47 protein-coding genes and 1 pseudogene (2 of these 48 running past the window's edge) are annotated in these 57257 nt (G+C 72.7%); 22 read left to right on the top strand and 26 right to left on the bottom strand.

Annotated features, from left to right (window positions below):
• Positions 1-349: the 3' end of a zinc-binding dehydrogenase gene (locus ACFY30_RS00785; RefSeq protein ID WP_390843046.1), read on the top strand. Its footprint begins 617 nt before the window's first position; the window shows 349 of its 966 coding nt (coding positions 618-966); its start codon lies beyond the left edge, outside the window; its stop codon occupies positions 347-349.
• Between the two features lie 159 nt (positions 350-508).
• On the opposite strand, the gene ACFY30_RS00780 is transcribed toward ACFY30_RS00785, so the two are convergent.
• The 7 genes from ACFY30_RS00780 to ACFY30_RS00750 all read right to left on the bottom strand — a co-directional run bounded on the left by ACFY30_RS00780 (position 509) and on the right by ACFY30_RS00750 (position 9777).
• On the bottom strand, positions 509-1567 hold the full coding sequence (locus ACFY30_RS00780; protein WP_390843045.1) for a PadR family transcriptional regulator: 1059 nt from the start codon (positions 1565-1567) through the stop codon (positions 509-511).
• Position 1568: 1 nt separating this feature from the next.
• A complete protein-coding gene (locus tag ACFY30_RS00775; protein ID WP_390843667.1) occupies positions 1569-2543 on the bottom strand; it encodes a DUF4097 domain-containing protein in 975 nt (324 codons plus the stop codon).
• Between the two features lie 180 nt (positions 2544-2723).
• The gene (locus tag ACFY30_RS00770; protein ID WP_003992906.1) at positions 2724-2903 is read right to left on the bottom strand and encodes a DUF6104 family protein; all 180 of its coding nucleotides are present in this window, start codon (positions 2901-2903) and stop codon (positions 2724-2726) included.
• A gap of 88 nt (positions 2904-2991) precedes the next feature.
• The gene (locus tag ACFY30_RS00765; protein WP_390843044.1) at positions 2992-6780 is read right to left on the bottom strand and encodes a multifunctional oxoglutarate decarboxylase/oxoglutarate dehydrogenase thiamine pyrophosphate-binding subunit/dihydrolipoyllysine-residue succinyltransferase subunit; all 3789 of its coding nucleotides are present in this window, start codon (positions 6778-6780) and stop codon (positions 2992-2994) included.
• A 314-nt stretch (positions 6781-7094) separates the two neighbouring features.
• On the bottom strand, positions 7095-8207 hold the full coding sequence (locus ACFY30_RS00760; protein WP_390843043.1) for a sensor histidine kinase: 1113 nt from the start codon (positions 8205-8207) through the stop codon (positions 7095-7097).
• A complete protein-coding gene (locus tag ACFY30_RS00755; protein WP_390843042.1) occupies positions 8204-8944 on the bottom strand; it encodes a response regulator transcription factor in 741 nt (246 codons plus the stop codon). The genes ACFY30_RS00760 and ACFY30_RS00755 overlap by 4 nt, the downstream gene beginning before the upstream one ends.
• A gap of 122 nt (positions 8945-9066) precedes the next feature.
• Positions 9067-9777, bottom strand: a complete 711-nt coding sequence (locus ACFY30_RS00750; RefSeq protein WP_390843041.1) for a spermidine synthase — start codon at positions 9775-9777, stop codon at positions 9067-9069.
• Between the two features lie 227 nt (positions 9778-10004).
• Between ACFY30_RS00750 and ACFY30_RS00745 the strand changes: the two genes are divergently transcribed.
• Complete coding sequence (locus ACFY30_RS00745; RefSeq protein ID WP_390843040.1) at positions 10005-10802, top strand: rhomboid-like protein; 798 nt, start codon at positions 10005-10007, stop codon at positions 10800-10802.
• Between the two features lie 6 nt (positions 10803-10808).
• On the opposite strand, the gene ACFY30_RS00740 is transcribed toward ACFY30_RS00745, so the two are convergent.
• A complete protein-coding gene (locus ACFY30_RS00740; RefSeq protein WP_390843039.1) occupies positions 10809-12341 on the bottom strand; it encodes a sulfatase in 1533 nt (510 codons plus the stop codon).
• A 143-nt stretch (positions 12342-12484) separates the two neighbouring features.
• Complete coding sequence (locus ACFY30_RS00735) at positions 12485-13504, bottom strand: DUF5954 family protein (RefSeq protein ID WP_390843038.1); 1020 nt, start codon at positions 13502-13504, stop codon at positions 12485-12487.
• Between the two features lie 414 nt (positions 13505-13918).
• Between ACFY30_RS00735 and lon the strand changes: the two genes are divergently transcribed.
• Both lon and ACFY30_RS00725 read left to right on the top strand, forming a co-directional pair.
• Complete coding sequence (gene lon, locus ACFY30_RS00730; RefSeq protein WP_390843037.1) at positions 13919-16333, top strand: endopeptidase La; 2415 nt, start codon at positions 13919-13921, stop codon at positions 16331-16333.
• A 203-nt stretch (positions 16334-16536) separates the two neighbouring features.
• A complete protein-coding gene (locus ACFY30_RS00725; protein ID WP_390661074.1) occupies positions 16537-17016 on the top strand; it encodes a MarR family winged helix-turn-helix transcriptional regulator in 480 nt (159 codons plus the stop codon).
• Between the two features lie 531 nt (positions 17017-17547).
• Here ACFY30_RS00725 and ACFY30_RS00720 read toward each other — a convergent pair.
• Positions 17548-18336, bottom strand: coding sequence for a hypothetical protein (locus tag ACFY30_RS00720; protein WP_390843036.1), 789 nt, complete (start codon positions 18334-18336; stop codon positions 17548-17550).
• Positions 18337-18693: 357 nt separating this feature from the next.
• On the opposite strand from ACFY30_RS00720, the gene ACFY30_RS00715 reads away from it, so the two are divergent.
• The 5 genes from ACFY30_RS00715 to ACFY30_RS00695 are packed head-to-tail and all read left to right on the top strand — an operon-like array spanning position 18694 to position 24382.
• The gene (locus ACFY30_RS00715; RefSeq protein ID WP_390843035.1) at positions 18694-21585 is read left to right on the top strand and encodes a nitrate- and nitrite sensing domain-containing protein; all 2892 of its coding nucleotides are present in this window, start codon (positions 18694-18696) and stop codon (positions 21583-21585) included.
• A complete protein-coding gene (locus tag ACFY30_RS00710) occupies positions 21582-22079 on the top strand; it encodes a roadblock/LC7 domain-containing protein (RefSeq protein WP_390661071.1) in 498 nt (165 codons plus the stop codon). The genes ACFY30_RS00715 and ACFY30_RS00710 overlap by 4 nt, the downstream gene beginning before the upstream one ends.
• On the top strand, positions 22076-22492 hold the full coding sequence (locus ACFY30_RS00705) for a DUF742 domain-containing protein (protein ID WP_390843034.1): 417 nt from the start codon (positions 22076-22078) through the stop codon (positions 22490-22492). The genes ACFY30_RS00710 and ACFY30_RS00705 overlap by 4 nt, the downstream gene beginning before the upstream one ends.
• The gene (locus tag ACFY30_RS00700) at positions 22473-23114 is read left to right on the top strand and encodes an ATP/GTP-binding protein (RefSeq protein ID WP_390661069.1); all 642 of its coding nucleotides are present in this window, start codon (positions 22473-22475) and stop codon (positions 23112-23114) included. Before ACFY30_RS00705 ends, ACFY30_RS00700 begins: the two co-directional genes overlap by 20 nt.
• Positions 23115-23128: 14 nt before the next feature.
• On the top strand, positions 23129-24382 hold the full coding sequence (locus ACFY30_RS00695) for a styrene monooxygenase/indole monooxygenase family protein (RefSeq protein ID WP_390843033.1): 1254 nt from the start codon (positions 23129-23131) through the stop codon (positions 24380-24382).
• 30 nt (positions 24383-24412) lie between these two features.
• On the opposite strand, the gene ACFY30_RS00690 is transcribed toward ACFY30_RS00695, so the two are convergent.
• The 4 genes from ACFY30_RS00690 to ACFY30_RS00675 form a co-directional block, all read right to left on the bottom strand.
• Positions 24413-25519 carry an NlpC/P60 family protein gene (locus ACFY30_RS00690; RefSeq protein WP_390843032.1) on the bottom strand — a complete coding sequence of 369 codons (1107 nt, stop codon included), beginning with the start codon at positions 25517-25519 and terminating at the stop codon, positions 24413-24415.
• Between the two features lie 114 nt (positions 25520-25633).
• A complete protein-coding gene (locus ACFY30_RS00685) occupies positions 25634-25939 on the bottom strand; it encodes a hypothetical protein (RefSeq protein ID WP_390843031.1) in 306 nt (101 codons plus the stop codon).
• A 14-nt stretch (positions 25940-25953) separates the two neighbouring features.
• Positions 25954-26604, bottom strand: a complete 651-nt coding sequence (locus tag ACFY30_RS00680; RefSeq protein WP_390843030.1) for a TetR/AcrR family transcriptional regulator — start codon at positions 26602-26604, stop codon at positions 25954-25956.
• 535 nt (positions 26605-27139) lie between these two features.
• Positions 27140-28078, bottom strand: a complete 939-nt coding sequence (locus tag ACFY30_RS00675; protein ID WP_390843029.1) for a diiron oxygenase — start codon at positions 28076-28078, stop codon at positions 27140-27142.
• Positions 28079-28180: 102 nt separating this feature from the next.
• On the opposite strand from ACFY30_RS00675, the gene ACFY30_RS00670 reads away from it, so the two are divergent.
• Both ACFY30_RS00670 and ACFY30_RS00665 read left to right on the top strand, forming a co-directional pair.
• Positions 28181-29290, top strand: coding sequence for a ferritin-like domain-containing protein (locus ACFY30_RS00670; protein WP_390843028.1), 1110 nt, complete (start codon positions 28181-28183; stop codon positions 29288-29290).
• Positions 29291-29321: 31 nt separating this feature from the next.
• Positions 29322-30197 (top strand): hypothetical protein, encoded by an 876-nt coding sequence (locus tag ACFY30_RS00665; RefSeq protein WP_390843027.1) that lies wholly within the window; start codon positions 29322-29324, stop codon positions 30195-30197.
• A gap of 179 nt (positions 30198-30376) precedes the next feature.
• On the opposite strand, the gene ACFY30_RS00660 is transcribed toward ACFY30_RS00665, so the two are convergent.
• From ACFY30_RS00660 to ACFY30_RS00630, 7 genes are all read right to left on the bottom strand, one after another.
• Entirely contained in the window at positions 30377-30907 is a 531-nt protein-coding gene (locus tag ACFY30_RS00660) for a DUF3291 domain-containing protein (protein WP_390843026.1), read from the bottom strand.
• Between the two features lie 45 nt (positions 30908-30952).
• Positions 30953-32410 (bottom strand): penicillin-binding transpeptidase domain-containing protein, encoded by a 1458-nt coding sequence (locus ACFY30_RS00655; RefSeq protein ID WP_390843025.1) that lies wholly within the window; start codon positions 32408-32410, stop codon positions 30953-30955.
• A gap of 16 nt (positions 32411-32426) precedes the next feature.
• A complete protein-coding gene (locus ACFY30_RS00650; RefSeq protein ID WP_390843024.1) occupies positions 32427-33800 on the bottom strand; it encodes an FtsW/RodA/SpoVE family cell cycle protein in 1374 nt (457 codons plus the stop codon).
• A gap of 54 nt (positions 33801-33854) precedes the next feature.
• Positions 33855-34409 (bottom strand): SH3 domain-containing protein, encoded by a 555-nt coding sequence (locus tag ACFY30_RS00645; RefSeq protein ID WP_390843023.1) that lies wholly within the window; start codon positions 34407-34409, stop codon positions 33855-33857.
• A gap of 70 nt (positions 34410-34479) precedes the next feature.
• Positions 34480-35757, bottom strand: coding sequence for an ATP-binding protein (locus ACFY30_RS00640; protein WP_390843022.1), 1278 nt, complete (start codon positions 35755-35757; stop codon positions 34480-34482).
• Entirely contained in the window at positions 35754-36548 is a 795-nt protein-coding gene (locus ACFY30_RS00635; protein WP_390843021.1) for a hypothetical protein, read from the bottom strand. The genes ACFY30_RS00640 and ACFY30_RS00635 overlap by 4 nt, the downstream gene beginning before the upstream one ends.
• Positions 36549-36675: 127 nt before the next feature.
• On the bottom strand, positions 36676-37185 hold the full coding sequence (locus ACFY30_RS00630; protein ID WP_390843020.1) for a dual specificity protein phosphatase family protein: 510 nt from the start codon (positions 37183-37185) through the stop codon (positions 36676-36678).
• Between the two features lie 118 nt (positions 37186-37303).
• Here ACFY30_RS00630 and ACFY30_RS00625 point away from each other — a divergent pair, with 118 nt between their 5' ends.
• A complete protein-coding gene (locus tag ACFY30_RS00625; protein WP_390843019.1) occupies positions 37304-38107 on the top strand; it encodes a nuclease-related domain-containing protein in 804 nt (267 codons plus the stop codon).
• 381 nt (positions 38108-38488) lie between these two features.
• Here ACFY30_RS00625 and ligD read toward each other — a convergent pair whose 3' ends face one another.
• Positions 38489-39379: a non-homologous end-joining DNA ligase gene (ligD, locus tag ACFY30_RS00620; RefSeq protein WP_390843018.1), complete on the bottom strand. Its 891-nt coding sequence runs from the start codon at positions 39377-39379 to the stop codon at positions 38489-38491.
• 132 nt (positions 39380-39511) lie between these two features.
• Here ligD and ACFY30_RS00615 point away from each other — a divergent pair, with 132 nt between their 5' ends.
• Positions 39512-40594: a Ku protein gene (locus ACFY30_RS00615; protein WP_390843017.1), complete on the top strand. Its 1083-nt coding sequence runs from the start codon at positions 39512-39514 to the stop codon at positions 40592-40594.
• A gap of 172 nt (positions 40595-40766) precedes the next feature.
• On the opposite strand, the gene ACFY30_RS00610 is transcribed toward ACFY30_RS00615, so the two are convergent.
• Together ACFY30_RS00610 and ACFY30_RS00605 are read right to left on the bottom strand one after the other, a co-directional pair.
• Positions 40767-42176, bottom strand: a complete 1410-nt coding sequence (locus tag ACFY30_RS00610; protein ID WP_390843016.1) for an acyltransferase — start codon at positions 42174-42176, stop codon at positions 40767-40769.
• A 120-nt stretch (positions 42177-42296) separates the two neighbouring features.
• Positions 42297-44306, bottom strand: a complete 2010-nt coding sequence (locus tag ACFY30_RS00605; RefSeq protein ID WP_390843666.1) for an SMI1/KNR4 family protein — start codon at positions 44304-44306, stop codon at positions 42297-42299.
• 252 nt (positions 44307-44558) lie between these two features.
• Between ACFY30_RS00605 and ACFY30_RS00600 the strand changes: the two genes are divergently transcribed.
• The 8 genes and pseudogenes from ACFY30_RS00600 (at position 44559) to ACFY30_RS00565 (ending at position 55591) form a co-directional block, all read left to right on the top strand.
• On the top strand, positions 44559-45752 hold the full coding sequence (locus ACFY30_RS00600; protein ID WP_390843015.1) for an MFS transporter: 1194 nt from the start codon (positions 44559-44561) through the stop codon (positions 45750-45752).
• Between the two features lie 642 nt (positions 45753-46394).
• Positions 46395-48188, top strand: a complete 1794-nt coding sequence (locus ACFY30_RS00595; RefSeq protein WP_390843014.1) for a beta-galactosidase family protein — start codon at positions 46395-46397, stop codon at positions 48186-48188.
• 55 nt (positions 48189-48243) lie between these two features.
• Positions 48244-48860 (top strand): annotated as a pseudogene (locus ACFY30_RS00590) (beta-galactosidase); the annotation flags it as partial.
• 307 nt (positions 48861-49167) lie between these two features.
• On the top strand, positions 49168-50241 hold the full coding sequence (locus ACFY30_RS00585) for a LacI family DNA-binding transcriptional regulator (protein WP_390843013.1): 1074 nt from the start codon (positions 49168-49170) through the stop codon (positions 50239-50241).
• Positions 50242-50295: 54 nt separating this feature from the next.
• Positions 50296-50706 (top strand): hypothetical protein, encoded by a 411-nt coding sequence (locus tag ACFY30_RS00580; protein WP_390843012.1) that lies wholly within the window; start codon positions 50296-50298, stop codon positions 50704-50706.
• Positions 50707-51084: 378 nt separating this feature from the next.
• Entirely contained in the window at positions 51085-52416 is a 1332-nt protein-coding gene (locus ACFY30_RS00575) for a ferric reductase-like transmembrane domain-containing protein (protein ID WP_390843665.1), read from the top strand.
• 44 nt (positions 52417-52460) lie between these two features.
• Positions 52461-53075: an FMN-binding protein gene (locus ACFY30_RS00570; protein WP_390843011.1), complete on the top strand. Its 615-nt coding sequence runs from the start codon at positions 52461-52463 to the stop codon at positions 53073-53075.
• Between the two features lie 350 nt (positions 53076-53425).
• Complete coding sequence (locus tag ACFY30_RS00565; RefSeq protein ID WP_390843010.1) at positions 53426-55591, top strand: MMPL family transporter; 2166 nt, start codon at positions 53426-53428, stop codon at positions 55589-55591.
• A 94-nt stretch (positions 55592-55685) separates the two neighbouring features.
• Here ACFY30_RS00565 and ACFY30_RS00560 read toward each other — a convergent pair whose 3' ends face one another.
• Both ACFY30_RS00560 and ACFY30_RS00555 read right to left on the bottom strand, forming a co-directional pair.
• Entirely contained in the window at positions 55686-56246 is a 561-nt protein-coding gene (locus ACFY30_RS00560) for an NIPSNAP family protein (protein ID WP_390843009.1), read from the bottom strand.
• Complete coding sequence (locus ACFY30_RS00555) at positions 56243-56710, bottom strand: hypothetical protein (RefSeq protein WP_390843008.1); 468 nt, start codon at positions 56708-56710, stop codon at positions 56243-56245. Before ACFY30_RS00555 ends, ACFY30_RS00560 begins: the two co-directional genes overlap by 4 nt.
• Before the next feature lie 56 nt (positions 56711-56766).
• Here ACFY30_RS00555 and ACFY30_RS00550 point away from each other — a divergent pair, with 56 nt between their 5' ends.
• Positions 56767-57257 carry the 5' end (the start) of a helix-turn-helix transcriptional regulator gene (locus ACFY30_RS00550; protein WP_390843007.1) on the top strand. The gene runs 526 nt beyond the window's last position, so the window shows 491 of its 1017 coding nt (coding positions 1-491); the start codon lies at positions 56767-56769; its stop codon lies off the right edge, out of view.

Raw genomic sequence — 57257 nt, 5'->3', positions numbered from 1 at the left:
TGCGCGGCTGCCGCAGCGCGTGGACGCCGTCATCGAGACCGTCGGCGCCGCCACCTGGTCCCACTCGGTGAAGTCGCTGCGGCCCGGCGGCACGCTCGTCATCTCCGGCGCGACGAGCGGCGACCGGCCCTCGCACGCCGAACTCACCCGGATCTTCTTCCTGGAGCTGAAGGTCGTGGGCTCCACCATGGGGACCAAGGACGAGCTGGAGGACCTGCTCTCCTTCTGCGCCGCCACCGGTGTCCGTCCCGTGATCGACGAGGTGCTTCCGCTGGACAGGGCCCGCGAGGGCTTCGAACGGCTCTCTTCGGGCGACCAGTTCGGCAAGATCGTGCTCACCGGCGGCTGAGCCGCCGTCGGCCGCTCCTGTGGCGGGTCCGGGGATCCCGGGCCCGCCTTTTGCGTACCGTGACCGTCAACTCCGGGTGCTGTACGGCGGGGGAGAGGCCGAGGCGGGCTGAGCCGGACCCTTCTCCGGTGCTCCGCGCCGCCCCCCCGCTGCCGGGTCTCAGACCTTCGGCGCCCGCAGTATCGCCCCGATGTGTGCCGCCGCCGCCGACAGGTGGCGGCGGGTGTCGCGCAGTTGGTCGGCGGTGACGCCGTGATCGCGGGCGGCGTCGCGGATGTCGTCCCGGAAGCGGTCGAGCAGGCGGTCCAGATCGCGGGCCGGGTCGCCGCTGGAGTCCTCGTGGGCCCAGGCCGGCTCGTAGTCGGCGGGGAAGTCCTCCGGGGTACGGGAGTACTCCGGGCGGGCGGTCGGCGTCGAGGGCGCCGCCGTCTCCGTACCGCCCGCGGGCCGGCCGAAGCCGAGGTCCTTGCCGAACTCCTTCCCGAAGTCCTTGCCGAACTCGCCGAACTCCCTGGCCAGTTCGGTCAGGCCCTCGCGGACGCCGGTCGGCCAGTCGCCGCGCGCGAAGTGGTCCTGGACCTGCTCCTGGACCCGCCGCGCGATGCGCTGCATCTCCTCCTGCGCCTGGGCCCGGGCGTGGTCCTGCGCCTCCTTGGCCTGGCTGCGGGCCCGCTGGGCCTCCGCACGGGCCCGGCGGCTCTCGTCCTTGGCCCGCCGCGCCTGTTCCTTCCACTCCTGCTTGACGCGGCGCATCTCCTCCTTGGCGAGGCGCCAGGACTCCTTGTCCCCGTACTCGAACGGCTCGGAGCCGGGAGCGGTCCGGTTGCCCTGCCGGGCCTCGGAGGCCGCCGCCCGCATCTCGCGCCGCAGATCGCCCGCCGCGCCCCGCACATCGGCCCGGATCTCCGCGGCCAGTTCGGCGACCGACTCGCGGATCTCCAGCTCCAGGTCGGCCAGTTCACCGCTGCGGTCGGCCAGTTCGGCCCGGCCCGCGTCGGTGATCGCGTACACCTTGCGGCCGCCCTCGGTGGTGTGGGTGACCAGGCCCTCGGCCTCCAGCTTGGCCAGCCGCGGGTAGACGGTGCCCGCCGACGGCGCGTACAGCCCCTGGAAGCGCTCCTCCAGGAGGCGGATCACCTCGTAGCCGTGGCGCGGGGCCTCGTCCAGCAGCTTCAGCAGGTAGAGACGGAGGCGGCCGTGAGCGAAGACGGGAGGCATGTCAGAGCACCTTCTTGTCGGTCGTGCTGTCGGCCGGGTCGTCGGAGGAGGGGGCGACGCCGGGGCCGGAGACGGCATTGTCCCCCGTGCGGGGGGCCGGGGCGTCCGTGGCCGGGGCGCCGGCGTCGCTCGCGGCCGGTTCACCCGCGTCGCTCGTGGGCGGTCCGTCCTCCGCCGGTGGGCGGCGCAGCAGGGCGATCGAGCCGGAGACCGTCGTCGCCTTCAGCCGGCCGTTGCCCGCGCCGAGGCGGCCGGTGATCCGCTTGGCGCCCCACTGGCCGCTGACCCGGAGGTCCTCGAAGGCGTTGGAGACCGAGCCGCTCGCGGTGTTCGCCTCCACCTCGGCGTCCGCCGGATGGGGCAGCCGGATCGCGATCTCGCCCGAGACGCTGGCCAGGCTGATGTCGGTCGGGCGGCTCGCCGGGTCCAGGTCGACGATCATCGACCCGCTCACCGCGTCGGCCTTCACGGAGGATCCCGCCTCGACCACGGTCAGGTCTCCGGACACGGAGTTGAACCGCAGGTCACCGGTGAGGGCCTGGGCCTCCACGCTCCCCGAGACGGTGTCCGCGCGGACCGGGCCCGCCAGGCCCACCAGCGCCGTCTCCCCGCTCACGCTCCTGACCTCGGCGCGGCCGTCGATCCCGGAGACCACCGCGCCGGCGCTCACCACGCCCACCTCCACGCGGGTGGCCGCCGGCACCGCCAGCGAGACCACCGCGTTGCGCCGCCACCCCTTGCGGTCGAGCCACCTGAGGAAGCCCTTCCAGGGCAGGTCCTCGTACGCCACCGTCAGCGTGCCGTCGCGGTGGCTCACCGCCAGGGGCGGTCCGTCTATGCGGGACACCTCCAGCCGGGCGGGGCCCTCGTCCGTGCCCACGACGTTGACCGTGCCGCCGACGATGCGGACCTGCAGGTCGCTGACGGGCTCGTCGAAGGTGAGCTTCCCCGGCTCGGCGACGGACCATTCGGACATGGTGCGGACCTCCTCCACGACACGACGCGCCATATCGCGTCTTCCTCGATTCACGATATATCGCGGCGGGGGAAAGTCAAGGCACCCGATACGGTGACCGGTCCTTCCCGAGGTGACGCACGCGGGCATGAAAAAGGGGCGCCCGAAGGCGCCCCGACGCGCGAACCGCCGCCCGCGGCTCTACTCGTCGTCCTCGTCGTCCAGCCGCGCCAGCCACGTCGCCAGCCGCTCCACCGGCACCTCGAAGTCCGGGTTCAGGTCGACGAAGGTCCGCAGCTGCTCGGCGAGCCACTCGAAGGTGACCTCCTCCTCGCCGCGCCGCTTCTCCAGCTCTTCGATGCCACGGTCCGTGAAGTACATGGCTCAAGGATAAGTGCGCGGAAACGGCCGGGCCGCACCCCCGGAAAGAGGGTGCGGCCCGGCCGCGTACGGCTGTGCGCGAGAGCGGTTACGCCTCGAACACCTCACGCACCAGCTGCTCCTGCTCCGCCTGGTGGCGCTTGGCCGAGCCGACGGCCGGGGACGAGCTGTGCGGCCGCGAGATGCGGCGCAGGCGCTCGCCGTGCGGGACGTCGGCGCCGACCGCCAGGTCCAGGTGGTCGATCAGGTTCAGGGCGATGAACGGCCAGGCACCCTGGTTGGCCGGCTCCTCCTGGACCCACAGGTACTTCTCGGCGTTCGGGTACTTGTTGACCTCGGCCTGGACCTCGGCACCCGGCAGCGGGTACAGCCGCTCGAGGCGGATGATCGCCGTCTCCGTGTCACCGCGCTTCTGCCGCTCGGCGTCCAGGTCGTAGTAGACCTTGCCGGCGCAGAAGACGACCTTCTTGACGGCGGCCGGGTCCGTGATCGACGCGTCGCCGATGACCGGGCGGAACTGGCCCGTGGTGAACTCCTCCGCCTTCGAGGCCGCGGCCTTCAGGCGCAGCATCGACTTCGGCGTGAAGACGACCAGCGGCTTGTGGTGCGGGTTGTGCACCTGCCACCGCAGGAGGTGGAAGTAGTTCGACGGGAGGGTCGGCATCGCGACCGTCATGTTGTTCTGGGCGCAGATCTGCAGGAAGCGCTCCGGGCGGGCGGACGAGTGGTCCGGCCCCTGGCCCTCGTAGCCGTGCGGGAGGAGCAGCACTACGCCGCTCGTCTGGCCCCACTTCTGCTCCGCGGACGAGATGAACTCGTCCACGACCGTCTGCGCGCCGTTGACGAAGTCGCCGAACTGCGCCTCCCACATCACCAGCGCGTCCGGGCGGGCCAGCGAGTAGCCGTACTCGAAGCCCATCGCCGCGTACTCGGAGAGCAGCGAGTTGTAGACGTTCAGCCGGGACTGGTCCTCGGAGAGGTACAGCAGCGGCGTGAAGTCCTCGCCCGTCTCACGGTCGATGATCACCGCGTGGCGCTGGCCGAACGTACCGCGCTGGGAGTCCTGGCCCGCCAGACGGACCGGGACGCCCTCCAGGAGCAGCGAGCCGACGGCGAGGGTCTCGCCCATACCCCAGTCGATCGTGCCGTCCTCGACCATCGCCGCCCGGCGCTGCAGCTGCGGCAGCAGACGCGGGTGGACGGTGATGTGGTCGGGGATGTTGACCTGGGACTCGGCGATGCGCTTCACGACCTCCGTGGAGACCGCGGTCGAAACGGCGACCGGGAAGCCGTCCTGCGGCTCCTGGACGTCGCCGCCGACGGGCTGCGCGGTGGCCTCGCGGACCTCCGTGAAGACCTTCTCCAGCTGGCCCTGGTAGTCCTGCAGCGCCTGCTCGGCCTCTTCCAGGGTGATGTCGCCGCGACCGATCAGGGACTCGGTGTACAGCTTGCGCACCGAGCGCTTCTTGTCGATCAGGTCGTACATCAGCGGCTGGGTGAAGGCCGGGTTGTCCGACTCGTTGTGACCGCGGCGGCGGTAGCAGATGAGGTCGATCACCACGTCCTTGTTGAACGCCTGGCGGAACTCGAAGGCCAGCCGCGCCACGCGGACCACGGCCTCCGGGTCGTCGCCGTTCACGTGGAAGATCGGGGCCTCGATCATCCTCGCCACGTCCGTCGCGTACATCGACGAGCGCGAGGACTCGGGGGCCGCGGTGAAGCCGACCTGGTTGTTGATGACGATGTGGACCGTGCCGCCGGTGCGGTAGCCGCGCAGCTGCGACATGTTCAGGGTCTCGGCCACCACGCCCTGGCCCGCGAAGGCCGCGTCGCCGTGCAGGGCCACCGGCAGGACGGTGAAGTCCGTGCCGCCCTTGTTGATGATGTCCTGCTTGGCGCGCGCGACGCCCTCCAGGACCGGGTCCACGGCCTCCAGGTGCGAGGGGTTCGCGACCAGGCTGACCTTGATCTGCTCGCCGTCCAGGCCGGTGAAGGTGCCCTCGGCGCCCAGGTGGTACTTCACGTCGCCGGAGCCGTGCATCGACTTCGGGTCGAGGTTGCCCTCGAACTCGCGGAAGATCTGCGCGTACGACTTGCCGACGATGTTCGCCAGGACGTTCAGGCGGCCGCGGTGGGCCATGCCGATGACGACCTCGTCCAGGCGGGACTCGGCCGCGCTGTCCAGCACCGCGTCCAGCAGCGGGATGACGGACTCGCCGCCCTCCAGGGAGAAGCGCTTCTGGCCGACGTACTTCGTCTGCAGGAAGGTCTCGAAGGCCTCGGCGGCGTTCAGCCGGCGCAGGATGCGCAGCTGCTCCTCACGCTCCGGCTTGGTGTGCGCGCGCTCGATGCGGTCCTGGATCCACTTGCGCTGCTTGGGGTCCTGGATGTGCATGAACTCGACGCCGGTGGTGCGGCAGTACGAGTCGCGCAGCACGCCGAGGATGTCGCGCAGCTTCATCAGGGACTTGCCGGCGAAGCCGCCGACGGCGAACTCGCGCTCCAGGTCCCACAGGGTGAGGCCGTGCTCGGTGATGTCCAGGTCGGGGTGCTTGCGCTGGCGGTACTCCAGCGGGTCGGTGTCGGCCATGACGTGGCCGCGGACCCGGTAGGAGTGGATCAGCTCGAAGACCCGGGCGGCCTTGGTGACGTCGTCGTCGTGGCTGGCGTCGATGTCCTTGAGCCAGCGGACCGGCTCGTAGGGGATGCGCAGCGCCTCGAAGATCTCGTCGTAGAAGTTGTTCTCGCCGAGCAGGAGGTTCGCGACGATCCGCAGGAACTCGCCGGAGGCGGCGCCCTGGATGACCCGGTGGTCGTAGGTCGACGTGAGCGTCATGACCTTCGAGATGCCGAGCTTGTTCAGGGTGTCCTGGCTGGTGCCCTGGAACTCCGCCGGGTAGTCCATGGAGCCGACGCCCATGATGACCGACTGGCCGGGCATCAGACGCGGCACGGAGTGGACGGTGCCGAGACCGCCGGGGTTGGTCAGCGAGACCGTGACACCGGTGAAGTCGTCCATCGTCAGCTTGCCGTCGCGGGCGCGGCGGACGATGTCCTCGTAGGCCTGCCAGAACTCGAAGAAGTTCAGCGTCTCGGCCTTCTTGATGCCGGCGACGACGAGCTGGCGGTCGCCGTTGGGCTTCACCAGGTCGATGGCCAGGCCGAAGTTGACGTGCGGCGGCTTGACGAGGGTGGGCTTCCCGTCCTTCTCCGCGTAGTGCCAGTTCATCGACGGCATGGCCTTGATGGCCTGCACCATCGCGAAGCCGATCAGGTGCGTGAAGGAGATCTTCCCGCCCCGGGCCCGCTTGAGGTGGTTGTTGATGACGATGCGGTTGTCGAACAGCAGCTTCACCGGGACCGCGCGGACCGAGGTGGCGGTCGGCAGCTCCAGGGAGGCGTTCATGTTCTTGGCGACCGCGGCGGCGGGACCGCGCAGCGTGATCAGCTCCGGGCCCTCGGGGGCCGCGGCGGCGGGCGCGGCCTTCGCGGCGGCGGCCGGCTTCGCCGGGGCCGGGGCGGCCTTCGCCGGAGCGGGAGCGGCCGGGGCGGGCGCGGCGGCCGCGGGCTTCGGGGCGGCGGCCGGGGCCGGGGCCGGCACGGAGGCGGCCGGGGCGGCGGGCGCCGGGCTCGTGGTGGTGGTCCCTGCGGCCCCCGCGGCCGCAGTACCCGCCGGAGCCGAGGGAGTGGCCGCCCCCGGCTTGTAGTCGGCGAAGAAGTCCCACCAGGCGCGGTCTACGGAATTCGGGTCCTGGAGGTACTGCTGATAGATCTCGTCGACGAGCCACTCGTTCGGACCGAACGCGGCTGCGGGGTTCTTGCCCGCTTGGTCTGCGTCGGTCGAGATGCTCGAGTTACTGGGGGACTGTGGCGACACGGCGGCAACCGCCCTCTTCCGCTTCACAAGGTGATGGACAGCGGGAATAAAGGCTACGCCTCCAAGACCGCGAAGGTCAGGTCGGGCCGGTCCATCGTCGCGTAAGTCACATCGGAATGCGTGTTTCGGGGGTGGAAATGGCGGGAAACAAGCGCGGTTGCGCTCTGAAAAAGGGTGCGTTGACGCAGGTCGCGCACGCCTGACGTGCGGACCCGTGCGAACCCGTGCCGACCTGCACCGGTCCCGTGCCTGATCACACGTGTCCGGCAGTGCGGACACCTGGTGGATCTTGTGGCTCCGGTTCGCACTTTACGTCAACTTGGCAGAGATGGCTCTCCCGGAAGAGTGACAAGAATCCGGCAACCCCGCTCGGATTCGGCCACTCCGATCCGGCCGCCGTGCAGATCCACCGCCCAGCGGGCGATCGCCAGGCCCAGACCGGTACCGCCGTCGCTGCCCGGACCGTGCGGCCGGCGGACCGCTCCGCGGTTGAACCGCTCGAACACGCGATGCCACTCCGAACGCGGAATGCCGGGGCCCTCGTCCAGGACCTCCAGCTCCAGCGACTCCGGCAGCGCTCCGCGCCGCGCCTTGACCGTCACCCGGCCGTGCGGCGGACTGTGCTTGACCGCGTTGTCGATCAGGTTCGCCACGACCTGGTGGATGCGCTCCGGGTCCGCGTGCGCGGTCAGCTCCGGCGGGGTGACGTCCAGGTGCAGATGGACGTCCGTACGCGTGTGAGCGCCGCCCGAGCCCATCGTCGCGCGCGCCGAGGCGACCATGTTGGCCTCCTTCAGCACGCCCGACAGATACGGCCACACCTCGAAACGGCGTTTGCGCAGCGGAACGACGCCGTTGTCGAGGCGGGACAGGTCCAGCAGCGTCTCCACCAGGCGCCCGAGCCGCTCCGTCTGCTTCAGCGCCGTACGCATCGTCTCGGGGTCGGCCTCGGCGATGCCGTCGACCACGTTCTCCAGGACGGCACGCAGGCCCGCGATGGGCGTGCGCAGTTCGTGCGAGACGTTCGCCACCAGCTCCTTGCGCTGACGGTCCTGCGCCTCCAGCTCGTCCGCCATGACGTTGATCGTCTGGGCCAGGTCGCCCAGTTCGTCACGACGGTTCTCCAGCACCCGGCGGGTGTAGTCGCCGTGCGAGATGGAACGGGCGACCGCGTTCATCTCGTCCAGCGGCGCGGTGAGCGAATGGGCCACGAACTGCGTGATCAGCAGTGTGGCGATCATCGAGAAGACCGTGATGAAGCGCAGCTCCGTCTTGGTGTGCACCGCGATCATCGAAAGACCCGTGGTGATCAGCACCGAGATGACGACGAGCGCGCCCAGCTTGGTCTTGATCGAGAACGGGCGTACGCCGCCCCAGGGCTCCCCCTGTCCGGAGCCGGGGCTTCTCGGTCCGTCCGCGCCGCTCATGTCGTCGGGGTCTCCAGCGCGTAGCCCACGCCGTGCACCGTGCGGATCCGCTCGGCGCCGATCTTCCGGCGCAGCGCCTTGATGTGGCTGTCCACCGTGCGGGTGCCGGAGGCGTCCGCCCAGTCCCAGACCTCGGCGAGGAGCTGCTCGCGGGAGAGCACCGCGCGCGGCGTGTTCGCCAGGCAGACCAGCAGGTCGAACTCGGTGGGTGTGAGGTGCACGTCCTCCGAGCGCACCCGCACCCGGCGCTGCGCGTGGTCGATCTCCAGCTCGCCCAGGCGCAGGATCCCGCTGCGCGGCGTGGTGGCCGCGATCGCGGCCCGCTCCACCCGGCGCAGCAGCACGTGCACGCGTGCGGCGAGCTCCCGCATCGAGAACGGCTTGGTCATGTAGTCGTCGGCGCCCACGCCGAGCCCGACCAGCATGTCGGTCTCGTCGTCGCGCGCGGTGAGCATGAGCACCGGCACCGGACGGGCGGCCTGCACCCGGCGGCAGACCTCCAGACCGTCGAAGCCGGGCAGCATGATGTCGAGGATCAGCAGGTCGGGCTGCCAAGCCTCGGCGGTGTCGACGGCCGCCGGACCGTCGCCCGCCGTTTGCACGAGGAATCCCTCGGCGCGCAGGCGGGCCGCGATGGCGTCGACGATGGTCGGGTCGTCCTCGACCACCAGAACGCGTCGCTGCGCGCCCGGGGTCGCCGTCGTCGTGCCGTTGTGCGAGGTGTGTGTCTGCTCCATCGCCCGCCCCTGAGTGTGCTTTCCGGAACCAGTGGGGTGATCCCTTGTCTGCGCATGACTGCGGTTGACGCGTAAATGATCGGCGTCAGGCATGCAACGTACCCGGAGTCACCTCGCCATTGCTATCCAGGTCCGACGGCGGGGCGGACGGCGAGGTGGACGACGTCCGGCACGCCTCGGGCAACGGGGATCTCTTCGGTACGCACCTGTTGGAACCCGGCATTCCCCAAGGTTCCCTCGAATTCCGGAGAGGGCTGCGCGGACCAGACGGCCAGGATGCCACCGGGTGCCAACACCCTTGCACAGCCCGCGAGTCCGGCCGGGGAGTACAGGCCGCCGTTGCCCTCGGTGACGGTCCAGCCCGGCCCGTTGTCGATGTCCAGGCACACCGCGTCGAACGTGTCGGATGTCTCATTGACGTAATCCAGCAGGTCCGCTTCCACGATCTTCGTGCGCGGATCGGCGAAGGCCCGCGCGGACACGGCGGACAACGGCCCGTCGCTGTGCCAGTCGACGACGGCCCGCTCGCGCTCCACGACGGTGACCGAACCCCAGCGCGGTTCGGCGGCGGCGTGTGCGAGCGAGAAGCCGACACCCAGACCGCCGATCAGCAGGGCGGGTGCCGGACGGACGGCGTCCTGCTTCCCCAGCGCGGCCAGCGCGGCGTCGACGAGCAGCCGCTCCGAGCGGCCGTCGGAGGTGTCCATCAGGAAGCAGCCGTTGGCGATGATCTGGAGCAGCTCGCCGTGCCGGCGTAACACGATCTCGCCGTGCGGCCCCTCGCGACGGTCGAGCACTTCGGGCAGGTCGTGGATGTCGTACGAGGTGGACATCGGCCCATCCTGGCACTCCCCTGACGGTTCGTTGACGCATTCCGCGGACGGCCGGTCGGACGGGGGTGAGGGGCGGGTGTGACGCTGACGAACTCCTGTGCGCTGAACGTCGTGGAACCTCGGGAAGTCTCAGAGCTTCCTGTGAATCGGCTGCCGCGTGGCGCCGGTCACAGACACGGCACAGGCGGGGCACGAAGGGTGGGGTGAAACGGAAGGAGCGCCTCACAGTGGAACCCACGGTGGCCCGTACGAGCCCGCCCCTTCCCGGTGTCCGCGGACTCCTGGACGGCATCCCCGGCCAGCGCGCACCGCGACCGGCCGAGCCGTCCGCCGCCGCCCCCGCCGAGGTGCCCACCGGCGCTCCCGCCGGGGCGCCCGCCGAGCCGCGCCAGGGCCTCGGGCGCCGGCTGCCCCGCGTCCCCGTCCCCTTCACCCTGTCCTACGCCGCCGTCCTCGCCGTCACCTCCTGGGTCACCGCCCACGCCGGCCCCGCCCTCGTGCACGCCCTCCACCAGGCCTCCAGCACCGACGTGGCCCATCTGCTGCGCGCCCCGGTGCCGGTGCTGGTGGCCAGCGCGCTGTGGGTGGCGGGCGGTTTCGCCTCCCCCTTCACGCTCGGCTTCCTGATCGTCCTCAGCGCGCTGGAACGACGTGTCGGCGGTGTCCGGACGGCCGTCGTCTTCCTGCTCGGCCACGTCCTGGCCACCCTCGCGACCGAGGTCCCCGTCGGTCTGGCCGTCCTGGCCGGCCATCTGCCCGACAGCTCGCTGCACCGCCTCGACTACGGCATCAGCTTCGGTGTCGCCGCGAGCGTGGGCGCCCTGGCCGGGCTGCTGCGGCCGTGGCTGCGGTGGCCGCTGCTCGCCGCGTTCGGCGGCATGCTGCTGCAGGACCTGATCGCCTTCACCGACCCCCTGACCAACTGGGGTCATCTGATCGCCCTGGTGACAGGGGTGGTGACGTGGCCGTGGGTGCGGCGGTGGCAGCGCGAGGCGACCGGCCACGGCGAAGCCGCAGTCGCCTGACGGCCGTCAGGCCCCTCGCGCCGCCGCGAGCTCCCGCGCCAGATCGGCGATCCCCCACCGCCGCTCCTGCGCCGCGGTCGCCCCGTGCAGCAGATTGGCCAGCTGGTACGGATCCGCGCGCAGGTCGTAGTACTCGCGGAAGAGGACCTCGCCGGAACCCTGCGGGCGGCCGCCGGCGTCCAGGCGGCCCCGGTAGTACTCGGTGTACTGCTCGGCCCTGCCCACGTACGAGGCCCAGCTGTGGATCGGCACCTTGTCCTGCCGGTTCCACCACCACTCGGCGAGGACGTGGTGACGGTCGTTGCGGGGGTCGAGGAGGGAGTGGCCGTCGTGCGGGGTGTCGGGGGTGACGCCGGCCGCGGCCAGGAAGGTGGGCGCGATGTCGACGTGGCAGGTGAGGCGGTCGTCCGTGCCGCCCCCGGCCAGGCCGCCGGCCGGCCACGACATCAGGAACGGCACCTCCAGGCTCGGCCGGTACGGCACCGACTTGCGCAGCCAGCCGTGGTCGCCCCAGCACAGGCCGTGATCGCTCGTGAACAGCACCAGCGTGTTCTCCAGCTGTCCCAGCTCACGCAGCTTGTCGCGGAAGTCGCGCATCGCGTCGTCCACGGAGAGCAGGGTGCGCATCTGACGGGCGCGCAGGGCCCTGCCCTCGTCGAAGGAGTGGTGCGCGGCGCGCAGGAACGGCGGCTTGTCGGCCTTGTCGGCCCTGGCGGTCTCGAAGACCGAGGGACGTCCGTCCCAGGCGGGCACGCGCGTGTGGGCGTACTTGCCGTCCGGGATGTTCACCTCGTGCGCCGCGCGCGGGGCGACGTACGCGAACCAGGGGCGGTCGTCCGTACGGGACCTCTCGATGAACGCGAGGGCGCGGTCCTTGATGACGGTGGTGCTGTAACCGGGGACGGTCCGGACCGTGCCGCCGTCGTTGTAGTGGCCGTCGGTGTAGGCGACCGGTTCCTGGAGGAGCCACTCGTCGAAGTGGGGCGGGTTGTCGGCGGGACGCCAGTAGTTGAGGTACTTGCCGAACAGGCCGGTGCGATAGCCCGCCTCCCGCAACTGACGCTGGACGGTGGTGTGCTGGTCCAGGCGGGAGGGGTGGCGGGTGTCGAGGACGCCGTGGTGGTGGGCGTACCGCCCGGACATGATCGACGCCCTGGACGGCGCGCACAGCGGGGTGTTGGCGTGCGCGCGCTCGAAGGTGACGCCGTCGCGGCCCAGCCAGTCGAGGGTCTGCCGCAGCGCCCAGTCGGTGCCCTTGGGCTGGTCGTCGGTGAGGACGAGGAGGATGTTCGGACGGCGGTCGGAACGGGCGCGCGGGCCGGCGGTGGCCGTGGGGGAGGGGGAGGGCGCCGGGGTCGCGCTTCTGCGCGCGGCCGGCGCGGGCGTGGCCGCGGCCCGGGCCGGTGCGTCGCCGGCGGTGCGGCTCTCGCGTAGGGCCAGGGTGGCGGTGACCGCCGCGGCGGCGATCGCGGTGGCTCCGGCGACGAGGGTGCGGCGCCTCGGCCGGCGCGCGTCGCCCGTCTCGGAAGTGTCGTTCATGTCGTCCCCCTGGCCCCGTTGTGCCCGTGTTCCGGGTGGCTTGCTCACTGTGAACCAGCCGGCAGTGTGCGTGAGTTGCCTGTGAATTCTGTTGCGGGGATGCGGCGGAGGCCTTGCGAAGGTATGGCAGCCCGGCGGCCGGCTCAGTCTTCGTGGCGGACGGTGCCGTCCTCGCGCAGGGTCGGGTGGATCCTCGTCGGGCCGTACTCGTCGACGTCCGACGGGCGGGGCGGCTCGGGGCCGTCGGGGCCCATGCGGACCATGCGCTCCACGCGGCAGACCCGGAACAGCCGGTCCTCCACCCTCGCCTCGTCGGCCCTGCCCGCCGCCCGGAACTCCTCGGCGGCGCGTGCGTAACGGGCCTTCTTCCGGGCGTCGTAGCGGTACAGCATCGCCCAGACCCGGGACATCCCGTCGTAGAGCGCGCGGCGCGCGTCGTGCGGGGTCGGGTGCAGGGAACCGCACGGCGTCCAGCCGGTGTCGCCGCGCTCGGCCACCGCGAAGCCGACGGGCAGCCGCACCACGTCCGGATGCGTGGCGACCGCCCGCGCGGAGTCCGCGAGTACGTCGGCGGGGAAGCGGGCGTCCGTGTACACGAAGTCGCGCAGCCCCAGACGCAGGGCGCCCGCCATCGGGCCCTCGTCCCGCCCGGCATCCAGGGCGAAGCCCACGTCCGGGGCCGGGACGACGGCCCGCTCCTCCCACAGCGGGGACACGGGCTCCGGATCGGTGGGCCGGGGCGGCTCCAGGCCGTCGTCGCCGGTCCGGGCGAACTCGTCCCCGCGTACGACGCGGTAGCGCACCCCCAGCGCCTCCACCTCGTCGGCCGGGGCGCGCTCCAGCACCGACACCGCCGCGAGCAGCGCGCGCCGAGCGGCCGGGTCGTCGGTGCCGTCCTTCGCCGTGAACCACAGGTGCGAGTTCAGCCCGTCCCTGGCCTGCTGAGGCATGCCGTCCACCACCGGCCGCAGCAGCCGCCAGCGCGGGTCCGAGCCCGAGGGGTCCCGGACGGCGACACCGAAGACGGGCCCGCGCAGGGCGATGTGCGGGTAGCGCCGGGTGGCCTCCACCGCGTCCGCCTCCATCACCCAGGCGACGGGGTCGTCCCGGAGCACCAACTCCGCGTGCAGCGCGTCGAGTCGTCGCTTCCAGTCATCGGTCATACGCGCATTGTGGTCGCGGCGCGCGACCGCTTCGGCCCGAATGCCGGAACTGAGAGACCCCAAAAGGAAAGCCAGAAGCGAAGCGGGCGCACACCGCCCCGAACCCCTCTCGAACGCGCCCCCGAGCGCCCCACCCCCTCGCCGGCCTCCCCGCCGGGTGCGAACGCCCCGCCCCGCGCCCCGGCCGGCCACCCCGCCCCGGGTACCCCCGGCCTCGGCTTGCTGTCGCGGTCGCGTTTTCACCTCTCGGTAATGCCTGGAGTTCTATTTTGGTTATTACTCCTGACCGTAGGCGGCCCCGCGCTTCCCGGCCGTCGTGATCGCCCACAGCGAACGGGCGGGGGTGCGGGGAACATTCGAAGGCTCATGTGCATTGAGTCGGCAAAGCTCAACTTGACTGCCGAAGGGGAGATCATGGCATCGACGTCCGCATCGCTCACCCTGCCCGTACTGCCGCTCGACGACGAGGTCGTGCTCCCCGGCATGGTGGTTCCGCTGGACCTCAACGACACCGACGTACGCGCCGCGGTGGAGGCCGCCCAGGCCGCCGCCCGCTCGGAGCCGGGGAAGCCGAGGGTGCTCCTCGTGCCCCGGATCGACGGGGCGTACGCGGGCACGGGTGTGCTCGGCACCGTCGAGCAGGTCGGCCGGCTGGCCGACGGCGACCCGGGCGCGCTGATCCGCGGCCGCGGTCGCGTGCGGATCGGCGCCGGCACCACCGGCCCGGGCGCCGCCCTGTGGGTCGAGGCCACGACGATCGACCAGAGCGTGCCCGAGCCCCTGCCCGGTCACGTCGCCGAGCTGGTCAAGGAGTACAAGGCGCTCGCCACCGCCTGGCTGCGCAAGCGCGGCGCCTGGCAGGTCGTCGACCGCGTCCAGGCCATCGACGACGTCTCCGCGCTCGCCGACAACTCCGGCTACTCGCCGTTCCTCACCACCGAGCAGAAGGTGGAGCTCCTGGAGACCACCGACCCGGTGGCCCGCCTGAAGCTCGCCACCCAGCAGCTGCGCGACCACCTCGCCGAGCAGGACGTCGCCGAGACCATCGCCAAGGACGTCCAGGAGGGCGTCGACAAGCAGCAGCGCGAGTTCCTGCTGCGCCGCCAGCTCGAAGCCGTCCGCAAGGAGCTGCGCGAGCTCAACGGCGAGCAGGAGGGCGAGGAGTCCGACGACTACCGCGCCCGCGTCGAGGCCGCCGACCTGCCCGAGAAGGTCCGCGAGGCCGCCCTCAAGGAGGTCGACAAGCTGGAGCGGTCCAGCGACCAGTCGCCCGAGGGCTCGTGGATCCGCACCTGGCTGGACACCGTCCTCGAACTGCCGTGGAACGAACGGACCGAGGACCGGTACGACATCCAGGGCGCCAAGGCCGTCCTCGACGCCGAGCACGCGGGCCTGGAGGACGTGAAGGAGCGCATCACCGAGTACCTGGCCGTGCGCAAGCGCCGCAGCGAGCGCGGCCTCGGTGTCGTCGGCGGCCGGCGCGGCGGTGCCGTCCTGGCGCTCGTCGGCCCGCCCGGCGTCGGCAAGACCAGCCTCGGCGAGTCGGTCGCGCACGCCATGGGCCGCAAGTTCGTCCGTGTCGCCCTCGGCGGCGTCCGTGACGAGGCCGAGATCCGCGGTCACCGCCGCACATACGTCGGCGCGCTGCCCGGCCGGATCGTCCGCGCCGTCAAGGAGGCCGGGTCCATGAACCCGGTGGTCCTGCTGGACGAGATCGACAAGGTGGGTTCCGACTTCCGGGGCGACCCGGCGGCCGCCCTGCTGGAGGTCCTCGACCCCGCGCAGAACCACACCTTCCGGGACCACTACCTGGAGGTGGAGCTGGACCTGTCGGACGTGGTCTTCCTGGCCACCGCCAACGTCCTGGAGGCCATCCCGGAGGCGCTGCTCGACCGTATGGAACTGGTCCGCCTCGACGGCTACACCGAGGACGAGAAGGTCGTCATCGCCCGCGACCACCTGCTCCCGCGCCAGCTGGAGCGGGCGGGCCTGGCCGAGGACGAGGTCGTCCTCGACGAGGGCGCCCTGCGCAAGCTGGCCGGCGAGTACACCCGCGAGGCGGGCGTGCGCACCCTGGAGCGGACCGTCGCCCGGCTGCTGCGCAAGGTCGCCGCCCAGCACGAACTGGGCGAGCGGGAGCTGCCCTTCACCATCACGGACGCCGATCTGCGCGAGCTGATCGGCCGGCCGCACCACGTGCCCGAGTCCGCCCAGGACCCGGCCGAGCGCCGCACGGCCGTGCCCGGCGTGGCGACGGGCCTCGCGGTCACCGGCGCGGGCGGTGACGTCCTCTACGTCGAGGCCTCCCTCGCCGACCCGGAGACGGGCGCGGCGGGCCTGACCCTGACCGGTCAGCTGGGGGACGTGATGAAGGAGTCGGCGCAGATCGCGCTGAGCTTCCTGCGGTCGCACGGCGCCGAGCTGGAGCTGCCCGTCGGCGACCTCAAGGACCGGGGTGTGCACATCCACTTCCCGGCGGGCGCGGTCCCCAAGGACGGCCCGAGCGCCGGCATCACGATGACGACGGCCCTCGCGTCCCTGCTCTCCGGCCGGCTGGTCCGCACGGACGTCGCGATGACCGGCGAGGTGTCCCTGACCGGACGGGTCCTGCCGATCGGCGGCGTCAAGCAGAAGCTGCTCGCCGCCCACCGCGCGGGAGTGAAGACTGTCGTCATCCCCAAGCGCAACGAACCCGACCTGGACGACGTCCCGGCGGAGGTCCTGGACAAGCTCGACGTCCACGCCGTCACCGACGTCCGCCAGGTCCTGGAACTGGCGCTCGCGCCCGCCGCGAACGGCGCGACGCCGGAGGTTCCGGTCGCGGCGTGACGGACGTGACCGGATGAAGGCGAGGCCCGGGCTCTTCGTGAGGGAGGCCCGGGCCTTCGCCGTCCCCCGTACGGCCCATGGAAGGCTACGCCCGTAGACACGCAGGTGGGAGTGTTCCAGGGAACCGCGACCGGTCCGTGCCTGCGAAATACTTGAAGAGCCGCGGCCATGACGGGAACCGGCGGAAACAGGAGTGTGCTGACGTGCACGAGGAAGCGAACGGCGACGCGTCGCCGCGCGGGGTGGACCAGGACGACCGGGAGTTCCTCTCCCTGGAGCGGGAGCTCACCGTGCTGTTCCGCCGCGCCCGCGCCAACCAGGGCGAGATGGCCCGCGAAGTCCACCCCGACCTGGAGTCCGCCGCGTACGGCCTCCTCGTCCGGCTGGAGGAGTGCGGCCGCCAGCGCGCCACCGAGCTGGCCGCCTACATCGGCGTCGGCAAGGCCACCATGTCCCGCCAGCTGCGCGCCCTGGAGCAGCTCGGTCTGATCGCCCGCGAACCCGACCCGGCGGACGGCCGTGCCTGGCTGGTCGACCTCACCGAGGAGGGCCGCAGCCGGGTGAGCCGGGTCCGCGAGGCCCGCCGCGAGCGGTACGTCAGCCACTTCTCGCACTGGGACCGGCGGGAGGTCGCGGAGCTGGCCCGGCTGCTCCACCAGCTGAACCGGGGCATGGAGAAATAGCCGACGGCCTCCATCCGGCCCTGGTCAGCGCCCCGACGGCCGGGCCGGGCGCCCGGACCAGCGGCGCGACGGCCGGAACCGGCCCGGGAGAGCGGCGGGTCGGCCCACCTCCGGGCCGGGGGGGAGCAGCTCGACGGTCGGGGGCGGGGTGTGGGGGAGCGGCGGGTCGGCCCACCTCCGGGCCGGGGGGAGCAGCTCGACGGTCGGGGGCGGGGTGCGGGGGAGCGGCGGGTCGGCCTGCGTCCGGGCTTGGGGTGGCGGTTCGACGGCCAGGGTCGGCGTGTGGGAGAGCGGCGGGTCGGCCGGGGTCGGGGTGTGGGAGAGCGGCTGGTGGGCCTGCGTCCGGGTCTGGAGAAGCAGCCATACGACCTGAGCCGGCACATGGAAGAGCAGGCCGATGGACCGGGACCGGCGCGAGGAGCAGGCCGGGGGCGGGACCGGTGCACGTGAGAGCGGCCCGGGGGCCGGAACCGGGGGGTGAAGAAGGGGACCGAGGGCCGGCACCGGCGTGCGATGAAGCAGCCGACGGCTTCATGGCTCCACGAGCACCACCGTCGCGTCGTCGTGCGTCTTCGCGCGCCCCAGGAACACCCGCTCGACGCGGTCCGCCCGCTCCAGCTCCCGTACGCGGTCCACCAGCGCCCGCGCCCCCTCCCCCCGCACGAGGGTGAACAGATCCGCCCAGTCGCCCTCGCGGAAGGTGTCGGTCCAGCGGGCCGCCCCGTCCGAGAGGGCGGCCAGGGCGCCGGCCGCGGCGCGCGGCACGCTTCCGGTCACCGCCCGCCCGGCCACCGCCGGGTCCGCGGCGGCCGTGAAGAAACCGCCCTCCCGGTTGCGCAGCGTGCCGTCGACGAACTCCGCGCTCCTGAGCAGCTCGCGCGGCAGCCGGGCCAGCCGGTCGTCGTGGACCGGGGTGACCCGGCCGTCGGGGGAGGCCAGCAACAGCGTCGCGTCGGACAGCACCAGGTACTCCACGGACTCAGGTGACCAGCGCGCGAGGGCCACCGTCGCCTGCGGGGTGCGCGGGTGAGAAAGGTCACAGGTTGCCGCATGCGCCTCGGCGGTACGCGCAATCCCGAGGGAGAGGGCCTCGACCAGCGGAACATCCGGGAGCGAAACGGTCAGTTCGGTCAGGGCTCCACCCAGTCGTGCCGTGAACCAGGGGACCGAATGCAGACAGCCCGCGCCGCCCGGCGGCGGAGTCACTCCGTCGAGGACGACGAGCGAACCGCCCTGTCCGCAGGCGGAAAGCCCGACGCTCGCGAAGTCCTCGTTGGGGCGGGCCGGATCGCCGGGCTCCGACACAAGTTCCGTACGCATTCGGCCAGTCTGCACGACCCCTTCACACCCTCCCCGAAAGGCTTGCATCGCTCCCCGAACGGGCGTGGCCCCGCAGGTCAGACGCCTGTTTTGGGAGGTAATGCTGGGGTCGGGGAAGGTGTGGCGGCGAATCCTGCCAAAGCGCGCCGCCCACGTCCAACCGGCCTGCCGCGCAAGGGCGCTGCACACGCCAGCGGAACTTGCCCGCCAACTCCCCTCCGATGTTCACTCCTTCGGGTGGCGGGGTCGGCGATGCACGGCCCCCGCCCACCGGCACTGGGAGGGTCGGGGACCGAACCGGACGTACGCGCCAGTTGACGGAGCGTCATATCCGGCCCATGGGTACACGAGTCAGGAATGCGAGCACCGGTGCAGAAGACGCGGCCTCGGCGCACAGGCAGGCAGACGGCCTCCGAGGGGGGCGCGGAGCGCACCCCTGTCGGCAAGGGCCGTCCCACCCACGTACGCAACCGGCTGATCGTCGCCGTGGCCGTGGTGGCCGCCGCCATCGCCGGCGCGGGCGCCCCCGCCGTCCTCACCGCCTCCGGGCAGTTGAAGGACTCCCAGGACCTGGTCACCCTGGCCGAGCAGACGCAGGACGCCCTCGTTCTCGCCCAGGCCCTCGCGGACGAGCGCGACGAAGTCACCACGTACGTCGCGGCCGGCCGCCCCAGGTCCAAGGCGCCCTCCGCCGACAGCAGCGCCCGGGTGGACCGGCAGGCGCGCGAGCTGGAGCAGACGGAGATCTCCGCCTCGCTGCGCGCGGCCCTCGACTCCCTGGTGTCCGTGCGCCAGTCGGCGCTCACCGGCAAGAGCACGGCCCTGGCGGCGCACGAGGCGTACTCCGAGGTGATCACCGCGCTGCACGGCCTCGCCGACCGGCTCGCGGAGGACATGCCGCCCCGCGCGGGCTCCGGCGCCTACGCCCTCGCCGAGCTCGACACCGCCGTACAGCAGGCCTCCGCCGCCCGCGGACTGCTGCTCGCCGCGCTGAACGTGCCGACGACGAGCCAGTCCGTCATCGACCCCACCACCGGCATCGCGACGACCGAGAAGGTCTCCTCCGAGGCCGACACCAAGGTGCGCGACGCGCTCACCGCCGCCGCCCAGCAGGCCCGGGTCCGCTCCGACGCCGCCCTCGCCGACTTCCGCGAGGGCGCCCCCGAGGACGCGGTGGACTCCTACGACTCCACGGTCACCGGCGGCCAGGTCGACACCGCCGAGAAGTACCTCACCGACCTCACCGACCAGCCCGCGCTGGACGACGGCGAGCTCGGCACCAGCACCAAGAAGCTGGACGCCGCGCTCTCCGCCCGCGTCGACCTGATGCGCGGCGTCGAGTCCTCGTTCTACGACCACCGCACCAAGGACCTCGCCCGGCTCCGCGACGACGACGTGACCGCGCTGGAGATCCGCGTCGCCCTGATCGGCGCCCTGATGCTGCTGGCGGTCGTCGTCAGCACCGGCATGGCCCGCAGCCTCACCTTCCCGCTGTCCGTGCTGCGCCGCGGCTCGGCCCGGCTCGCCGAGTCCGAGAACCCCGCCGCGGAGGAGCCGGTCGCGTTCACCGGGCGCAACGACGAGTTCGCCCAGGTCGTCCGCTCGGTCAACGCCCTGCACGGGCACGCCGTCGCCCTCCACGAGCGCGTCGCCACGCTGGAGTCCGACCGCAAGCACCTCGTCGGACAGCGCCAGAAGATGGCCGACGCCCGCGAGGAGCTGCGCGCCGAACTCGCCGACTCCGCCGCCCAGCTGGAGCGGCTGCGCGGCGCCATCGGCGGCACCTTCGTCAACCTCGCCCTGCGTACCCTCGGCCTCGTCGAACGGCAGCTCGCCGTCATCGAGAGCCTGGAGGAGCGCGAGCACGACCCCGACCGGCTGTCGACCCTCTTCAAGCTCGACCACTTCGCCACCGTCATGCGCCGCCACAGCGAGAACCTCCTCGTCCTGGCCGGCACCGAACACGTCCAGCAGCACGCCGGCCCGATCCCGCTGGTGGACGTCGTCCGGGCGGCGGTCAGCGAGATCGAGCGCTACGAGCGGGTCCGCATCGCCGCACTGCCCCCGCACGCGCACGTGGCGGGCTTCGCCGCCGACGACCTGAGCCATCTGCTGGCCGAACTCATGGAGAACGCCACCGCGTTCTCCCCGCCGGACCTGCCCGTGGAGATCTCCGGCTGGCTGCTGGAGAACGGCGAGGTCATGCTCTCCGTCCAGGACGAGGGCATCGGCATGGACGGGGAGCGGCTCACCCGCCTCAACTCCCGCCTCGCCGAGTTCGACCCGGAGACGCCGTACGACCAGGAGGGCGAGGACGGTCTCGGCCTCGGGCTGTACGTCGTGGCCCGGCTCGCCCACCGCCACGGGGTGCGGGTGCAGCTGCGCGAGCAGAAGCAGGGCGGGACGGCGGCCGTGGTCGTCCTGCCGACCGCGCTGCTGGCCGCCGCGCCGGCCGCCGCCGTCCCCTCGGCCGCCCCGGCGTCGTCCACCACCCAGGCCTTCTCCCTGCCGGGCGCGGACGCGGAGGCCAACTCCAACGTCCTGCCCGGCCGTTCCAAGGGCGCCGAGGACCCGCTGGTCGCACTGGCCGAGAAGGCCGTGCACCAGGCCGGGCGCGAACCGGCGGAGGAGCCCGCGCCCGAGCCCCTGGCCGGCGCCGATCCCGCAACCGCCGCTCCGGCCACCGACGTTCCCGCCACCGCCGCTCCGGCCGGCGCCGCTGCGGCGGGCGCCGATCCCGTCACCGAGGCTCCCGCGACCGACGCTCCGGTCACCGACGTTCCCGCCCTCGCCGAGAGGCAGGCGCCCCGGATCCCGGCCCCCGAGACCCCGGCCGAGACGACCATGGAGCTCCTGCTGCCGATCCCGCAGGGGGAGGCGGACGGCGAGCAGGACACCGCGTCCGGACCCGACGGCACCGACGACCACGGCGCGGAACACAGCCGGGTACCGGACGCACCGGAAGAACTCGTCGCCGACGAAGAGCTCGTCACGGACAAGGGCCTGCCCAAGCGCACCCCCAAGATCACCACACCCGCACCCGCCCCGCGCCAGCGGACGGGCTCGGTCGACGCCGAGGCCCTCCGCCGCCGCCTGGGCGGCTTCCGCCGGGGGGCGGAGGCGGGCTACCGCGAGGTGGAAGCGGAGATCGCCGAGAAGACGGGCCAGAACAAGGTCCCGTCACCTCAAGAAGCACACGCACATGCCGAAGAAGACACGGGGGGCACAGTCGAGGAGGCAAGCAGTTGACCGCGCCCAGTACCTTCGGACTGAGCAGTGAAGCCCGTAACCTGCACTGGCTGTTGACCAACCTCGTGGAGGAAGTACCCGGGATCCAGTCCGTCGCCGTCGTCTCCTCCGACGGCCTGCTCCTGCTCTCCTCCGACCCCGGCCGCAACGACGCCGCGCGGCAGTCCAGGGGAGACAAACCCACCGGCCCGCGCGGCTCCTCCGCCGACCTCGCCACCATCGTCTCCGGCATCGGCAGCCTCACCATCGGCGCCGCCAAGCTCATGGACTCCGGCGGGGTGAAGCACACCATGATCGCCATGGAGCAGGGCAGCCTCTTCGTGATGTCGATCAGCGACGGCTCCCTGCTCGGCGTCCACGGCTCCGCCGACTGCGACATGAGCGTGGTGGCCTACCACATGGCCCTCTTCGTGGGCCGTGCCGGCCATGTCCTGACCCCCGAACTGCGCAGCGAGCTACGGCAGTCCCTGGAGTCGGCGGGGAGCGGCCGATGAGCACCGGCCCGGGCAACAGGAAGCTCCCCGTCCGCGGCGGCGACCGCAAGCCGGCCCGCGTCCGCCCCTACTCGCTCACCGGCGGCCGGACCCGCTTCGGCCACGTCCTGCTGGTGGAGACCTTCGTGGCGGCCCTGGAGGCGCCCGAAGAACGCAAGGAACTGACGAACGGCTCACTCAAGTCCACGGTCATGCCGGAGCTTCGGGCCATCGTCGAACTGTGCCGCCGTATGCGCACGGTGGCCGAGATCGCCGCGCTGCTGAAGATGCCGCTCGGCGTGGTCCGGGTGCTGCTCAGCGACCTCGCGGACCAGGGAAAGATCCGTGTGTACGGCACCGGTACCGCTCACGGTACGGGCCGTCCCGACCGCGCTCTGCTGGAAAGGGTGCTGAGTGGACTCCGTCGTCTCTGACGCCTCCTCCTTTGGCGTCGCCCCGCTCGTCGAACCCGACGAGACCCTGCAGCCCTGGCAGACGGACCGCACCCGCGCCCCCATCGCCACGAAGATCGTGGTGGCGGGCGGCTTCGGCGTCGGCAAGACCACCCTCGTCGGCACCGTCTCGGAGATCGAGCCCCTCCAGACAGAGGCGCTGATGACCGAGGCCAGCGCCGGCACCGACGACCTGACCGGGACGCCCGAGAAGACCACCACCACGGTGGCCATGGACTACGGCCGCATCACGCTCGACGACGACCTGGTGCTCTACCTGTTCGGCACGCCGGGCCAGCAGCGGTTCTGGTTCATGTGGGACGACCTGGTGCGCGGCGCGATCGGCGCGGTCGTCCTCGCCGACACCCGCCGTCTGAAGGACTCCTTCCCCGCGCTGGACTACTTCGAGAGCTGCGGACTGCCGTACGTCGTCGCGGTGAACCACTTCGACGGCAGCGAGCTGTTCGAACCGGAGGACGTGCGGGAGGCGCTGACGATCCCGGCGCACATACCTGTCATGATCATGGATGCGCGGCGCCGGATCTCGGTGATCGAGACCCTCCTGGCCCTGGTGGGCCACGCGCTGGACGAAACCCCCGAGTAGGAGACGTTCCCCGCATGCGGAAGATACTCGTCGTCGGAGCCGGCCAGTCCGGTCTCCAGCTCGCCCTCGGCCTCCAGTCGCACGGGTACGAGGTCACCCTGATGTCGAACCGGACGGCGGACGAGATCCGCTCCGGCCGGGTCATGTCGACGCAGTGCATGTTCCACACGGCCCTGCAGCACGAGCGCGACCTCCAGCTGAACTTCTGGGAGTCCCAGGCCCCGAAGATCGCCGGGCTCGGCGTCTCGGTCGCGGCGCCCGGCTCGCACGACCCGGGCCCGACCCAGCGCGCGATCGACTGGGTGGGCCGGCTGGACGGGTTCGCCCAGTCCGTGGACCAGCGGGTGAAGATGGCCGGCTGGATGGAGATCTTCGCCCAGCGCGGCGGTCAGCTCGTCATCCACGGCGCGGCCGTCTCCGACCTCGACTACTTCTCCCGCGCCTACGACCTCGTCCTGGTCTCGGCGGGCAAGGGCGAACTGGTGTCGATGTTCGCCCGGGACCCCGAGCGCTCCCCCTACGCCGAGCCGCAGCGCGCCCTCGCCGTCTCCTACGTCCACGGCATGGGCCCCCGCCCCGAGCACCCGGACATGGAAGCGGTCCGCTGCAACCTGGTCCCCGGCGTCGGCGAGCTGTTCGTCATGCCGACGTTCACCCTCTCGGGGCGCGCCGACATCCTCTTCTGGGAGGGCGTACCCGGCGGCCCGCTCGACGTGTTCAACGGCGTCAAGGACCCCGCGGAGCACCTCTCCCTGACCCTCGAACTCATGGAGAAGTTCACGCCCTGGGAGTACGCGCGGGCGACGAAGGTCGAGCTCACGGACGCGGGCGGCACGCTGTCCGGCCGCTACGCGCCCACCGTCCGCAACCCGATCGGCCGGCTCCCCGGCGGCGGCCTGGTCCTCGGCGTCGCGGACGTCGTCGTCGCCAACGACCCGATCACCGGCCAGGGCTCCAATTCCGCGTCCAAGTGCGCGGCGGCCTACCTCGCGTCGATCCTCGAGCACGGCGAGAAGGAGTTCGACGAGGAGTGGATGCGGGCCACCTTCGACCGGTACTGGGACACCGCCCAGCACGTCACCAAGTGGACCAACGCCATGCTGGCCCCGCCGCCGGAGCACATCGTGAACCTGCTGGGCGCCGCCGGCCAGCTTCCCCCGGTGGCTGATCGTTTCGCCAACGCCTTCAACGACCCGGCCGACTTCGAGAACTTCTTCTACGAGCCGGAGAAGACCGCGGCCTATCTGGCCGAGGTCTCCGGGGCGTAGGGCCTGGCCGGCGCGAGCCGCCCGGCGGGCCTAGAGGCTCGTGGGCGGCTGGTCGGGGCGGACCGCGCCGAGGATCGGATGGGACGCGATCGGGGAGACCTTGACCTTCTCCCCGGTGCGAGGGGCCTGCACGACCATGCCGCTTCCGAGGTACATCGCCACGTGCGTGGCCTCGGGGAAGTAGATCACCAGGTCGCCGGGGCGCAGCTCCTCGAGCGGGACTCTCGGCAGCCGCGCCCACTGCTCCTGGCTGGTGCGCGGGATCGGCGTGCCGGCCTCGCCCCAGGCCTGTGACGTCAGGCCCGAGCAGTCGTAGGACGCGGGACCCTCGGCGCCCCACTCGTACGGCTTCCCTAGCTGCCGTACGGCGTACCGTACGGCCTTCTCACCCTCCTCCGACGGCTTGTGGTCGTCGCCGAGCGTGCCGGACGCCATGAGCTCGTCCTGCGCCCGGGCGACCCCGTCCTTCTCCAGTTCGGTGATCGCGGCGAGCTGTGCGGCGGTGAGGGAGGCGAGGAGTCTCTCCACGTCGTCGAGGCGCCGCCGGACGGCGTCGCGTTCCTTCTTCTTCCGCTCGGTGAGGGTGAGCTGGGCGTCCAGGGCGGCGCGGGCCCTGCGGGCCAGGTCGCCGGCCCTGCGTTCGCTGCCCTCCAGGCGCCCCACCGTCTCGGCCCGCTCGCGCGCCAACTGGCCGATCACATGGTTCTGGTCGAGGGCGTGCTGCGGATCGCGGGCGAGCAGCAGCCGTACGTAGGGGGAGATGTCGGTGGTGTTCTGGTACTGCTGGCGGGCCAGCCGGCCGGCCGCGCCCCGGCTCTCGTGCAGGGTCAGCCGGGCCTGGGCCAGTTCGGCGTCCAGCCGGTCGGTCTCGGCCCGCCGTTTCCTGAGCGCCTCCTCGGTGGCGTTGTAGGCCTCGGTGGCCTTCTCGGCCTCCCGGTACAGCCGCTGAAGTTCCGTCAGCAGCTCGCCCACGGCCCGCTCGCCGGACGGCGCCGGGCTCACCGGCGCGGGAACCGCCCGTTCGCCGGGCGCGGGCGGCTCCGGTACGGCGACGGCGGCGCCGCCGGCCAGGACGGCCTGCGCGGCCAGGGCCGCCGTCGAGACCGCACAGGCCAGGCGCAGCAGCCTTCCTGACACGTCATCACCTCCGCTGCGGGGGAGGCACCCGGGTGGCCCCTCCGCCCCGCAGGGCGAGCATGGGACGCGCCGGTGGGGGCCGCGCGGCGAGCTGGTCGGTTCGGCGCAACGGGGTCACCCGTCGGCGTCGTCCCGGCGGGTGTCCGGCGTGGCGGTTTCCGGTTTCGACCAGGGCCACTTCAGTCGGCCGCCCGCGTCGCCCTGCGGGTCGTACGCGTACTTCCACCCCTGCTGCAGCCCCAGCCTTCTGCTGTGTCCGAGCGGCACCCGCCGGTAGACCAGGACGGTCGGCGGGCCGCCCGCCGCGTCGGGGACGGGGATGCGGTACGTCTTCGGCGGGTGCCCGGTCATGCCCAGCAGGACGGGCAGCACCCGGCCGTCCATGGGGCCGCCCTCGAAGGGGGTGTCTTGACTCTTCACGGCACCAGTGTCGATCAGGTCTCCGCGGCCAGCGCGCCCCGGACCAGTTCCGCGGTCTGCGGGTCGCGTCCCGCGGTCACCGTGAGGAGCGCGACGAACTGCTCGACCAGCCAGTCCCGCAGCTCCTCGGCGGGCGGATCCTTGTCCTCGTCCAGCCAGATGAGGGAGGCCGCCTCGACCGCGGTGATCCACATCCGGACGGTCATCCGGAGCCGAGGACCGGGGTCGTCGACCCCGAGGTGGCTGTAGATGTGCTCGGCGGCGGACCGCCGTACGCCGTCCACGATCGCCGTCGTACGGGAGGTCTCCGCCACGCTGCCGCCCTGGAGCAGGGCGCTGAAGCCGGCGTCGTGGCGGCCGACGAAGCCGAGGTAGCGGTCCAGGGCGCGGGCCAGCCGGGGAAGGAGGGAGCCGTCGTGGGGTTCGTCGAAACAGTGCCGCAGCTCCTCGGCGGCGGAGCGCAGCGCGGCCTCGTACAACTGCTGCTTCCCGCCGGGGAAGTACCGGTACACCAGCGGCCGGGACACTCCGGCGGCCTCCGCCACGTCGTCCAGCGAGACGTCCTCGGGGAGCCGGTGCGCGAAGAGCGACAGCGCGGCGTCGAGGAGCTGACTGCGCCGCTCCTCGACACTGAGGCGACGGTAGGCGGGGGCGGCGGGCGTCATGAGTGCAGCGTAATCGCCGCAGGCCGCGAGACGCCGCCCGTCCGCCGGTCCCCCGCGCGGCGAGCGGGCCCGCGGAGTCGCGAAGCCGCGGATTCGTTGTACGCGCGCGGCAGCGTCGTGGCCGGGCCCGCAGTTCCCCGCGCGGCTCGGGGGTGGCGTGGTGGCTCGCGCTGTGTGCTGGTCTGCGGTGCGGTGGGGTTGTCGTCGGGCGGCGGGGGTGTTGTGGCGGGGCGTGCAGTTCTCCGCGCGGCTCGGGGGTGGCGTGGTGGCTCGCGCTGTGTGCTGGTCTGCGGTGCGGTGGGGTTGTCGTCGGGCGGCGGGGGTGTCGTGGCGGGGCGTGCAGTTCCCCGCGCCCGTTCGGGGCGGAATGGGTGCCCGCGCTGGCGGCGGGGCCGCGGGGTGCGGTGTCCCGCGTTCCCCGTAGCCGCGGGCCGTCGTGTCGCCGGGGCGGTGGGGGAGGGCGGGCGCGGCGGTGCCCCGCCGGGGCGGGCGGGCGGACCCGCCCCCGCCCGGCCGGCCCCTACGCCGGCAGCCCCTACGCCAGCAGCCCCGACGACTTCCACAGCCGTCGGCCGACACCCCGCAGCACGCCGATGTCGTCCAGGAAGTCCGTCAGCCGCTTCGACCCGCTCTGCATGACCTCCCGGCGATGCCCGCTGGCCTTCACCTGCGCCAGCGCCTCCCGCTTGTCCAGCCCCACGTTCGTGTACACCTCGGGATTCACGAACGCCACCGAGAACACCCGGGCGAACTCCCCGGAGGTGACCCGCGTGAACTCCTGCGACCACCTCGGCGCGGTGACCATCTGCCGCCGCAGCTCCTCGCGCGCGTAGCGCACATGCCGCGCCTCCTCCACCACATGGATCCGCGTGACCCCCCGGACCAGCGGCTGGACCCGCTCGTCCGGGAAGGTCAGCCGCTGCATCCAGTCGAGCACCTCCTCGCCGAGCAGCGTCGCGGTGAAGGACCCGGGGGTGGTGGAGATCGTCTTGAACAGGCGCCCCAGGTTCTGGTGCGCCCGGCTCACCGGGTACCAGGGCGTCCCTCCGGCGGTGATCAGCCGGGCGAACATCTTCGAGTGCCGGCACTCGTCCTCGATCTCGGTGAGCGCGTACCGCACATGCGCGCTCGTCGCCGCCTTGTCGTAGATGTGCCGCACGAGCAGCTGCATCAGGATGATCTCGAACCAGATGCCCAGCGAGGCCAGCGCCGCCGCCTCGTGCCGGGACAGCAGCAGCCGCTGCTCCTCGCCCATCCGTTTCCACAGGGGTGTGTCGTACAGCGACACCAGCTCCGGCGGCCAGAACCACTTGCCCTCCTCGAAGGGCGTGTCCCAGTCCAGCTCCTTGTCGGGGTCGAAGGAGTGCTTGGCGGAGGACGCCAGCAGCCGCTCGGCCACCTGCTCCCGGTCCTTGAGCAAGCCCAGCGCGTCCCGCAGTCCGTCCAGCGCGTCGGCTTCCGTGAGGGTCGTCATGGCTCTTATGAGACTGCTTGTCAGCAAGGCCGTCAATCCCCCGGGCGTGACTTCTCCCGCCACTTGTTGACCCGCTGTCCACCCCGTGTGAGCCTGCGGGGCATGTCCACACATGACCTGTACGCCCTGGATCCGGGTGGCCGGCACTGGCAGGTACCGGCGACCGGCGCCGCCCGCTTCACCTGGGAGTACGACGACGGGCGCGACCGTCTCCTGGCCCTCTACCAGAAGGGCAAGGACAAGCAGTGGGACGGGCTGACGCGCATCGACTGGGACCTGGAGGTCGACCCGTACGACCCCCTCGGCACCCCCGACGAGGCCATGTCCCTGTACGGCACACGGCACTGGGCGAAGCTCACCGACAAGGACAAGGGCGAGCTGCGCCGGCACTACGCCTCGTGGCAGTTCAGCCAGTTCCTGCACGGCGAGCAGGGCGCGATGATCTGCGCCGCCCGGATCGTCGAGTCCGTGCCCGACCTGGACGCGAAGTTCTACTCGGCGACCCAGACCATGGACGAGGCCCGCCACGCCGAGATCTACGGCCGCTTCCTGCACGACAAGATCGGGCTGCTCTACCCGATCAACGACAACCTCCGCTCCCTGCTCGACGACACCCTGAGCGACAGCCGCTGGGACATGCCGTACCTCGGGATGCAGGTGCTCATCGAGGGCCTGGCCCTCGCCGCCTTCGGCATGATCAGGGACACCACCGACAAGCCCCTGCCGAAGCAGATCCTGGCCTACGTCATGCAGGACGAGGCCCGGCACGTGGCCTTCGGCCGCATGGCGCTGCGGGACTACTACCGGCAGCTCACCGACGCCGAACTGCGCGAGCGCGAGGAGTTCGTCATCGAGGGCTGCTACCTGATGCGCGACCGGCTGCGCGGCACCGAGGTCCTGGAGAACTTCGGCATCCCCAGGGCGGAGGCACAGGAGTACAGCGAACGCTCCGAGTTCCTCGCCCTCTTCCGCCGGCTGCTCTTCTCCCGGATCGTCCCCTGTGTCAAGGACATCGGCCTGTGGGGCCGTCGGCTCCAGGAGGCATATGTCGACATGGGCGTCTTCGAGATGGGGGACGCCAACCTCGACCTCCTCATGACGCAGGACGAGGAGATCGCGGAGCGGCTGGACGCCGAACGGTTCGCGGCGGAGGAGCGGGAGAGGGTCGCGGAGGTGGCGGCGGCCGTCGAGGCGGGGGCCACCGGGGACTGAGGCCGTCACCCCCATGGAGTAGCGTGCTGACGTGTCCACGCCTCCACCGCCGCAGAACCCCTACGGCCCGCCGGTCCCCCCGGGACCCCACGACGGCCCCCAGAACCCGTATGGCCAGCAGCCCGCGCAGCCCCCGCAGGGCCCGTACGCCGCCGGCCCCTACGGGCAGCCCGGGCCCCAGCCCCCGCAGCCGTACGGCCCGCCGCCCGGTCAGCAGCCGTACGGCGCCCCGTACCCTCCGCCGCCCTACGGGTGGGCCCCGCCGCCGAGGAAGAGCCGGACCGGGCTGATCCTCGGCATCGTGGGCGGTGTCGTCGGGCTGGCCGTGCTGGGCGTGGTGGGGCTCGTGCTGATCGGCGTGTCGGTCGAGAACGGCTTCCCCGACGCCGAGTACCGGCTGAACCTGCCCAAGACCCTCCTCGACGGCCGCTACGAGCTCACCCAGGACCTCTCCGACACCGAGGGGCAGGAGATCGAGAACGCCATGGACGGCGCCTGGGACGCCAAGGTCACCGACTCCGCGGTCGGGGAGTACGGCCGGGGAGGCGACGACACCCAGGGCGCGCTGCTCGTGTCGGGCATGTACGGCCGGTTCCAGGACACGGACGACAACCGCGACGAGATGCTGAAGGGCGTCGGCGAGGCCGACGGCCTCACGGTGGTCGGCACGCCGAAGGACTTCCGCCCCGACGGTTCGGACACCACGGTCACCTGCGAGGTGGTCACCCAGACCGAGGCCGGTACGACCCTGACGTACCCGGTCTGCGCCTGGGCGGACGGCAACACGGCGGCCGTGGTCGCCGAGATCACCGAGGAGAACATCGCGCAGGACGCCTCCGACATCGACCTGGAGGCGGCCGCCGAGACCACCCTCAAGGTCCGCTCCGAGACCCGCGCGCCCCTCTAGGACTTCGGGCCGCTGGGCCGCCGGGCCCCGGCGGTCCGGTCCGGGGTCGGGGTCCGGTGTCCCGCGGGCCTGGGGACCGGTCTGCCGCTGGCCTGGTGCCTGGGGCCCGTGTCCCGGGTCCGGTGGGCCCGGTGGGTCCGGTGTCTCAGGGGCACGGCGGCCCTGAGGCCCGGGGCCGCTCAGACCGAGCAGCCCAGACCCTCGGGCACCGCGAAACTCACCGGTTCCGCGCCCTGCGCCGGGAACGAGGTGCGCAGGGTGAAGGCGTACGGCGTCGGACCGTTGGCCCGCAGATGCAGCAGCCGGGCCTCCGCCTCCGCGACCGTGGGGCGGTGGCCCGCCGGAACCCACCACAGGGTCGTCATCGCCTCCTGCACCCGCTCGAACCACTCACGCCGGCGGGAGAGCATCTCGCGGTGACGGCCCTGGTACATGTACGCGCTCAGGCTGTCGGTGTCCCGCCACACCGACATGTTGACGATGAGCCATTCGTCGCCGAAGACCTGGATTCCGGTCGCGTCGCCGTCGTCGTCCTGGAGGCGCCAGACGAAACCGGCGGCCGCGTCCGCGTCCGCGTTGACGGGATCGAGGGCGTCGACGAAGTCCTTCAACTCCGGCGAGTCCAGCGGGAACCTGAGACGGGCGAGGTTGACCTGGGCGAGTTCGTAGGCGGCGGTTTCCGGGGTCGCTTCAGCGGCGGCGTCAGTCATGAGCGAACCGTAGGACGGACCTGTCCGGTCCGGGAAGCCCCCGTCTCACGAACCGAGCACCGCCTCCATCACCGCCCGCGCGATCGGCGCCGCCATCCCGCCGCCGGTGATCTCCCCCCGGTCCGCCGACCCGTCCTCCACGACCACCGCCACCGCGACACGCGGCTCCATGTCCCGCTCGCCCTGCGCCCAGGACACGAACCAGGCGTACGGGATTCCGGCGTTGCCGATGCCGTGCTGCGCGGTGCCCGTCTTGCCGCCGACCCGCGCGCCCGGGATCGCCGCGTTCTTCCCGGTACCCTCGCGCACCACGTCCTCCATCAGCTCCCGCAGCCGTACGGCGGTCGCCGGGTACATCGCCTGCCGCACCGGACGCGGACCGGCCGTGGCCACCGTGGCCCCGCCCCGCCGCGTCGTCCGCTCCACCAGATACGGCTCGCGCACCTGGCCTCCGCCCGCCACCGCCGCCGCCACCATCGCCATCTGCAGGGGAGTCGCCCGGGTGTTGTACTGCCCGATCGACGACAGCGCCAGCTGCGCCTTGTCCAGCGAGGTGTCGAAGGTGCTGGTGGCGGCCGAGAACGGGATCCGCACGGCCGCGTCGTTGAAGCCGAACGCCTGAGCCGTGCGCGACATCCGCGCCAGCCCCACGTCCACACCCAGCTTCGCGAACACCGTGTTGCACGACCACATGAACGCCTCCCGCAGCGGAGCGTCCTCGCAGCCGTCGCCCTCGTTCGTCAGGCTCGTCGTCGTCCCCGGCAGCCGGTACGGCACGGGGGAGTCGGTCGCCTCGTCCAGGTCCGTGACCACGCCCGCGTCCAGCGCCGCCGCCGCGGTCACCACCTTGAACGTCGACCCCGGCGGATACGTCTGCCGCACCGCCCGGTTCAGCATCGGCTTGTCGGGATCGCCGTTCAGCCGTGCCCAGGCGCGCTCGGCCCCGGCGTCGTTCCCGGACAGCTCCGAGGGGTCGTACGACGGACTCGACACCAGCGCGAGCACCCGCCCCGTCGCCGGGTCCACCGCTGCCACGGCGCCCTTGCGGCCGTCCAGCCCCTCGTACGCGGCCTGCTGGGCACGGCGGTCGAGGGTGGTGACGACGTTCCCGCCGGGCGGGCGGCCGCGCGTCACGTCGTTCCACAGGGGGAACGGCGACAGCATCGGGTCCACCCCGGACAGGACGCCGTCCTCGGCGTGCTCCAGGAACGTCGTCCCGTACTGCTGCGAGGCGAAGCCGGTCACCGGCGCGTACAACGGCCCGTCGCGGTACGTGCGTTCGTAGCGCAACTGCTCGCCCGTGTCCCGGGAGCCGGTGACCGGCGTGCCGGCGACCAGGATGTCGCCGCGCGGCTGGCCGTAACGGGCGATGGGCCCGCGGCGGTTGGCCGGGTTGTCGTCGTAGGCGGCGGACTGGACCACCTGGACGCGCAGGGCGTTGGCCAGGAGCGCGAGCAGGAGCAGGGCGCAGAAGGCGGCGGCGTGCCGGATGTGCCGGCTCACCGCGTCTCCTCACTGATCACGGTGCCGCCTTTCCGTCGTACTGCCGCCGCGCCGAGTCGCTCACCCGGATCAGCAGCGCCACGATCGCCCAGTTGGTGACCACCGACGAGCCGCCCTGCGCCAGGAACGGCATCGCCATGCCGGTCAGCGGGATCAGCCCGGTCACCCCGCCCGCGATCACGAACACCTGCAGCGCCACGATCGAGGCGAGACCGATGGCCAGGAGCCGCCCGAAGGGGTCGCGCAGGGCCAGTCCGGCCCGGTAGCCGCGCTGCACCAGCAGGCCGTAGAGGAGGAAGAGAGCCGACAGACCCGCAAGGCCCAGCTCCTCGCCCGCCGTCGCCAGGATGAAGTCCGACTTCGCGGCGAAGCCGATGAGGACGGAGTGGCCGAGACCCAGCCCGGTGCCGAGCACGCCCCCCGCGGCGAACGAGAAGAGGGACTGGGCCAGTTGGTTGGGCCCCAGGCCTGCCTCGATCGACGCGAACGGATGCAGCCAGTCCTCGATCCTGCTGTGGACGTGCGGCTCCAGCCGGCCGACGGCCACCGCGCCGACCGCCGCGAGCAGCAGCCCCACCGCGATCCAGCCGGTGCGGCCGGTGGCCACGTACAGCATGATCACGAAGAGGCCGAAGAAGAGGAGGGACGTGCCGAGGTCCCGCTCCAGGACCAGCACGCCCACGCTCAGCAGCCAGATCGCGACGATCGGACCGAGCACCCGGCCGGTCGGCAGCTGCATGAACCAGATCTTGCGGCCCGCGAACGCCAGCGCCGTGCGGTTGGCCGCCAGATACGCGGCGAAGAACACGGCGAGCAGCACCTTCGCGAACTCGCCCGGCTGGATGGAGAACCCGGCGATCCGGATCCAGATCCGGGCGCCGTTCACGGCCGGGAAGAAGATCGGGAGCGTCAGCAGGGCGAGCGCGGCGACAACGCTGACGTACGCGTACCGCTGGAGCACGCGATGGTCGCGCAGGGCGGCCACCACCACGATGAACAGACCGATGCCGAGGGTCGACCACACCAGCTGCGTGGGCGCCGCCCGGTCGCCCGGCGTCTCCAGGTCCAGCCGGTAGATCAGCACCAGTCCGATGCCGTTGAGCAGCACGCCGATCGGGAGCGGAAGCGGGTCGGCGTAGGGGGCGCGCAGGCGCACGGCGAGGTGCGCCAGCAGGGCGAGCACGCCCAGCCCGGCGCCGTAACCGGCTGCGCCGGGCGGCAGGGTGCCCTGCCGGGCGATGCCGACCGCGCAGTAGCCGTACACCGACAGCAGGACGGCCACGACGATGAGGGCGAGTTCGATGCCGCGGCGCCGGGGGAGGCGTACGGCGGGGGCGGGTACGTCGGCCGCGGCGATCGCGGTCGCGGCTCCGACTCCGGCTCTCGTCATGTCCGGAACCTACCCAAATAGGGCTCCTTGTGAAGCCTTGGATGTTTTCTCGTGTCAGCACCAGCGCGGCGCCTCGCCGATGTTGTCGATGTAGCGCGCCGCGCCCCAGGCCCAGGTGCCGTCCGTGAGGAGGTACCAGAGGGGGTTGCCCTGGACGTTCTGGCCGGGGGTCTTGCAGAAGATCGAGACGATCTGGCCCCGGTGGACGGAACGGATCACCTGGCTGGCCCGGGTGGGCTTGCTGCGCAGGAGGAGCCGGTTCGCGGTGACGCGGCCGCGGTACAGGCGCTGGTTGCCGGTGTGGCCGCCCTGGTTCCACTGGTTGCCGCCGCCGTCACCGCCCTGGGCGTTGCCCTGGTTCCCCTGGTTGCCGTCGCCGCCCTGGCCGCCGTCCTGGCTCCACTGGCCGGCGTTGCCGTTGCCGCCCTGGCCGCCGTCGCCGCCCTGCCCTCCCTGGTCCCAGCTGCCGGAGCCGGTGCTGCTGCTGCCGCTGCCGCCGCCGTTCCAGTCGTCGTCGGCGGTGGCGGGGGTGACGGCGGCCGCGGTGACCAGTGCGCCGACGGCGGTCGCCAGGGCGAGGCGGGTGAGGGCTGAGCGGCGCAGGGACATGGCGATACCTCCACGGCGAGGGTGAAGCTGACTTATCGCCACATTAGGAGTGGTTCGTGCGCGCCGCCCGTCACGCTGCGCCATCGGGGAGACCGGCTCCGCCGGGCGGCGTCTGAGGGAGCGTCAGCGTGGCCACCGCCCCGCCCTCCGGCGCGTTGGCGAAGGCCAGCACCGCCCCCAGGACCTCCGCCTGGCCGACCGCGATGGTCAGCCCCAGCCCGTGCCCCTTCGAGCCGCCCTCCGTACGGAAGCGCTGCGGCCCGTGCGCGACGAGGTACTCCGGATAGCCGTCCCCGTGATCCCGCACCGTGACCACCGGCCCGTCCACCGTGAGGACGACGGGTGGCCGCCCGTGCCGGTGCGCGTTGGCGACCAGGTTGCCCAGCACCCGTTCGAGGCGCCGTCGGTCCGTCCACACCCGCGCGTCCCGTACGACCGTGATCTCCGTGTCGGTCCCCGACGCCCGCACGACCCGCCCGGCGAGCGCGCCCAGTTCCTCGGCGTCGAGCTCCAGCCGCTCGCGCCCGGTGTCGAGGCGGGAGATCTCCAGCAGGTCCTCGGTGAGCGTGCGCAGCGCGGCCACCCGGTCGCGCACCAGCTCCGTGGGCCGGCCCGGCGGCAGCAGCTCGGCCGCCGCGTGCAGCCCGGTCAGCGGGGTGCGCAGCTCGTGCGCCACGTCGGCGGTGAAGCGCTGCTCGCTCAGCAGTTTGCCCTGGAGGGTGGCCGCCATCGTGTCGAGTGCGGCGGCCACGGCGGCCACCTCGTCCTGCGGCCGGCCCGGCTCCTTCGTGCGGGGATCGCCGACCCGTGCGTCCAGATCGCCGGCGCTGATCCGCCGGGCCACCTGCGCTGTGGTGTGCAGCCGCCGGGTCACCCGGGTCACCGCGAACGCGCCGACCAGCAGCGTCGCCCCGATCGCCAGCCCCGACGACCACAGGATCGCGGAGTCGAGCCCCTCGATGGTGCGGGCGCTCTGCGCGTAGTCGACCCGGACGGCGAGAGCCCGCCCGCCGTCGGCGGGACCGGCCGCCCACATCGTGGGGCGCCCCTGGAGGTCGGCGACCACGGTGCCGCGCTCCCCGGCCAGCGCCAGCGCGCGCAGCGAGGCGGGCAGTCCCGGTGGGTCGACGCCCGCGCCCCAGCCGAGGGTGTCCCCGGCCTCGAAGGCCGCCGTCGCGTCCTCCAGCCGGGACAACGCCAGCTCACGGGCCTGACCGACGGTCTGGTTCGTCACCGACACGTGCACGAGGACGCCGAGCAGGGCGGCCAGCGCGCAGCACATCACCGTGATGAACGCGGCGGCCTTCACGGCGAGCGTGCCGGCCCACCGGGGGAGCGCGCGCCTCATCGGCCGCTCGCGGAGGAGGAAGGGGCGGGCCTGGAGGAAGGGGTGGGGCCCGGGGAGGCTCCGGGGGAGGTGCTGGGAGAGGCACCGGGGCTTCGCCTCGCGCTGCCGGTGCGCAGCATCTCGTCATGGGTCAGCAGCATCGCGTGCTGCTGCTGGTCCCAGGTCCACTGCAGGCGGTACTCGTAGCCGGCGACCTCCGAGGGGGAGCGGATGATCACCGACCGCCCGGCCAGCTCGACCCCGCTGACGGCGTCCTCGTAGGCCATGACCTGCACGAGCCGGTGTCCGCGGACGGTGTACACGCGCACGGCCGTGAGGTTGCCGGGCAGCTGCCGGAACCCGAGCGTCATGTCGTCGTGCCCGTCGCCGGTCAGATCGCGGTAGTAGGCCTTCAGGACGGGGCACCCGCGCCCCGCCGCCCCGCTCCTGCCGCAGCCGGCCATCCGCCGGGCGGTCTCCTCGTACGCCCCGGCGCCGTAGTCGCCCGGGTTCGCGGCGATCTCGGCGCGGACCACGGAGACCGGATCGACGTCGTGGACGTTCCCGCCGGGCACCGTGACGCCCTTCACCGCGGTGGTGTCCACCTCGCCGATCTCGAAGGCGGGGCTGGAGGCGGGGGTCAGATCCGGCCAGAGCCGGTCCGGGCTGACCGCGGTCGGTGTGGCGCCGGCCCCCTGCAGCCCGCCGGCGTCACCGCAGGCCGCGGTGGCCGAGGCCAGCAGGACGGCTGCGGCGACGGCGAGGGCGGTGCGGGTGGGGCGGCTGGATGGCACGGGACTCCTGAGGTGCATGGTGATGCGAGGCCCCGTACACCTTATTCATGGGGAAGTCCTATTTGCGTACCGGGTGAGGGCGGGTGGTGCGGGGTGACACGGACGGCGCGGGTGACGAGGAGGGAGCGGAAACGATTGTGCATGGTCATTCGGCCAGCTCCTCCAGCAGCCTGGCTGTCGGCAGCCCCGCCCGCAGGTACTCCACGAACAGCTCGTTGTGCAGGGCCCACGGCGAGCGCCGCGACCGTATCAGCCGGATCGCCTCGTCGGCCGTGTGCCCCTGGCGCATCAGCGCGTGGGCGACGACCAGCCCCGAGCGGTTGTATCCGCTGTAACAGCGGACGAGGACGCGCCGTCCGTCGTCCAGGGCCTCACCCGCGGCCTGCGCCAGCCGGATCACTCCCGCGAGCTGGGTGCCGTCCAGCGGACCGTCCGGAATCGGCCACACATGGTGGACGACGCCCGGGTCGGGCCCGTGCCCGGACCGGGCCGAGGTCAGGGTCTGCACGAGGTCGAACTCGTCCCGCACCACGGCGAGCGCGGGCTGCCCCGAGGGCGCCCGGTACTCGTGCCCTCCCATCCACAGCCCCGGCACGATCTCGTCCCACGGACGGTCCGGGGCCGGTACGTCGGGTTGCTTCCTGCGGGTCCGCAACGGCGCCTCCCCACGCGCGCTCCCTGAGCCCTATGACCTGCCCAACTCCTCTCCAAAGTAACCGCCTTCTTGCCCTCGCAGCACCCCGCCTGTTCCCATGGTCGTGGGGTGATGGTGCATGACCGGACTGCGCGTCGTACCGACCCGGCGGCACGGCCGGGAACGGCTCTACGTCTGTCTCACGGACGGCAGGAACATCGCCTGGTACGACCGTGAGGCAGCCAGGATCAACCTGCTCGCCGACGACCGCAGGGAGGACGTACTCGAGGCCCTGGGCCCCTTCCTCACCGGCTCGGTCACCGTCGGCCCGCCCCCGGTGCCGACCCCGGCGGAACTGGCCCGCCTCACCCTCCATCCGGACGACGACCTCGCCCCCAACCGTCCCGGCGAGGCCCTTCTGATCGCCCTGGACCGCGACCCCGGCCCCGCCCACCGCCTGCGGCCCGACCCGCGCCGCCACGCGCTGACCGCCGAACAGACGGTGGGCGCGGCCCTGGACCGCCTCGACGGCGCCGGCTGGCACACCCTCCACTCGCTCACCCTCCCCGGCGGCGACCGCGTCCACCACCTGGCCATCGGCCCCGGCGGTCTCTTCTCGATCCACACCCTCCACGCCCGCAAGCAGCGGGTACGGATCGCCGACCCCCTCGTCACCCTGGGCCGGCGCACCCCGGAACCGCTGCTCCGCCGCATCCGCGCCGACGCCGGCCGCGTCTCCCACGCCCTCACCGCCGAGGTCCGCCCCGTCCTGGCCCTCGTCGGCCCCACGGAGGTGACCTTCGCCACGGCACCCCGCGAGGTGCGCATCCTCACGGACTCCGAGATCGAGGGCTTCGCCCGCCTCGGGGGCGTCCTGAAACCGGCGGACGTGGAGGCCCTCCACGCGATGGCCCGCGACCGCAAAACCTGGAACCACCTCTGACCCACCCCGCTCGGACCCCTCTCGAGCCCGGCCGACGCACCCGGCCCGCCCGGCGCTTGAGGACGAGGCCGGTTCAGGGCCGAAGCGGGGTCTGGGGCGGCGGCTTTCGGTGGGGTGGCGGAGCGCTGTCTGGGTGGCAGCGGGGTCTGGGGCGGCGGCCTCCGGTGGGGTGGGGGTGGAGGTCTGCTGGGGTGTGGGGGCGGCAGCCCCAGTGGGGGGCGGGGGGCGCAGCCCCGCCGGGGCGGAGCGGGGCCTGGGGTCGGCAGCCCCCTCGGGGTGCGGGGGCGGAGCCCCGCCGGGGTCGAAGGGGCAGCGCCCCTGGGGACGGGACGGGACGGGAAGGGGCGGCGGGGGCGAGAAAACCCACCCACCCCCGCCCCCTCACGGCAGTGATCCCGCCCGCCCGGCATCGAAAAGCGGCGCCAGCAGATCCCCCCACTCCCGCACCCGCCCCACCACGTCCTCCGCCCGCAGCACCAACCGCTCCGCCACCCGGACCTCCACGACCTCCGCCACCTCCTCCCACCTCACCGGCGCCGACACGAACGGCTCCCCCCGGGCCCGCAGCGTGTACGGCGCCGCCGTCGTCTTCCGCGCCGCGTTCTGGCTCCAGTCCACGAACACCTTCCCGGGCCGGAGACTCCGCGTCATCCGGTGCAGCACCAGCTCGGGCATCGCCCGCTCCGCCTCCACGGCCAGCCGTTTGGCGTACTCGCTGACCTGTTCGGAGGACGCCCCCCGCACCGCCGCCAGCAGATGCAGCCCCTTGGACCCGGACGTCTTCGCGAACGCCTCGATCCCGTCCGCCGCCAGCCGCTCCCGCAGCCACAGCGCGACCTCGCAGCACTCCACCACACTGGCCGGCGCCCCCGGATCCAGGTCGAAGACCAGCCGGTCGGCCTGTTCGGGATCCTGGACCACCCACTGGGGCGTATGGAACTCGGTCACGAGATTCGCCGCCCACACCAGGCTCGCCAGATCCTGCACGACCACCATCCGGGCCGGCCCCTCCGACCGCGGAACCTCGGCGGTGGTGACCCACTCGGGCGTCCCCGGTGGCACGTTCTTGGCGAAGAACACCTGCCCGTCCGGCCCGTCCGGATAGCGCAGGAAGGACAGCGCCCGGTCGCGCAGATGGGGGAGCAGGGCGTCGGCGACCGTGACGTAGTAGTGCAGCATCTCGCCCTTGGTGAAGCCGGTGGCCGGATAGAGCACCTTCTCCAGATTGCTGAGCGCGAGCCTCCGCCCCTCCACCTCTGTGATCGGCGTCATACGATGAGAATCACATGAAACCGGCGCAAAACGCCCCCGCGCGCATGCCGGCCATGAAGGTTCAGCCGGCCATGAAGGTTCAGCCCGACAGGTCGGTTCAGTCCGACACGACGGTTCAGGAGGACGCTGCCCGTGCGATCCATTTGGAACGGCGCCATCTCCTTCGGCCTCGTCAGCATCCCGATCAAGCTGGTGAACGCCACCGAGAGCCACTCGATCTCCTTCCGCCAGATCCACACCGAGGACGGCGGCCGCATCCGCTACCGCAAGGTCTGCGAGCTGGAGGACCGCGAGGTGAGCTCCGCCGAGATCGGGAAGGGATACGAGGACGCGGACGGCACCATCATCCCGATCACCGACGAGGACCTGTCCCACCTGCCGATCCCGACCGCGAAGACGATCGAGATCGTCGCCTTCGTGCCGGGCGACCGCATCGACCCCCTCCAGATGGACGCCGCGTACTACCTCCAGGCGGGCGGCGCCCCCGCGGCGAAGCCGTACACCCTCCTGAGGGAGGCGCTGAAGCGCAGCAACAAGGTCGCCATCGCCAAGTACGCCCTCCGGGGCCGCGAACGCCTGGGCATGCTCCGCGTGGTCGGCGACGCGATCGCCATGCACGGCCTGCTCTGGCCGGACGAGGTCCGTGCCCCCGAGGGCGTCGCGCCCGACACCGACGTCACCGTCCGCGAGAAGGAACTCGACCTCGCGGACGCCCTGATGGACACCCTCGGCGAGGTCGACCTGGACGACCTGCACGACGAGTACCGCGAGGCCGTCGAGGAGGTCGTCGCCGCGAAGGCGGCCGGCGAGACACCCCCCGAGGCCCCCTCCACCCCCTCCGGCGGCAAGGTCCTGGACCTGATGGCGGCCCTGGAGAAGAGCGTGCGCGCGGCGAAGGAGTCGCGCGGCGAGGCGACGGAAGCCCCGGACGAGGCGGACGTCAGCTCCCTCCCGGAGCGCAAGACGGCGGGTGCGTCCCCCAAACAGACGGGCGGCAAGAAGTCGACGTCCACGGCGAAGAAGGCGACGGCGGCGTCCGGGTCCGCGAGGAAGTCGACGGCGAAGACGGCGAAGACCGCGAAATCGGCCCAGGCCGCGAAGAAGACGACGCAGTCGCAGTCCAGGAGCACGGCGGCGAAGAAGACCACCACGAAGAAGACCGCCGCGAAGAAGACCGCCGCGAAGAAGACGACGGCCCGCAAACGCACGGCCTGACCCCGGGGGCCACCCGAGCGGCGGCGGACGCCGCAACCGCGCTGAACCCCATGCCCCAAGACCCCGCAGCCCCCGGCTCCTCCCTCCCCTCAGCCCCCGGCTCTCCCCTCACGCAGCCCCTCTCCGCCCTCCCCGCAGCCCCCTCCTTCCCCTCTACGGCTCCCTGCCCCCCTCAAGCGGCCTCCTCCAAGACCCCCTGCACTCCCGCCACCCCACCCCCGTCCCTCCGCCGCGGAAACATCACCAGCCCCGTCCCCAGCGCCAGCCCCACCGCGGCGGCGAGCGGGAAGCGGCCTCCGTACGCGAAGCCGTGCCCGGCGAAGTAGGCCAACGCCCACACGCTCACCCCGATCCCGCCCCACATCCGCCAGGCCGCCGCTCCCCGGAGCCCGGCTTCGGGCCGAACCCTTGCGCCGAGCGCCGCAAGCCCCCGCTCCAGCGGCCGCAGCGCGGCCACGACGCACCCCAGAACGCCCCCGAGCACCAGCAGCCACGGCACCCGCAACCCCCACCACCCCGGCGAGCCGTACTCGGGCTGGGGCGCGAGGCCGGTCAGATAGAAGGCGGCGGCGACCACCAGCACCGGCAGCATGTGCCACAGATAGAGCGTCATGCTCGCGGCCCCCAGCCCCCGCACCCACCGCCACACCGCCGCGCCCTCCAGCAGCCGCCGCACACCCGGCGCGACGAGCAGACACACCCCGACCTGCGCCACCGCCCACGCCAGCATGGCCACCGACGGCGGATCGGTATTGCTCGGGTCCTGCCCGGTCACCAGGATCAGACTCACGGGAAAGGGCCCGAGCCCGACAAGCAGCGCGAACCCGGCCCCGCCCCCCACCGCCATGGCGCCGGCCACCCGCCGCCCGCCCCGCACGCCGCTCCCGCCCCTGACGCCCTCCACGCCACTCCCGTCCCCCACGCCACTCCCGCCCAGCAGCCCGTCCCGCCAGCAGAACCCGAGCTGGTAGACCACGCCCCACACCAGCAGGTAGTTCAGCGCCCCCAGAGTCCCGACGGCCCCCGCATACCGCCCGTCACCGCCCCCGACCAGGGCCGCACCCACCCCGAGACCCACCACCCCCATCGCCAAGGGAACCCGCAGCCCCCACCGCCGATGCAGCGTGTGCAGCGCCGGAGTCAGGGCACTGAGCAGCAGGTACACCGGCAGGAACCAGAACTGCATCGCCATCGCCCACCCCACCAGCGCGAGCGTGCCCGGATCCACCCCGGCCGCCGAGCAGACGCCGACCGCCGACAGTACGAGACAGCAGTACGCGGCCACGGGCAGCAGCAACCGCACCGCCCGCTGCCCCACCCACCCCGCACTCGTCCCACCGCCGGCCCGCGCCCGCACCCAGGAGCCGCCCGCCGCATGCCCTCCGGCGAGGAAGAACAGCGGCATGATCTGGAAGCCCAGCGTCAGCCACTGCGTCCAGGGCGCGGCCGCCAGCAGCTCCGGCGCCGTGATCCGCCCGTCCGGGTGCCGGACCAGTCCCGTGATCAGCCAGTGCCCCAGCACGACCAGCAGGATGGCCCACGCCCGCAGAAAATCGACGTACCGGTCCCGATCGCTGCCCATGCCCACATGCTCCCGTCCCGCCAACTCCCCGACACCGCAGAACTCTTGTCGCAACCAACCCGTGCCCGGCCCGACACCACCGCGTCGCCTCCCCACACCACCGCGCCGGCCTCCCCGGCGCTATGCGTCGCGCGCCGCGCCCCGGGACCGCACGAAGCGCAGGACGGCCATCGGTTCACCGGGTTCCGGAGGCCGGGTCCAGGACCGGGTGGTGAGGGTGTACGCCCGCCCCCGGGTCAGGGTGAACCGGGGGAGCCCGACCCCGAACTCACCGGCGACGGCGTCCAGAAGCCCCGCCTCGCCCGTACCGCCACTCCCGAAAAAGCGGTCCGGATCGAGCGACTCGGGCACGTCTCCGCGCCGCTCGGCCGTCTCCGCGCCCCGCACGGTGAACGCGTACCGCTCCTCGCCGCCCTGCGCGACGGAGAGATGAAACACCCCCGGCCGCCCCGGACGCGCCGCGGGCGAACTCCACACCACCACCGCCCGACGCCCACCGCCTCCACCCGGAACGGCGCCCCCGCCCCCGGCAGCGGCTGACCCCTCGTCAGGGGCGCCCCCGGAAGCGACCACAGCCGGCGACACGAACCGCTGCGCGTCGAACGGCTGCGGCCGCCCGTCGAACACGAAGCTCCAGCCCTCCCCGGCCAGACCGACCACCGCTGCGACCGCCCGATCCTCCCAGTAGGCGGCCTCAGTGGCCTCGGACGCCTCAGCGGCCCCCGAAGCCTCGGCGCGTCCCGGCCCGGCCCCGCGCCCCGCCCGGAAGAGCGCCTCGAACCGGCTCTGCGGCCCCCGCAGCCCGGACACACCCTCGGCCCCCAGGAGCTCGGGCAGCTCGTCCGGCCGAACGGCTTCGACGAGCACGAACCGGTAGCCCGCCCCCAGCTCGCCGTCGTCCGCGTCGGCCAGCCACGCCAGCCCCGGCGGATCGACGTCGGCCGCGGGCACGGGCACGTCCCCCGTCTCTCCGGCCCGCGGAGTGGCGAGCGACTCCCGCCCCCGCTCAGGGATGCCGCACACCTGACCGAGGAACGGATCGGCGAGCAGCCCCACCGGCGCCAGATGCTCCGGCCCCAGCGGCCGCCACCGCGGCAGCGCCGCCCGCAGAATGCGCCACGCCTCGTCCGTCCGCCCCCAGCGGGCCTGCTCCCGCGCCTCCTCCACGGCCCGCCCGAACGGCCCCTCGGCGGTGTACCGGTACGTACCGTCCCGCATCTGGCCCAGCAGTGACGCGCCCAGCTCCCGCACCGCCTCACCCGCACCCCGGAAGAGTCCGGTCCAGGCCTCGTCGTCCTTCCAGCTGTCGCGCACATGGTCGGCCGCGAGCACGGCCAGCAACTCGGGCGCGTACACCGGATCGAAGGCGAGCCGATCGAAGTCGGCCGAGTAGGCGTGGCCCGTCAGCCGCCGGATCTGGTCGTACAGCCCTCTCGCGCGTGGTCTGCCGTATGCCAGGGCCTCCTTCAGCACGGTCTCCGCCCGCTCGTACCGTCCTCGGAGCGCCGCCAGCCGGGCCTCCTCCACGGCGGCGTCCTGCTCCCGCGTCGTGTCGTTGACGAACGCGGTGCCCGAGCGGCCCGACTCCAGAGAGTGGAACTCCCGGTGCATCGCCTCCATGAACTCCCGGAAGGACCCGTACCGCTCGGGCGGAGCCGCACGCCAGCCCGCCCACACGTAGACGGCCCACTCGCCGGCCGCGTCGACGTCGTCGGGGCCCATCACCACATACGTCGCGTCCGACTCCACGTCCAGCCGCAGGGCCCGCTCCCACACCGCGGCGGCGAGCACCTCCTCCCGAGGGGAGTCCTCGTCCAACTCCTCCCGTAACGCCCGCCCGAGTCCGGCCACGTCCTCGGACCAACGGATCTCCCCGGTGCCGGCCAGCACGGACACGAACCCCCCGGCATGCCGCCACCCGTCGCTGACCTCGAGGAACGCCCGGTACGAAGGCGGCAGCCGGCACCCTAGCCGCTCCTCGACGGCGGCCATCCGCGCCCGGTCCGCCCCGGGTGACCCCAGCCACCGCTCCCGCAGCGCCTCCCGGTCCCGCTCCCCGGGCGACTGCTCCGGATCCCAGGCGCCGGCCCACTCCGCACTCCACCGCTCCAGAAAGTCACGCCACGCCATCTCGCCCACGCGAACTCCCCCCGCGTCGAACCCACCCGTTCCGACCATGCCCCCATGCTGACAGCCACCACTGACAACGCCCGGTGACCAGCGGCCGGACAACTCGCCGGACACGCGAGGCCCCCACCAACCGTCCGTCGCGACCGGCGCACACCACCTTGACGCGACCCATGTTACCGGTAACATCGACGCTCGTCCGGAGCATCACAGCCCTGCCCACACCGCCGTGGGCCGTCCGCCCCTGGAGCCCGCGTGACCGACCGTTCCACGCAGCACCGGCCCACCCCACCGCAGGCGGCAGGCCCGGACGTACCCACCTCTCCCGTCTTCACCACCCCGGCCGTCGCCGCCTCCTGCGCCGGCTTCGTCCTGATCGGCGCACTCCAGGCCTTCTACGGCCCCGCGATCCCCGCCCTCCGCGAGGAGTTCGCCCTCGCCCCCTCCGCCGCCGGACTGGCCCTGAGCGCCCACTTCGTCGGCGGCGTGGCCGGAGTCCTCCTCTTCGACCGCCTCTACGGCCGCACCGGCAACCGCCGGCTCCTGGGCGCCTCGTACCTCCTGATGGCCCTGGGCGCGGCGGCCTTCGCCCTCGCCCCGACCTGGCCCCTGGCCCTCACCGCCGCCCTCCTCGCGGGCCTCGGCTTCGGCGGCATCGACTACGGCCTCAACCAGCTCTTCGCCGTCGGCTTCGGCCACCGCTCCACCGCGATGCTCAACATCCTCAACGCCCACTTCGGCATCGGCGCGATCCTCGGCCCCGCCCTGATCGGCGCGGCGGGCGCCGACCACTACCCGACCGTCTTCCTGGCCTTCGCCCTGGCCACCCTCCCCCTCCTCCTCTGCCTACGAGGAGTACGCGAAAAAGCCCCCCACCCCACCTCCCACCCCCCGACCCCCACCCACACCGCCCTGCGCTCCGTACTGACGGTCTTCGTCACCCTCTACGTCCTGCACGTGGGCATCGAGGCGGGCGTCGGCGGCTGGGAACCCACCCACCTGGAGGCCGCCGGCTACGGCGCCGCACTGGCCGCCACCGCCACCTCCGTCTACTGGCTGATGATGACCGTCGGCCGCTTCCTCGCGGCCCCCCTGGCCCTCCGCTTCTCCCCTCAAGCCATCATCACCGTCTCCTGCGCAGGCATGACGGCCTCCCTGCTGCTGGCGGCCCTGCCGCCCCTGGCCCCCTACGCCTACGCCGCCGTAGGCCTCTTCATCGCCCCGATCTTCCCCACCGGCCTCCCCTGGCTCCACCGGGCCGCCCCACAGGCCCGCCGCGCCGGCGCCCTGGTCATAGCCGCCTCGATGGCCGGCGGCGTCGCGGCAGGCCCAGCCCTCGGCAAGGTCATCGAGTGGTCGGACGTCAGCGCCGTACCCCTCCTCCTGGCAGCGGTCTCCGCCACATGCCTGACGGCAACCCTCTGGCTGACCCGCACCACAACCCCCTGACGACACGACAGCCATCCACCCCCTGGGAGCCGCCAAGGGCCACCAGCGCAGGGGACCTGGCCCTCGCCCGACGCCCCCGCCCCCCGACCTCCCGCACCCGCCCGACCACGGGAGCGGGTCGTGGCGGTGCGGCGCAGCCCGTCGCTTACTTCGTCTCTGCCACGTCCAACCGTGGCAGCGGGCAGCAGTACGCCCGACTGCGAGGGGCTCGCCGCACCGCCACGACCCCCCCCCCCCCCCCCCCCCCCCCCCCGGGCACCCCCCCCGGGGGGCCCCCCCCCGGCCCGGGCCCCCCCCCCCCGGCCCCCCCCCCGCCCCCGGGGGGGGCGGGGGCCCCGCCCCCCGCGGGGCCCCCGCCCCCCCCCCCCCCCCACCACCCCGACCCCGACCCACCCCCGACGCGAGGCATCCCCGACGTGAGGCACCCCCGAGGTGAGGCGCCTCCGGAGCGAGGCACCCCCGGATCGAGGCACCCCCGGAGCCGAGCGCCCGTGAGACAACCCCGGAGCCACACACGCAAGACCTAGGCGCCAGCCGCACGGAAGCCCCCCGCACCCCCCGGCGCCAGGCCCAAGAAACCCAAGAGCCCCGCAAGCGACACACCCGAGCCCCGCAGAAGCCCCACAAGGAAGGGAAGACCCCATGCCGGCCCTCACCACCACCCCCGACGGCTTCCTCCTCCACGGCGAACCGTTCCGCATCCTCTCCGGCGCCCTCCACTACTTCCGCGTCCACCCCGACCAGTGGACCGACCGCCTGCGCAAGGCCCGCCTCATGGGCCTGAACACGGTGGAGACGTACATCCCCTGGAACCTCCACGAGCCCACCCCCGGCACCCTCGCCCTGGACGGCCTCCTCGACCTCCCCCGCTTCCTCCGCCTGGCCCAGGCGGAAGGCCTGCACGTCCTCCTCCGCCCCGGCCCGTTCATCTGCGCCGAGTGGGACGGCGGCGGTCTCCCCTTCTGGCTGACCACCGACCCCGACATCCGCCTCCGCACCAGCGACCCCCGCTTCACCGACGCCGTCGACCGCTACCTCGACCTCCTCCTCCCCCCGCTCCTGCCGTACATGGCTGCGTCGGGCGGCCCGGTCATCGCCGTACAGGTGGAGAACGAGTACGGCGCCTACGGCGACGACACCGCCTACCTCAAGCATCTCGAGAGCAGCCTCCGCTCCCGCGGCATCGAGGAACTCCTCTTCACCTGCGACCAGGCCGACGGCGACCACCTCACCAAAGGCACCCTCCCCGGCGTCCTGGCCACCGCCACCTTCGGCAGCCGTGTGGACCACCACCTGGCCCGCCTCCGCGAGGCCCAGCCCGAGGGCCCCCTGATGTGCGCGGAGTTCTGGATCGGCTGGTTCGACCACTGGGGCGGCCCGCACCACGGCCGGGACGCGGCCGACGCCGCCGCGGACCTCGACCGGCTCCTCTCCGCGGGCGCCTCCGTCAACATCTACATGTTCCACGGCGGCACCAACTTCGGCTTCACCAACGGCGCCAACCACCACCACGCCTACGCCCCGACCGTCACCTCGTACGACTACGACGCCCCCCTCACGGAGAGCGGCGACCCGGGCCCGAAGTACCACGCCTTCCGCGAGGTGATAGCCCGGCACGCCCCGGTACCGTCCGACCCGGCCCCGTCCCCAGCGCCCAAACTCCGCCCGGCCACGGTGCAGTTGACGCACAAGGCCCCGCTCCTCTCCCACCTCGGCCACCTCGGCCCCGCGGTCCACGCCCCCGACCCCCTCACCGCGGACGAGCTGGGACACCGAGCCGGGTACATCCACTACCGCACGACCGTCCCCCACCCCGGACCCGGCCTGCTGCGCTTCGAGGGCGGAGTGGGCGACAGGGCACAGGTCTTCCTGGACGGCGCCCCCGCAGGCGTCCTCGAACGCGAGCGCTACGACGAGACGCTGCCCGTCCACGTCTCCCGCGCCGGCGCCGTCCTCGACGTACTCGTCGAGAACATGGGCCGGGTCAACTACGGCCCCCGCATCGGCGTCCCGAAGGGCCTGCTGGGCCCGGTCACCCTCGACGGCGAGCCACTGCGGGGCTGGGCCTGCCACCCGCTCCCCCTGGACGAGGCACCGAACCCCACCACCTTCACCCCCACCGCGCCCCCCGCCCCCACTCCCACCGCACCCCCCACCTCCACCTCCGCCGAACCGGCCTTCCACCACGGCACCTTCGACATCTCCACCCCCGCCGACACCTTCCTCTCCCTCCCGGGATGGACCAAGGGCCAGGCCTGGATCAACGGCTTCCACCTCGGCCGCTACTGGAACCGCGGCCCCCAGCGCACCCTCTACGTCCCGGCCCCCGTCCTGCGCCCCGGCACCAACGACCTGGTCCTCCTGGAACTCCACGGCACCACGACCACGAGCGCCCACCTCACCGACAAGCCCGGCCTCGGCCCGAAGCCGTCCTGACGCGTACGGCACAGCACTCCGCCCCTTCGCCCACCCCTCGCCCGGAGACCTCCTGATGCCGCACCACCACATCCGCGTCCCCACTCCCTCCGCACCCCCGCTCCGAGGCCACCTCCCGTTCTCCGACCCCTCCACCCACCGCACCACCGCGACCACCGCCACCGGGACCTCCACCAGGCCCCTCGCCGCGACCGCCCCCACCGCCCCCATAGAGGTGACAAGCCGCTGGCTCACCCGCGGCGGCCGCCCCTGGTTCCCGGTCTCGGGCGAGTTCCACCACTCCCGCTACCCGGCACGGGAATGGGAGGAGGAACTGCTGAAGATGAAGGCGGGCGGCGTGACGGCCGTCGCCTCCTACCTCATCTGGATCCACCACGAGGAGACCCAAGGCCCATTCGCTTCGACGACAACCGCGACCTGCGCCGCTTCGCGGACCTCTGCGCGCGCCACGGCCTGGACTTCATCCCGCGCATCGGCCCCTGGTCCCACGCGGAGGTCCGCAACGGCGGCCTCCCCGACTGGGTGCTGGCCCGCACCACCGCCCCGCGTACGGACGATCCCGCCTACCTGACCGCCGTACGACCGTGGTTCGAGGCGATCGCCGAGCAACTCACCGGCCTGGACCGGGCGTCCGGCGGACCGATCATCGCGATCCAGATCGAGAACGAGCTAGCCGCCTGCGGGACCTGCCGCCGGACCGCCTGCCGCCCGCGGAGCCCGTGTTCCTGAAGCTGCTGCCGCCGGCCGCGGGGGAGGAAGGTGTACGCGCCGGGGGAGGCCCCGGTGGGCGTGGCGGAGGTGCGGCGCGCGGAGTGGGTGACGCGCCGCAGCTGGACGTTCCGACAGACCTGACCCGGGTCCCTCCACCCCGCCCGGCCTATCCTGTGGGTCAGCCGGGCGGGGCAGGCCCGGCGGATCCGCGGTCGTCACCCGGCGCGCCCGCGGAGCAGCCCAGGCCGAAGGAAGCAGAGCACCCACCATGACGCCAAGCGCCGCCGACGGCCCGGCGACCAGGGGACGCAGCCGCCGCAACTTCGCCGGTGCGCGCCCCGTGATGGACGACGTGGCGAAACTGGCCGGTGTGTCCAAGCAGACGGTCTCGCGGGTGCTCAACGACAACCCGGCCGTACGCGCCGAGACCCGCGAGGCCGTGCAGGCGGCGATGCGCACCCTCGGATACCGCCCCAGCCGCAGCGCCCGCTCCCTGGCCAGCGGCCGCACCCGCATGCTCGGCGTGATCTCCTTCGACGCCGCCCGCTACGGCCCCGCCTCCACCCTGACCGCGATCAACACGGCCGCGCAGGAGGCTGGTTACCTGGTGAGCTCGATCGCGCTGGACACGGCCGACAAGGCCACGGTGGTGCAGGCCGCAGACCGTCTGTCGGCGGAGGGCGCGGACGGCGTGATCGCGATCGCCCCCCAGCTGTGGGTGGCCCGGGCCCTGGCCGAGGCCCGCCTGGACACACCTCTGGTGGTCATGGACAACGACCTGGGCGACGGCACCCCCATGGTCACCTCGGACGCCCGCACCGGCGCCCGCAAGGCCACCGAGCACCTGCTCTCGCTCGGCCACCCGACCGTCCGGCACGTGGCGGGCCCGACCGGCTGGACCTCGGCCGACCGCCGCGCGGACAGCTGGCGGGACACCCTGAAGGCGGCCGGCGCCGAGATCCACCCGCCCCTCATCGGCGACTGGAGCGCCGACTCCGGCTACGACCTGGGCCGCGAACTCGCCAGGGACCCGTCCGTCACCGCGATCTTCGTCTCGAACGACCAGATGGCCCTGGGCGTCCTGCGCGCCCTCCACGAGGCCGGCCGCCGCGTCCCCGAGGACGTCAGCGTGGTCGGCTACGACGACATCCCCGAGGCCGCCCACTTCCTCCCCCCGCTCACCACCATCCGCACGGACTTCACGGACATCGGCACCATCTCGCTGCGCATCCTCCTGACCCGCATCGACGCCTCCACCACCCCGGACACCCCGGTACCCCCTCTGACCCTCGTCCCCGTCGAACTGCGCGCCCGCGCCAGCACCCGCCGCGGCCCCGTCTGACGAGCGCGACATCGTACGGAACCGCGAACGGCACGTTCGATGTCGTGTCAGGTCGTGCACACAGCCAACCCGAGATCCGACTCCTGTCTCCCCTGGGCGGGCTCCGCATTGTTCGGAGCCGCCACGGGCTACGCCGCCTGGTCGCTGACCGTCTGGGCACGCGCGTACTGCGACGCGGGCTACGACGCCGGCGGACGCCTCGAACTCACCTTCCTGCTCCCCCTGGCGGTCGGGGCCGAAGCACTCCTCGCCCTAGCGGCGCTGACCCTCGCCCGCCGCCTGTCCCGCCACGCGCCAACGGCGATCCGCGCCGCACTCCCGACGCTCCTGGTGGTGGCCGCGACGATCTGGCCCGCATGGTGGCTCTTCGCCACCCGGGGAACCCTGGCCGGCTACCCCGGCGACTCCGGCCTCTGCTCCGCGAGCAACGTCCCCCCACAGTGGCCTGACTGGATCCCCGTCTGAGCCCCATGCCCGGGGACCGGGCACCGGTGGCGCCGGTCCACGATGCGGGGAAGAGCGCTCCGCCCGGTCGAGCCCCTGCATGGGCGGCGGCCGGTGCAGCCACAGCCGACACCACGGGTGTGTCCGAAACAGACCGAGCGGCCGGCGTACCACAGCGGCTGTGACGCTGAGCCCGGCCTGTGCGCTGGACCGGGTAGGTGGGGGGAAGCACGGCCTCGCCCCCCGTTCCCGGAGCGGATTCTGCTGCGGCAGCGCCCTCTCCTCAGCAACGGTTTTCAGCCACTCATGCCGGTCTAAGAAGCTTTGGCACCACGGTAAGCAGACGGAAGAACACCCTTGACGACGATCCAGCACAGCCGGGCGGGAAGACGGCAGTCCATGCGCCGGATCCGGCGCCGGCGCTCGCCCGCGGCGCCCCTGCTGGTGCTCTCCTGGACGGGTGCGGCCGCCGTGCTGGGGCTGTGGTGGCACAACACCCCTGCCGTCGCCGCGACCACCGCCGACCGGCTGGTGAACGCGGGCCGGATCACCGGGCTGCTCGCCGGCTATGTGATCGCCCTGGTGGTCGCCCTGATGGCGCACGTCCCGGCCCTTGAGCGCCGGGTCGGATCCGACCGCGTGGTGCGCTGGCACGCGAGGGGCGGCCGCTACGCGCTGTCCTTCACCCTCGCTCACGTCGTGCTGATCCTTTTCGGATACGCACTGCAGGCGGACACCGGCCTCGTAGCACAGACGGTCACCGTCGTCACCGACTACCCGAGGATGATCGAAGCGGCCGTCGGCACGCTGCTGCTGCTCCTGGTGGGCTTCGTGTCCGCCGGTGCGGTACGGCGCCGTATGCGCTACGAACTCTGGTACTACCTGCACTTGCTCACCTATGCCGCGGTCTACCTCGCCTTCTGGCACCAACTCGCCACGGGCGGTGAGTTCGTCGGCGACGCCACCGCCCGTAAGACCTGGTACGCCCTGTATGGCGCGGTCGGCGCCCTGCTGCTGTGGTATCGCGTGCTCACCCCGGTGCGGCTCAACCTCCGGCACCGCATGCGGGTCGAGTCGGTCGTGCGGGAGGCGCCCGGCGTGGTGTCCGTGCTGATCCGCGGTCGGCGGCTGCACCGGCTGGGCGCCGAGGCGGGGCAGTTCTTCCGATGGCGGTTCCTCACCAAGGGGCTGCGGTGGAGCGCCAACCCGTACTCGCTGTCGGCGCCGCCCCGGCCCGACCTGCTGCGGATCACCGTCAAGGCCGTCGGCGGGCACAGTGCGGCACTGGCCAGGCTGCGGCCGGGCACGCGCGTGTGGGCGGAGGGCCCGTTCGGCGCGATGACCGCCGCCCGGCGCAGCCGCGGCAAGGTGCTGCTGATCGCGGGCGGCGCCGGCATCACTCCGCTGCGGGCCCTGTTCGAGACATTGCCCGGCGCGCCCGGCGACCTGACCTTGCTCTACCGGGCCCGCACGGCGGAGGAACTGGCGCTGCGGGACGAACTGGAGGCGATCGCGGACGAACGGGGGGCACGACTGCTGTACGCGGTGAACAGCCCGGACGGAAGGCGACCGGCGATCACCGCGAAGACCCTGCGCCGGATCCTGCCGGACATCGCCCGTCACGACGTGTACCTGTGCGGGCCGCCGGGGCTGGCCGAGGAGTCGTACGCCGCACTGCGTGAGGTGGGTGTCCCGCACCGCCGCATCCACCACGAGTCCTTCGAGTTCTGAGGAGAACCTGTGACGTCCAGAACCTCTGATGCGCTGGAACTCCCGTGAAACGGAAGCATCCGTTCCGCCACGCGGTGCTGGCCACGGCCGGCACCGTCTCCGGCATCGTGCTGCTGCTCGCTCTCAAGCCGACCACGGATCCGTCGCTGGCCGAGGCCGGCATCCCCACGCCCGCGATCGCGTCGGACGCCAACGCGTCCCCCTCCCCGTCGGCGTCTCCGCTCTCCCCGTCCTCGTCGGCCTCGCCGTCGAAGGCGCCCGAGAGGAAGAGCACCCCGTCCGCTTCCCGCACGAGCGCGTCACCGCCGCACCCCGTGTCGCCCGCCCCCGCGAAGACCAGCGGCGCCCCGTCTGCCCCGAAGACCACCTCGGCCGCACCCACCACCCGCTCCGTCACCGGCGCCACGGCCCAGACGAAGTACGGTCCGGTCCAGGTGCGGATCACCCTCACCGGGAGCAGGATCACCGGCGCGACCGCCGTCCAGTACCCCGACGAGACGGCGCGGAGCAGGGACATCTCCTCCACGGCCGTCCCCAGGCTCAACCAGGAGACCCTGGAGGCACAGAGCGCGGACATCGACACGGTGTCCGGCGCCACGTACACCAGCGCGGGCTACAAGCAGTCCCTGCAGAGCGCACTGGACCGGGCGGGCGTCTGATCCTCCCGGTCCGCGACGTGCGCGGCCGAGCCGGTGCCCCCGTCCTCCAGCTCAGAACGAGGGGTACCAGGCGCAGCTGATCCCGAGGTTCCGCACCGCGCACCGGCCCTGGGAAGGCGGGCAGCCGACCGCCGGCCGGACCGACCGAGCGGCCGAGCCGGGCCCGGTACCCGGCCGAACTCACCCGCGGCGCAAGCGCGGTCCGCTGCGCCGGGCCGCACCTCCGCCGCGGCACCCCCGAACGGCCTACCCGGCATGTACGCCCGAGTCGCCCTTGGCACACGGCGTCCTTATCGTCGTGTCACAGCCCGGTTGTCCCCGGGCCTGCCATGACGTGCGGAGGAGACGAGATGAACACCGGTCCCTCCCCGCACCCCGGCGATCCCGGCGCCCTGAGCGGGACCGACACCACCCGTCCGGGACCGCTGGGCCGCCTCGGTGCGTGGGCCGCGACCCACTTCAGGCTGGTGGTGCTGGTGTGGGCCGTGGTGGTGATCGGGCTGGGTGCCTTCGCCCCGCAGGTCAACGCCGCGCTGTCCGGGGCCGGATGGCAGGCCGACGGCTCCGAGTCGGTCACCGTCCGCGACATCGCCCAGAAGCACTTCGGCGGCAACGCCTCCCCCGCCCTGCAGGTGGTGGTCGCCGCGGACCGGCCCGTCACCGACCCGTCCGTCCAGAAGGTCATCGACCGGGCCACCGCGGTCCTCGAGGACGACGACCGCATCGACACCGTGATCCCGCCGCGGCCCGGCGCCACCATCAGTGCCGACGGGCGCACCGCCGTCGTGCTCGGCGGTGCGGGAGCGGACACCAATGACATGGTCGAGGTCGCCGACGACCTGAAGAAGCCGCTGAACGATCTGTCCGGCGACGGTGTCACCGTGAACGCCACCGGCTCCTCGGTCCTGTGGAGCGACTTCAACATCGCCAACCACGACGCGATGATCCGCTCGGAGGTGCTGTCCTGGCCGGTGACGCTGGCCATCATGGTCCTGGCCTTCGGCTCGTTGGTCGCCGCCGGACTGCCGCTGCTGCTGACCCTGGCCGGACTGGTCGCCTCCGCCGGCACGCTGGTGCTGCTCACCGAGCTGACGCCGATCTCGATCTGGGCGATGAACTTCGCGCTGATGTTCGCCCTGGCCCTGGGCATCGACTACGCGCTGTTCCTGGTGATGCGCTTCCGCGGCGCCCGCGCCCGCGCGCACACCGTGGTGCAGGCCGTCACCGAGACCATGGACACCGCGGGCAAGGCCGTGCTGCTCTCCGGCGTCACCATGCTGGTCAGCCTCTCGGCGGTCATGCTCGTGCCGTCTCCGGCCTTCCGCTCCGTGACGGGCGGCATCATGCTCGCCGTCCTGTTCGTCCTGGCCGCCACACTCACCCTGCTGCCCGCCGTACTGGGCAGGCTGGGGCGGCGGGTCGACGCCGTCGCGCTGCCCTGGGCCCGCGTCGGTGAGCACCGCTCGCCCCGCTTCGCCGCCTGGGGTGAACGTCTGTGGCGCCGCCCCGTCCTGTACGGCGCCGCGGCGCTCGCCGTCCTGGCCGCCCTGGCCGTTCCCGTGATCGGACTGCGTACGGCGATGCCCTCCATCATCGTGCTGCCCGAGGACGCCTCCGCCCGTGTCGCCTACGGGCTCGTGCAGGACGCCTTCGGCCCCGGAGCCCCCGGCGCCCTGCAGATCGTCACCCCCACCGGACAGGCCGCCGCCGTCGCCGCCGAGGTGAAGGACACCCAGGGCATCGCCGGCGTGCTGCCCGCCCAGCAGGCCGCCGACGGCTCGGGCTGGTCCCTGATCCAGGCCGTCCCCGACGTCGACCCCTCCGACCCCGCCCTGGGCGCCACCGTCAACCGGCTCCGTGCCGAACTGCCCGACGACGCCCTGGTCGGCGGCGCCGCTGTCGACAACCTCGACCTCCAGCGGCTGCTGACCGACAAGACCCCCCTGGTCATCGGCGTCGTCCTCGTCCTGGGGCTGGTCCTGCTGCTGGTGGCGCTGCAGGCTCCGCTGATCGCCGCCCTCGGGGTGCTCACCAGCCTGCTGTCCACGGGCGCCGCGTTCGGCGCGGGCCGCCTGATCTTCCAGGAGGGTCACGGAGCGGACCTGCTCGGATTCACCTCGCAGGGCTTCCTCGACGGCTGGGCCCCGGTGTTCTTCTTCGCGATGATCTTCGCCATCGCCATGGACTACACCGTCTTCCTGCTCTCCTCGGCCAAGGAACACTACGAACGCAGCGGCGACCCCCACGAGGCACTCGTCGGCTCCCTGGCCCACTCCGGCCGGGTCATCTTCGCGGCCGCCGCCGTCATGGTCGCCGTGTTCTTCACCTTCGCCCTCTCCGGCCCCCTGCCGCCCAAGGAGATGGGCATCATCCTCGGCATCGCCGTCCTGCTCGACGCCCTGCTGGTCCGCCTGGTGCTGCTGCCGGTCCTGCTGCGCCTGACCGGACACGCCGCCTGGTGGAGCCCGGCATGGCTGCGCCGCGTGCTGCCCGACGTCCGCTTCTCCCACGACTGACGCCCACCGCCACCTGCATCGCCGGGAACCAAGGCGCCGCTGTACGCCGCCGCGGTGCGCCGCCGCCCTGCGCCGCCGCCCTGCGCCGGCGCTGTCACGCGGTTGGCCAAGGCGTCACGGGTTGCAGCCACAGCCGCCGGGTCGGCCAGGGCGGTGGCTCGGCCGGACCGAACCAGACGCGGGCGTCCTCTCCGGCACGGACGGGCAGGAGGGGGTAGTCGTTCTCCGCGTGCTCGGTGCAGTGCAGTGCGTGGCCCGGGCCCAGGTGCCGGGCGGCATACACCTCGAATGCGGCGGCGTCGGTGGGATGGCAGACGGTCATGAGCACTTCACGGGCGCCGGGCGAAGGGGTGAAGCCAGGCCCGCGCAGCAGCAGGACGTCGTCGCTGTCGACCATGGTGGCGTTGGCGGCGTCGCGGTGTTTCCGCCAGACCGGACCGGTGTAGAACGCCTCCAACGCGCGCCGGCGGTGCGCCATGTCGGGGAACCAGCGCAGCCAGACGAAGCGGTCCGGGTCGTCCAGGTCACGGAAGCGGCCGCCGACGGTGATGCCGACCGCCTGCTGACCGATCACGAACTCCCGCTCGAAGAGCTCGATCAGCGTCTCCCGGGTGCCGGGGTGCAGGCTGTACTGCCGGAGTTCGACGATGCTCATGCGCCGGCCCCTCCGGTGCGGGTGAGGTTCATGGTCCAGTTGAGCTCCCAGGTGCGGCCTTCGTCCGCGGAGAACTCCTGCTCCCAGCGGGCGGTGCCCGGGCCGAGGCGGTACCAGGTGAAGTGCACCCGGATCGGGCGGCCGTCATGGACGTCCTGGCCGTAGAAGTCACCGCGGTCGCCGGTGAAGGCGCCGACCACCGGGGGATCCAGCCGGCCTGTCCGGCTGTCGGACCAGTGGATCGACCACTGCTTCGTCTCGTGGTCGAAGAGCCGCAGGGTCACGCCCTGACGGCCGAGGGTGGGGAAGGTGACCTCGTCGATGTTGCCGGCGCCCCCGAACAGCGGCTGGATCACCGCGTGGCCCGGGAACTCCACCCAGGTGTCGGGGCCCGAGGCGAGCGGTGCGGAGAGACGGCGATTGGCCACGTCCCAGGAGCCGTGCAGGAAGTCGAAGTCGTTCATGTGCCGCAGGCTAGGGGCGCTCCACTGACATCTCCTGTCAGTGGATACTGAGCGGCATGCGCGCGAGCCGACTGGTCACGCTGCTTCTGCTGCTCCAGAACCGGGGTCGGATGACGGCGGGCCAGCTGGCCGAGGAACTGGAGGTCTCCGTCCGTACGGTCTACCGGGACGTGGAGGCGCTCGCCGCCGCGGGCATCCCGCTGTACGGTCAGGCCGGACACACGGGCGGCTACCGGCTGGTCGACGGCTATCGGACCCGGCTCACCGGACTGACCGCGGACGAGGCCCAGGCCGCGTTCCTGACGGCGCTCCCCGGCGCCGCCGCCCAGCTCGGCTTCGGCGACGCGCTCACCACCGCCCAGCTCAAGCTGCGGGCCGCCCTTCCGGCGGAGCTGCGTGAGCAGGCCGAGCGGATCCGGACGAGCTTCCTGCTCGACGCCCCCGGCTGGTACGGCGAGGCCGACCGTGCGCCTCACCTGCCGGAGGTCGCCACCGCGATGTGGGCGCGGCGGGCGGTGGTCCTGCGATACCTGCGCTGGCGGGCGCC

It is taken from the genome of Streptomyces sp. NPDC000345, assembly GCF_042898825.1.
GTDB lineage: Bacteria > Actinomycetota > Actinomycetes > Streptomycetales > Streptomycetaceae > Streptomyces.
Note: the sequence above shows the minus strand (reverse complement) of the source record. Positions and strands in the feature narration are given on the sequence as shown.

What these genes read in the sequence shown, in the direction of transcription:
- ACFY30_RS00555 (WP_390843008.1), bottom strand. Translation starts at nt 56,710, where the DNA reads ATGAACGACTTCGACTTCCTGCACGGCTCCTGGGACGTGGCCAATCGC.
- ACFY30_RS00575 (WP_390843665.1), top strand. Translation starts at nt 51,085, where the DNA reads ATGCGCCGGATCCGGCGCCGGCGCTCGCCCGCGGCGCCCCTGCTGGTG.
- ACFY30_RS00770 (WP_003992906.1), bottom strand. Translation starts at nt 2,903, where the DNA reads ATGTACTTCACGGACCGTGGCATCGAAGAGCTGGAGAAGCGGCGCGGC.
- ACFY30_RS00625 (WP_390843019.1), top strand. Translation starts at nt 37,304, where the DNA reads ATGACCGGACTGCGCGTCGTACCGACCCGGCGGCACGGCCGGGAACGG.
- ACFY30_RS00675 (WP_390843029.1), bottom strand. Translation starts at nt 28,078, where the DNA reads ATGACGACCCTCACGGAAGCCGACGCGCTGGACGGACTGCGGGACGCG.
- ACFY30_RS00610 (WP_390843016.1), bottom strand. Translation starts at nt 42,176, where the DNA reads ATGGGCAGCGATCGGGACCGGTACGTCGATTTTCTGCGGGCGTGGGCC.
- ACFY30_RS00635 (WP_390843021.1), bottom strand. Translation starts at nt 36,548, where the DNA reads ATGCACCTCAGGAGTCCCGTGCCATCCAGCCGCCCCACCCGCACCGCC.
- ACFY30_RS00735 (WP_390843038.1), bottom strand. Translation starts at nt 13,504, where the DNA reads ATGACCGATGACTGGAAGCGACGACTCGACGCGCTGCACGCGGAGTTG.
- ACFY30_RS00670 (WP_390843028.1), top strand. Translation starts at nt 28,181, where the DNA reads ATGTCCACACATGACCTGTACGCCCTGGATCCGGGTGGCCGGCACTGG.
- ACFY30_RS00750 (WP_390843041.1), bottom strand. Translation starts at nt 9,777, where the DNA reads ATGTCCACCTCGTACGACATCCACGACCTGCCCGAAGTGCTCGACCGT.
- ACFY30_RS00640 (WP_390843022.1), bottom strand. Translation starts at nt 35,757, where the DNA reads ATGAGGCGCGCGCTCCCCCGGTGGGCCGGCACGCTCGCCGTGAAGGCC.
- ACFY30_RS00760 (WP_390843043.1), bottom strand. Translation starts at nt 8,207, where the DNA reads ATGAGCGGCGCGGACGGACCGAGAAGCCCCGGCTCCGGACAGGGGGAG.
- ligD (WP_390843018.1), bottom strand. Translation starts at nt 39,379, where the DNA reads ATGACGCCGATCACAGAGGTGGAGGGGCGGAGGCTCGCGCTCAGCAAT.
- ACFY30_RS00755 (WP_390843042.1), bottom strand. Translation starts at nt 8,944, where the DNA reads ATGGAGCAGACACACACCTCGCACAACGGCACGACGACGGCGACCCCG.
- ACFY30_RS00695 (WP_390843033.1), top strand. Translation starts at nt 23,129, where the DNA reads ATGCGGAAGATACTCGTCGTCGGAGCCGGCCAGTCCGGTCTCCAGCTC.
- ACFY30_RS00560 (WP_390843009.1), bottom strand. Translation starts at nt 56,246, where the DNA reads ATGAGCATCGTCGAACTCCGGCAGTACAGCCTGCACCCCGGCACCCGG.
- ACFY30_RS00585 (WP_390843013.1), top strand. Translation starts at nt 49,168, where the DNA reads ATGACGCCAAGCGCCGCCGACGGCCCGGCGACCAGGGGACGCAGCCGC.
- ACFY30_RS00740 (WP_390843039.1), bottom strand. Translation starts at nt 12,341, where the DNA reads ATGAACGACACTTCCGAGACGGGCGACGCGCGCCGGCCGAGGCGCCGC.
- ACFY30_RS00595 (WP_390843014.1), top strand. Translation starts at nt 46,395, where the DNA reads ATGCCGGCCCTCACCACCACCCCCGACGGCTTCCTCCTCCACGGCGAA.
- ACFY30_RS00715 (WP_390843035.1), top strand. Translation starts at nt 18,694, where the DNA reads ATGCGAGCACCGGTGCAGAAGACGCGGCCTCGGCGCACAGGCAGGCAG.
- ACFY30_RS00660 (WP_390843026.1), bottom strand. Translation starts at nt 30,907, where the DNA reads ATGACTGACGCCGCCGCTGAAGCGACCCCGGAAACCGCCGCCTACGAA.
- ACFY30_RS00645 (WP_390843023.1), bottom strand. Translation starts at nt 34,409, where the DNA reads ATGTCCCTGCGCCGCTCAGCCCTCACCCGCCTCGCCCTGGCGACCGCC.
- ACFY30_RS00720 (WP_390843036.1), bottom strand. Translation starts at nt 18,336, where the DNA reads ATGCGTACGGAACTTGTGTCGGAGCCCGGCGATCCGGCCCGCCCCAAC.
- ACFY30_RS00705 (WP_390843034.1), top strand. Translation starts at nt 22,076, where the DNA reads ATGAGCACCGGCCCGGGCAACAGGAAGCTCCCCGTCCGCGGCGGCGAC.
- ACFY30_RS00775 (WP_390843667.1), bottom strand. Translation starts at nt 2,543, where the DNA reads ATGTCCGAATGGTCCGTCGCCGAGCCGGGGAAGCTCACCTTCGACGAG.
- lon (WP_390843037.1), top strand. Translation starts at nt 13,919, where the DNA reads ATGGCATCGACGTCCGCATCGCTCACCCTGCCCGTACTGCCGCTCGAC.
- ACFY30_RS00680 (WP_390843030.1), bottom strand. Translation starts at nt 26,604, where the DNA reads ATGACGCCCGCCGCCCCCGCCTACCGTCGCCTCAGTGTCGAGGAGCGG.
- ACFY30_RS00565 (WP_390843010.1), top strand. Translation starts at nt 53,426, where the DNA reads ATGAACACCGGTCCCTCCCCGCACCCCGGCGATCCCGGCGCCCTGAGC.
- ACFY30_RS00780 (WP_390843045.1), bottom strand. Translation starts at nt 1,567, where the DNA reads ATGCCTCCCGTCTTCGCTCACGGCCGCCTCCGTCTCTACCTGCTGAAG.
- ACFY30_RS00650 (WP_390843024.1), bottom strand. Translation starts at nt 33,800, where the DNA reads ATGACGAGAGCCGGAGTCGGAGCCGCGACCGCGATCGCCGCGGCCGAC.
- ACFY30_RS00605 (WP_390843666.1), bottom strand. Translation starts at nt 44,306, where the DNA reads ATGGCGTGGCGTGACTTTCTGGAGCGGTGGAGTGCGGAGTGGGCCGGC.